Source organism: Varibaculum sp. GTC20041 (genome assembly GCF_055387755.1).
Window position 1 is genome coordinate 1,557,133 of the sequence record NZ_AP041144.1, and the last position, 57,671, is coordinate 1,614,803.

Below are 57,671 nucleotides of genomic sequence, written 5' to 3' on the forward strand. Positions count from 1 at the left end.
TGAAGTTACCTTCACCAACGTGGCTCTACCGAAGCCTCCGGCTACTACTTCCTTCTCTTGGAAGCTGACGGACACTGCCGGCAAGAACCTTAATGGAGCTACCTTCACCCTGAGCGGTGGGGAAGCCCCGTTGACGGTTACCTCCCAGGACGCAGCCGATCCCGGGGTATATAGCGCTTCGAATCTGGATCCCGCCAAGACCTACACTTTGACCGAAACTACTGCTCCCAGTGGTTATAAAGCCGATACCGCCAGCTATACGCTCACTTTCGTTGCCAAGGGTGACACCTACCAGCCGCAGATAAATGGTGAGCCTTTGGCAGATCAGGGTCTGGTTATTAAGAACGTTAAACTTCCCACCAAGGCAGAGATTCGTTGGGAAGTGGTTTCTTCCGCGGATGCTAAGCAGTATGTGCCCGGCACTTCCTTTAAGGTGACTGCCTTTAAAGCTGATGGGCAGAACTTGGATACCACGAAGTCTTTCATCGTATCTGATGTCACCGCAATCGCCGGGGATCGGGATCTGAATCCAAATCTGGGGCAATACCGGGTAGAAGTTCCAGATGGTTCTCTTAAATACCAGGTGGAACAGCTAACCGCTGGCGCTGATTTCGTTCCCAAGACCGGCGCCCAGGTGGTCACCTTCAAGCTGCAAACCGATGGACGCTACAGCCAAAAGGTTGATCTGGGCGGACTCAAGTTTGAAAACACCCCAGTGATTAAGACCGCGCAGTTTACTTGGAAACTGGTAGATAAGGATTCTAATCCCCTAGAGGGCGGCAGTTTCGCCCTGAAAGATGGTAGCGATACCGTTCCGGTCACGGAGAATAAGGCGGATGCCTCTTTCCAGGCCACTTTGAATCAAGCTAAGACCTATAAGTTGCAGCAGACCGCTGCCCCGGAAGGTTACGACAAAGACACCAAGATTTACACCATCAGTTTTGAGAACGGAAAAGCCCAGGTTTCGGTAGATGACACCGGGGTTGACCTTACTGAGGGGACGCTGGTGATCAGCAATAACAAGCAGACCACCGATCCCACCCCGGATCCCACAGACGAGCCGACTACCGATCCGACTACCCCCGGAACTGATCCCACGGACGAGCCGACCCCTGATCCCAAACCGGTCAGCGGGGAACTCACCTGGAAGGTGGTTGATGGTAAAGGTCAGCCAGTAGCCGGAACTTCTTTCCAGGTCACTCCCCTGGGCAAAGATGGTAAGCCCGCCGCAGCGGCCTTTGAGGTCACGGATTTTGTCAGTGGCACCACCACCTTTGCGGTTCGTACTGACCAAGATCCCGCTACCGGTGCCTACCGGGTACAGGTTAGCGACGTGTCCTTACAGTACCAGCTAAAGCAGCTAACCACTGCCAAGGGTCTGCAACTGACAGCGGATCAAACGCTTTCTTTCAGTAAGGGAACGGATGGTAAATGGTCGCAAACCGCTGCGAAACCGTTCGTTAACCTGGCGGAACCGGAAGATAAACCGACTCCCGATCCCACGGATGAGCCGACTACGGAGCCTACTGAAAATCCGACTACCGATCCGACTACGCCCAGTACTGACCCCACCTCTGAAACCAAACCGGGTAACCAGGGAGGAACTACTACGCAGCCGTCAGCTGGCCAAAACGGTGGAGCTACCGAAGCACCGGCCGGTGCTTATATGACCGGTGGTTCGAAGGCCTCTGGCACTAGCGCGGGACCGGCGCCCTCGTCACTGAGAATTACCGGTGCGAACGGAGCCACTTTGGCTTTGATCTCCGCGATCTTGGCACTGGCCGGTGCCGGAGTGCTCACGGCTCGCAAACTGCGCCAAGACCGCTAGGAATTGCGTCCTTGGAGGGCTACCCAGGCGGAGGCTTGGGCACCGGCTTCTGCCAGGTTAACGCCTAGTTTGCTTTGCAGTTTTTCTAGCCGCTTAGCCACGGTGTTGCGGTGTAGTCCCAGGGTCTTGGCCATCTGCTGCCGGTTACCTTTAGTAGCAACATACTGTTCCAGCAGCGCCAGCAGGTCTGCTTCTCCCCGTAAGGGCAGCAGGAACTGCCGAGAAAACGCCGCTACCGTTTCTCTCCCCATTACCTGCAATAGTCCGGAACGGGAAATCTCCTCCCACCGGGCTACCGGCTGGGTATTTCCGGTGTGCCGCAAGGCTTGCCGCGCCCCCGCTAGGCCGGCATTAAACCGCGAGATCGGGTAATCCTGCCCCACCCCCGCCCGCAGAGCCGAAAATTCTTTGCGAGAGAAGTTCGACAAAGTTAGCGGCAGTGCCGCTACCGGAATCGCCATTTCCAGATTTTCGGCGCCAAAACGCCACAGCGGCGGAGGCATAGTCTTAGTCACTGCCCGCTCCACTCTGGCAGCTAAAGCCCGCAGGTCTCCCTCCTCCCCGGCCACTACTACCGGCACATAGCGTCCGCTCAGCGTGCGAGAGAGCGGAAACGCCATCTCGGTTAGAATCTGCGCCGCCCCCAGCTCCCCAGAAAGTAACAGTTCAAATGCCCGTTGCAGCAAGCGTCCATGATAGGAGGCAACAAAGCGGAAATTAGCTAACGCCGAGGCGACTAACAACCCCGCCTGCGAAAGGGCCTGCTGCTGCCACGGCGGGGGAAACACGCTCCAACAGGCTTGCAGCCAAGCGGTTTCCTGCCCGAGGGCATTTATCGGAGTGAAAAGACAGTAGCCTTCCTCAGTTTCAAAGGAAAGCTGCGCCGTATTGGCGGAAAATCTCTCCCAAGACTGTTCTGAAAACTCCCCTAAATCGGCAGGCAACGTGGGTGCGGCCGCTTGGGCTACTACCCTGCCCACCTTATCTCTGATAATTACCCGCGCGCCAATCCCCCGCGCTAGCTCCCTGGTAATCGTGTCTACACTGCGCGGTTGCGCAGATGCTTGGATCAGGCGCTGCTGCAAAGCCGTCAGTTTATATTTGCCCGAGGTGGCTTCGACCTCTATCATCCGCGCCACCTCTTGCGAAAGTGCGACAAAAGATTGATCGGCGGCAACCTCAATCAGATTAAGACCAGTTTTTCGGGCTGCCTGTACCAGTAGCGGGGGAACGGTATCGTGGCTTACCCCCAGGCCAAATCCTAGGGTAGTAATCCCCCCAGCCACCAGACGCTGGGCATACTCCAACCAGCCCGATGCCCCTTTCGGATTCCCCGCGGAAGTGGTTAGCAACAGTTCGTTTCCCTCTAAGAAAGTAGCGGGATTTATTTGTTCCGAGGTCGCCACCCACCGCAGCTTCGCCAAAGGATTTGGGCACCACAGGGACTGAATATGTAAATGCGGCCGCCCGAGCAGCGCCTGCACAGTAATCATATGTACATTATGCACATTCTAGTTCTAGATTTTATGCATACCGCATATTTACCCCTGACTTTCGTCCTAGATAGACTGCAGTTACCGCCGCTCAAAACGGAGGTGATGGGGCGCCGACCACCTTAGCAATGACGACAATCGTCCTAAATGATTCCTGTCAGTCAGAAAAACTAAGGCCAGACCCCAGTTGAAAACCTTAAAGGAGATCAAAACATATGTCCGAGGATTACAAACCGAATCCCTATGAGGACGCGAAGAATCAGCTACGGGAAGCCCAGAAAATCCTGGGATTTTCCGAGGGCGACTACGAGATGCTCGCTTCGCCGCGCCGTGAAATGAGCGTTTCCATTCCGATTCGTCGCGACGACGGCACCCATGAAGTGCTGCACGGCTACCGGGTACAACACAACTTGACGCGCGGACCGGCCAAAGGCGGCATCCGCTACAACGAACACGTCGATATTGACGAAGTTCGCGCCCTATCCATGTGGATGACCTGGAAATGCGCCCTAGTGAATTTGCCCTATGGTGGAGCTAAAGGCGGGGTCACTATTGACCCCAGCAAGTATTCGCAAGCCGAACTCGAGCGGGTAACTCGCCGCTACATTTCCGAGATTCTGCCGATTATCGGCCCAGAAAAGGACGTGCCCGCCCCCGACGTGGGAACTAACGAACAGACCATGGCCTGGATTATGGACACCTATTCGCAGTTCCAAGGCTACACCGTCCCCGGGATTTGTACTGGTAAACCGGTTTCTCTCGGCGGATCTTTGGGGCGCGCAGAAGCGACCTCTCTGGGCGTAGTAATCATGGTAGAAGCCGCTCTGAAGAAAAAGGGCATTAAGTTCGCGGACGCCTCCCTGGCGATCCAAGGCTTCGGTAAAGTAGGGCGCGGCGCTGCCGAAATCGCGCAGCGTCGCGGCGGCAAAGTCGTCGCCATCTCCGATATCTTCGGCGCTATCTACAACGCCGACGGTATCGACACCAAGGCTCTGGGCGAATACGTTGACGAAAAGGGCAAAGTCGTAGGCTTCCCCGGTGCCGAACCCATGGATGCCTCCCAGCTGCTACTGCTGGACGTCGACGTAGTGGTACCGGCCGCCATTGAAGGCGTGCTCACCAAGGACAATGCTCCCGACGTGAAAGCCAAGATTATTGTCGAGGGCGCCAATGGCCCGACTGATTCCGCCGCCGACAAGATCCTAAACGAAAAAGGCGTCATGGTGGTTCCCGACATTCTGGCAAACTCCGGCGGCGTAATCGTGTCCTACTACGAATGGGTACAAGGACGCGACAACTTCTTCTGGCCGCTAGAGCGGGTACAAAAAGAAGAAGAACAGCGGATCACCGCCGCCTGGAAAGACGTAGAAGCCTACGCCGAAGAAAAGGGCGTGACCTTGCGGGTTGCAGCTACCGTATTGGCGGTGGAGCGCGTCTTGCAGGCGCACAAACGGCGCGGTCTTTACCCGTGATCGTTGCCTAATGGCAGAAAATCTGCCCGTTGAGGTGACTTGATATCTCCCCCGAGCGGGCCGGCCGCTCGGGGGAGATACTTTTCCTGCCACCTCTGATAATAGGAATATAGAATGTGCGCGAGGGCGCAGAACAAGCGGTATCTTAACGAAAAGAGAAGAAGAGTTTATGGATAGCAAGGAATTAACGCAGTACGTAGCAGACTTGGAACCGGAAAGAGCAATTTGGATAAACAACTCGACCCGGCCAGCAGCTAGCGGGGAAACTTTCCCGGTAATAGATCCCGCCACCACTCGCACGATTACCGAAGTAAGCTCGGGCACCGCCGCCGATGCCATTGCTGCTCTCGATGCTGCAGCCAGCGCTCAACCCGGGTGGGCAGCGCGCTCCCCTCGCGAACGCGCCGAGATTTTGCGCCGCGCCTGGGAACTGATGATCGCTTCCGCTAAAGAACTCGCTAGTTTAATGAGCTGGGAAAACGGTAAAGCCTACACCGATTCTCTGGGCGAAGCCTCCTATGCTGCTGAGTTCTTCCGCTGGTTCTCCGAAGAAGCTGTCCGCTCTGACGGAGATTATGCGATTCCGCCCGCAGGCGGCTCGCGCACCCTGGTCACTGCCCGCCCGGTTGGGGTATGTGCGCTGATCACTCCCTGGAATTTCCCGGCCGCCATGGCGACCCGGAAAATCGCGCCCGCCCTCGCCGCCGGCAACGCAGTAGTCCTAAAACCGGCCTCCGAAACCCCCTTAACCGCCCTGGCCATCATGCGCATCCTAAAAGAGGCCGGCGTGCCAGACGGGGTAGTCAACCTGGTGCCTTCGCGCCACTCTGCCGAAATCTCTGAAACCTGGCTAGCCGATCCTCGAGTACGCCTAGTATCCTTCACCGGCTCAACCCCGGTAGGACGCACCCTGCTGGGGCTCGCCGCTCCTCGAGTAGTGAACACCGCCATGGAACTAGGCGGAAACGCCGCCTTCGTAGTGGGCGCTACCGCCGATGTAGACGCCGCTATCGAAGGGCTGATGGTTGCCAAGTTCCGCAACGGCGGTCAAGCCTGCACCGCCGCTAACCGGATCTACCTGCACAAAGACATTAAAGAAGAGTTCACGAAAAAGCTATGCCAGCGGGTAGAAGCTCTGAAAGTAGGCGCGGGACTAGATCCAGAAACCGAAACCGGTCCGGTAGTTAACGAAAAAGCAAGGCAGGGAATGAACGAGCTACTTTCGTCCGCCCTAGACCAAGGAGCAAAAGTCCTGGCGCAAGCAGCGCTCCCCAAGGATTTAGCCGGTTACTTCGTGGCACCCACAGTTATCGAGGTGCCCCGCGCCGACTCTCCTCTACTACAAAACGAAATCTTCGGCCCGCTCGCCCCCGTTAAGGAATATGCAGACGAGGATGAACTCCTCAAAATGGTAAATGGCACCGAAATGGGACTGGCCTCTTACGTTTACGGCGACCTGAACTGGGCGCTGCATTTCGCGGAAAGAGTCGAAGCCGGAATGATTGGGGTAAACCGCGGCCTGGTTTCCGATCCCGCCGCCCCCTTTGGGGGAGTAAAGCAATCCGGGATTGGCCGTGAGGGCGCCCGCGAAGGGATTAGGGAGTTCCAAGAGGTGCAATACTTCAGCCTCGATTGGTAACCTTTCCGGCTAATATCCGGCTGCCTGTGGGGATAATCGTTACGCGTGAGACATCGGTGATCTGTTTCCCTATCCCGGGGCTGGCTTTGTAATAGCGCTCCGGGATAAGCGCGGGGGAGAAGTTTTTCCTCCCGCCCAAGAATTCGGAAAACGTAGCGGCCTTTTCCGAATTCTTATGCCCACCGCACCCACTCGGATAAAACTTCTCCCCCACGCAAGGGGCACAGCTGGTGCGAGACTCCCGCGAGATACGCACTGAGCGTGCAGGGGTGGATTTATGCCGCAGGGTAGGCTGCGGGCACTAAATCCGTGAAAATGCCAGAGCATTTTCCGGATTTCGGGGCGGGCGGCAAAATCCGGCCCTGTGCGCGGACATTATCCCCCCCGTTGCTTAAGGCTATGCATGCTGCTGGAACTCGGGGTGAAAAAATAATTGGAAATCGGGGCGTTATTCTAAAGAATTATTGGGCGATTCGTGACACGCTAGAGGCATGAACGCAAAACCTGTACCTGTAGATCCAGACGTCCTTGCTAACGTGGCTCACGGACGCTATTTTGACCCCCATTCGGTGCTCGGCACCCACGTGGGGGAAGATTCCGTAACTATCCGCACCGTTGCCCACCTGGCAGATGCGGTAGAGATCATCACTCCCAAGGGCACATTCCCCGCCACCCATGAGCAAGATGGCATTTGGGTGACAGTCCTTGACGGCACCGAAATCCCTGATTACCGGGTGCGCACCACCTATGGGGAAGAAACCACAGAGCTAGATGACGGTTACCGTTACCTGCCCACCGTTGGCGAATTCGACCTTTACCTGATTTCTGAGGGGCGTCACGAGCGACTTTGGGAAGTGCTGGGAGCTCACCTGCGCACCTACGAAACCGAGATGGGGCAAACCAAGGGGGCATCCTTCGCTGTCTGGGCACCGAATGCCCAAGCGGTGCGGGTAGTGGGTGACTTTAACTATTGGGACGGGGAGACCTCCTCGATGCGTTCCCTCGGTTCTTCGGGGGTGTGGGAATTGTTTATCCCGGACGTAGAAATTGGGGCTCGTTACAAGTTCGAGATTTTAAGACCGGATGGCACCTGGCAACAAAAAGCCGACCCGATGGCGCGCGCCTGCGAGATTCCTCCCTTGACGGCCTCGGTAGTTACCGATAAACACCACCAGTGGGAAGACCAAGAGTGGATGGACAAGCGGGCAAAAACCAATCCCCATAACTCCCCCATGTCGGTCTATGAGATGCATATCGGATCCTGGTCTTATGACACCCACTATCGGGATTTGGCTGACGATCTGGTTACCTATGTCAAAGATATGGGCTTTACTCACGTAGAAATGATGCCAGTTTCGGAGCACCCCTTCTATGGTTCCTGGGGTTACCAGCAGAGCGGCTACTATGCGCCCTCGTCCCGCTATGGTACTCCCGATGATTTCCGCTATCTGGTAGATAAACTGCACCAGGCGGGAATCGGGGTGATCATGGACTGGGTTCCCGGCCATTTCCCCAAAGACCAGTTTGCGCTCGCCGACTTTGATGGCACCAAACTCTATGAACATCCGGATCCCACCCGCGGCGAACAACCCGATTGGGGGACCTTGATTTTCAACTTTGGTCGCAACGAGGTACGAAACTTCCTGGTGGCCAACGCTCTTTACTGGTTGGATGAATTCCATATCGATGGTTTGCGGGTCGACGCGGTGGCCTCCATGCTTTACCTGGATTATTCCCGCGAAGAAGGCCAGTGGCATCCAAACCAGTATGGCGGACGGGAAAACCTGGAAGCGATTTCTTTCCTCCAGGAAACCAATGCCACCTGCTACCGCCTATATCCGGGCATCTGCATGATTGCAGAAGAGTCTACAGCTTGGCCAGGGGTAACTGCTCCTACCGATGCCGGGGGCTTGGGCTTCGGTTTGAAGTGGAATATGGGTTGGATGAACGATACTTTGCGTTACCTGCGTGAAGACCCAGTAAACCGGTCTTGGCACCACGGCGAACTCACCTTCTCCCTGGTGTATGCGTTCTCGGAGCACTATATTTTACCGCTATCCCACGATGAGGTCGTCTACGGCAAAGGCTCGATCCTAGCTAAGCAGCCAGGTGACTACTGGCGGCAACTGGCGGGGGTACGTTCCCTTTACGCCTATCAATGGTCACACCCAGGTAAGCAGCTGCTGTTCATGGGCGGCGAGTTCGCCCAAGGCGCCGAGTGGGATGCGAATCGTTCCCTAGATTGGTTCTTACTAGATGACGAGCGCAACCAGGGCGTGCAAGCACTGGTACGGGACTTGAACCAGATCTACACCACCGATCCGGCATTGTGGGATGACGAACACACCGGGTTTGAATGGATCGAATCCAACGATTCCGAACACAACGTGATCTCTTATGTACGCAAGTCCCGTGATGATCGCGGACGCGAACACAAGATGGTATGTATCTGCAACTTTGCGGGCAATCCCCACGAAGGCTACCGAGTAGGACTACCCGACGGCGGGGAGTGGGAAGAAATTATTAACACGGATGACGCCAAGTATGGCGGCTCCGGGGTCACCAACTTAGGTCAGGTATCTGCCGAAGATATGGAGTGGAATGGCCGCCCCTATTCGGTAGAGCTCAGGGTACCGCCCTTGGGTTGCCTCTGGTTACGTCCTAAAGAAGACTAATCTAATACCTCAGCCGTTTAAGGGCTTTAATAGGGTGAGTCCTCGAGAATGCTTAGTTCTCGAGGACTCACCCTTAATACTTTTGGATCTACTCTCCCGGATATCAAAACCAATCGCGAGGGCGCAGGCTGCTTTCCCGAGATAACCTACCTCTTTACGGACAGCGGTTTATACGTCAACTCCCATAAAAGTAAGCACCACCAGCAGCAGATTCAGAGCGATTATCAAGCCCGCGATGGCGCCCATCGTCCAACGCATTGCCTGGCTATCGGTGTAGCTGCCCATAAGTTCTTTCTTGCGGGTATAGGCTGCGAGCGGTACTACCGCTAGGGGGATCCCGAAAGACAATGCCACCTGGGAAACAACTAATGCCCAAGTGGGGTTGGGGTAGAGCCAAAGAATCAGCAAAGCTGGAAGCAAAGTAACCAGGCGTCGCGCAAATAGTGGCACCCGGATATGCAGCAACCCGCCCATGATTTCCGAACCCGCATAGGCTCCAACCGAAGTGGAGGCTAAACCGGAAGCTAACAGACCGATCGCAAAAACTACTCCGATTCCACTGCCCAGGGCATTTTCGATAGCAGCATGCGCACCCTCGATAGTATCGGTGCCACTCTTTCCGGCTAGCGCCGAGGCGGCCAGCAATAACAGCGCAATATTGACCGCTCCCGCGACAAATAGCGCATAGGCCACGTCATGTTTGGAAGCTCGTAACAGGTGGGGAATATCGCGAGAGCCTCGCTCCGGAAAACGGTGATTTACCAGCGAAGAATGCAGGTAAATAGCGTGCGGCATAACCGTTGCCCCCAGCATGGAGGCCGCGATCAGCACGGTGTCGGTGCCGGCAAAACGGGGCAGTAATCCCCCCAGCATTCCCGCGGGATCAGGCGGGCTAATCACCAGTCCCGACAAGAAGCCTACGGTAATGATTACTAGCAGGCCGATAACGATGCTTTCAAACTGTTTTTGCCGCCGTTCATTCTGAAAAACTAGCAGCGCTAAAGACACACAGCCTACGATAAAACCCCCTGCCAACAGCGGCAGCCCAAACAGTAGCTGCAGAGCGATTGCGCCCCCCACGATTTCGGCGAGGTCGGTGGCGGCTGCGATAATCTCTGCTTGGATCCAAAACGCGATGCGTTTACCTTTGGGAAGCCGATCCCCCAAAATCTCCGGTAGAGATTTTCCGGTAACTAACCCTAGTTTGGCGCTTTGATATTGAATGATCACCGCCATCAAGTTAGCCAGTACTAACACCCACACCAGCAGGTAGCCATAGCGAGCGCCAGCCGTGATATTCGCGGCGACGTTCCCGGGATCAACATAGGCCACTGCTGCTACGAATGCTGGCCCTAGGAGCGGGAGCAAACCTTTCTTGGCCGCCGCCTTCCCATCGACAGCATGCTGAGAATCTGGGGTCATTGCCTTTTCCATCTACACAGATTCACCTTTCCGAATCGGGGAAACTACCGCATCTGACCGGATTGGCACTTTCCCTTAGCCACTTTTACGGGTATCCCCTACATAAGTTTCGTATACCCGAAACTTTACTCCGTTTTTTCAGGAAGATAAAAACCAATCAAACATATCTCTGCTTGTAGGGCTTACGCGCTTTAGGGTCGGGAAATATCTCCCTGCCGCGCCGATATCAACCTTTGCAGATCTACAGCCGCAACTAGAATCTGGTAACCGCGTTTACCCGCAGATACGTAAATCTTTTCTTGCTCAAAAGCGGATTGATCGATCACCGTAGGGAAAACTTTCTTCATTCCCAAGGGCGAACACGCTCCTTTTAAGTAACCGGTGAGCGGAGTTAGCTTTTTTAACGGCAACATTGCTACCTGTTTCACCCCGAAACACCGAGCCGCAGCTTTCAAATCTAATTCGTGAGTAGCGGGCACTACCGCCACGAAGTGTTCCCCAGGTCCGCCCTCCAAAACTAGAGTTTTGTAGACCAGATTCGGATCGACCCCCAGAGCCTGCGCGACCGCGAGGGCATCCAAAAACTCCCCTTTGGAAGAAACCTGCGTCATTTGTGCAGCGATTCCCGCATTTTCGAGGATGCGCATGGCATTAGTTTTCACATGTTTCTTGCCCATAACCGCACCAGCTTTCCTAGGAGTTTTCTCAGCCAGTTTAACCGACTCGAATTTTCTTGAACGAAAATAGCTTCCTACCCTCAGCCGCGGCGGCGTTTAAAATCTGCAATAACTTTCGGTTAATTCTCGATTAACGTCGCCACGGTTGGGGGGGTACCGCTGACTAGCTTCGCTATAATTGCTTTAACAATAACCACCCCAAGAACGCGAGAACCGTCGTGACCAACATTATTGAAGTAGAGGGTCTAACCAAAGATTACCAGCAATTACGCGCCCTCAATAAGCTGACTTTCCAAGTTCGTCAGGGCGAAATCTTAGGACTACTAGGGCCTAACGGATCCGGAAAATCCACTGCTATCAACTGCATCCTCTCCCTGCTTCGTTTTAACAGCGGGAGCGTGAAAATCTTCGGAAAAGAAATGCGCCCCGATGCCTTCGACATTAAACGGCGTCTAGGGGTGGTATTCCAAGACGTAGCCGTATTCGACGAGCTAACCGTGGCGCAAAACCTGGAATATTTCTGTGGACTGTACCTGGAGGACAAGCGCAAACGCGCCGCGATGATTGCAGAGGCGGTTCAGTTGGTGGGACTGCAAGACTATTTAAAGTTTCGCCCTAAGCAGCTCTCCGGAGGCCTGTTGCGCCGCTTAAACCTAGCGTGCGGTATCGCCCATCAACCGGAGCTGATTTTCCTGGATGAGCCGACCGTGGCAGTCGATCCCCAAAGCCGCAACAATATCCTGGACGGTATAGTCACTTTGCGTGACCGCGGAGCCACGGTGGTTTACACCACTCACTATATGGAAGAAGTCGAGCAGATATGCGACCGCATCATCATTCTTGACAAGGGTGAAATCATCGCGCAAGGCACCATTAATGAGTTGAAACAGCTATCCGATATCGAAGAAAAAGTTACTTTGCAGGGGGTGGAGCTGCCTCCAGAACTTAAAGAAAAACTGGAATCCGATCCCCAAATTGAGTCAGTTACCACCAGAAATCGCACAGTCCAGCTAGTTTATCGGCACGGACAAAACCATGTTTCCGCCCTCATCGACCAATTGCGCCAGGCCGGGGTATCGTATGAGTCCATTTACTCCGAGCGCCCCACCCTAAATGACGTTTTCCTACAGCTGACCGGCAAGGAACTGCGAGACTAGCTATGGGACACCTGATCGGCTACAACCTCAAGCTATTGCTATCCAACCGAACATTGGTGTTTTGGACGCTCGCCTTTCCTATCCTGCTGGGACTGTTATTCAAAGGAGCACTCGGCGACATTGTTAATAAAGAAGCCTTCGATACCATACCCGTAGCGGTCGTAAACTCCCAGGCCTACCAAGACAGCACCTTCAAAATCGCTTTTACCGAATTAAGCAAGGAAGATTCCTCCCCCGTCAGCTCGGGAAACCAGCCCATTTTGAAACTGCGAATAGTCAAGACCTTAGAGGAAGGAAAACAGCTTTTAGAGGACGAGGAAGTTTCCGGAGTAGTCGAGATTACCGGAACTCCAGCTGCCGGCAAAGCCAAGGACGCCAAAGCAGATTTGACGCTGGATTCCAACGGGATGGAACAAACCATTTTAAAAGCTATTCTTGACGAGATCACCCAACGCACCGATATGATCAGCCAACTGACGCAGCGAGAGATTACTGCGAAAGTTCACGCTCACTCTCCACCTAGCTCTCAAAATATTCAGCCCGGCACCCCTGCCGCCTTTGATCCCGCCCTGATAGCGGCCTCAGTTCAAGACCAACTCGCTAAGAGTGGTTTTACTTTACGTGACCGCAGCCCCAAATCTATAGACATGCTAATGGCAGAATTCTTCTCGCTACTAGCCATGGCTGCGCTGTATGGGGGACTATTCTCCATGACGGTAATGAACAATGCCCAGCCCCCCTTGGGGGTAATCGGCAGACGGGTAGCAGTGGCACCGACCAGCAAAGCCAAACTGATCATTTCCGGGATTATCTCCAGTTACCTACTGCAATTGGTGGGGCTAATTTTACTGGTAGCGGTATGCTACTTCCTATTCGGTATTGATTTTGGCCCCAATTGGGCATTAACTTTCCTGCTGACTTCCCTAGGAGCCCTGGTCGGACTGTCCTTTGGGGTGGCGATTTCCGCGCTCGTGCCTGGCGGAGAGAATATGAAAGTGGGGGTCTTGATCTCGGTCACCATGTTAGGGGCAGTACTCGCGGGGATGATGGGGCCAACCATGCGCCACCTGGTAGACCAAAAAATACCCCTGGTAAATAAGCTAAATCCCACTGCCCTCATCACGGATGGCTTCTATAACCTGTACTACCACCCCGGGTTCGAAGGTTTTTGGCAAGACGTCACCTTACTGCTGACCATCTCCGCAGTGCTCCTAGGTGCCTCCCTGTTCGTACTAAGGAAACAGCGTTATGACAGTCTTTAAAAGTTTCCTGCAGGTACTGCTACGCAATATTGCTTTTGTTATTTTGTTTACCACCATCATGGTGGTCATGGGACTTACCGCTTTCCAGACCAGTCCCAGTTCCTCCGGTGATTTTACCGCATCCAAACCTACAGTTTTAGTAATCAACCGCGGCAACGATACTGCCCTCACCAAATCTTTTAACTCTTACTTGGCAGGGCAAACCACGAAAGCAGACACCGGCAGCAGTGAACGAGAAATTGATGACGCTCTCTATTACGAAACTTTGTCGTACGTCGTTTACCTGCCCAGCGACTTCACGGAAACCATCCTCAAAGGCGAAAAACCCGTTGTCGATATAAAAACTCGCGCCAGCTCCGAAAGTGCCTCTGCCGAGGTGTTAGTAAGCCGTTTCCTGCGGCTGGCTACCGGATATGGGCAATATTTATCGGATGAGGACGAGCTGGTCAAAGCGGTAAACTCTAGCCTGAAACTCGATAGCGAAGCCACTCTTACCTCGCGTTTAGATCAAAAAACGCTCCACAACGTGACCGCCCTGTATAACTTTGGCAGCTACACCCTAATGGCCGGCGCCACTTATGTAATCACCATGGTGCTAGCGGCCTTTTCGGTAATAAACGTACGTAAACGTACCCTGGTTTCCCCCGCCCATCCCTTCCGGATTGACCTGAGCCTAATAGCCGGCTGCGCCCTAATCGTAGCGTTCCTCGTGGCACTCAATGTGCTCTTAGTGCGACTGCTGTTGCCCGGCATCGCCGATACCGGACGACAAGGACTCTATGCGCTTAACATTGTGGCTTTTGGGCTGCCGGTACTAGCCTTAGGCTTCTTAATGGCAAAAATTACCAATAACAAGGAAGCCCTCAGCGCCATCGTAAACGTGGTGGCGCTGGCCAGTGCTTTCCTATGTGGAGCGTTTATTCCCCGGGAGCTAATGCCCGATGCGGTAGTAGCCATCGGGAGGGCGCTACCCACCTTTTACTACATCGACAACAACAATGCGTTAGCGGAAATGACCAGCTTTAGCGGCGCTGCCGCCTCCCAGTTCTGGGTAAATATCGGGGTGCAGGTAGTTTTCACGCTGGTGCTATGGGGCGTCGCCATGCTAATCACCCGCCTGCGTAGACGCGTCTAGAGCAAATCTGAGCCTGGTAGCACGGGAGTAGATTTTTCCTCCTGCCCAAGAATTTGGAAAACGTAGCGACGATTTCCAAATTCTTATGCCCACCGCGCCCGCTCGGATAAAATCTACTCCCGTGCTTTTCGTAATCGCTTATCTTGCACAGCTAGGCAACCAAGCTAGAGCAAATCGGCGAGGATTAGTACTCCTAGCAGGATAAGTACGCTGGGGAAAATAATCGCTTCAAAACGTTCCAAGACCTCTGCCAGCCCCATACGTCCAGTGATGAAACGGGCAAGAGCTAGCAGCACCCCAGCAAGCACTAAGAATACAGCGCAAAACAGGGCGATTTGCCACCAGGTGGAGAGGGCAAAAACTGGTAGATAGGCGGCTACTTCATCGCCCCCATTAGCCATAGTCACCAGGGCAACTGCGCCTACGCTGACCTTTTTTCCCTTTAGTTGTGCCTCGTCCTCGTCCTCGAAGTCCTTAGACCCAACCCGCTCCCGGATTTCTCCGATCGCCGCTTTTATCCCCAGTGCCAGGGGTATCAGCCCCAAGAAACGCAGGTACTCCTGCGGGATTACCAAACCAGAAATTGCGCTTAAGACTATGGCGGTCGCCAGGATAACCCCGAAACCGACATATTGTCCGGCACAGATGCGCGCAGTGGTTCCCGGACGGTTCTGGCCGTGTACAAACCACAAAGCCAGTAACGCCAAGTGGTCAATGTTGGTGGCTACAAATAGCACTAGCGCTTGCACGAGGGTCGAAAAAATCAAACTAGAAGTCACTCCGCCATTATTACCTAAGAGTGCAGAGGTGAAGAAACCGGGGCGAGAAATCGCAAAAAAGCCGTAGAAGAACGTAAGCTGAAGCACGTGAAAGCAATTATGACGGTTACCGGTATCGACCACACCGGGATTATCGCGGCGGTTTCTCAAGCGCTCGCCCAAAACCAGGTGAACATCATCAATGTGTCGCAGACCTTGATGGATGAGTATTTCACCATGATTATGCAGCTGGAATTCGATGAGGAACAGATAGGGTTAGCGCAGGTGCAGGCGGCGATGGCAACAGTAGAGAAAACCGAAGGGCTGGTTATTAAAGTTCAGGCCGAATCCCTGTTCAACGCCATGCACAAACTCTAAGCTGCTTACCGTAAACCTACGCGGGCAGCCTTAATCGCAAGGGAGAATAATGGGACTGGATACCACCGGGGAAATCCTGGAAACCATACAGATGATTGCCGAGGATAACCTCGATGTACGCACCGTAACTTTGGGACTGTCCCTGCTGGACTGTGCGGATACCGATACCAAGCGGGCGTGCGCGCGGATTGAAGAACGGATTTTAGGGGCCGCCTCCCGCCTGGTTGCCACCGCCGAGGAAGTCGCCGGTGAATTCGGGGTACCCATCATTAATAAACGCCTCTCAGTAACCCCAATTTCTCTGGTGGCAGCGGCTTGTCGCACCGATGATCCCCTCCCTTTTGCCCAGACGCTTGATCGAGTAGGCAAGGCCGTAGGGGTAGATTTTGTAGGCGGCTATTCCGCGTTGGTGCAAGCCGGTGCTACCCGCAGTGATTTAGCGTTGATAGAGTCCATACCCGAGGCGTTAGCCACTACCGATATCGTATGTTCCTCGGTAAATATCGGTTCCACCCGCAGCGGCATCAATATGAGCGCGACCGCAAAAATGGGTGAGCAAGTTCTAGCCGCCGCCCATAAAACTGCCGATAAAGACGGAATCGGAGCCGCAAAACTGGTGGTGTTCGCCAACGCGGTAGAAGATAACCCCTTTATGGCAGGTGCTTTCCATGGCGTGAGCCAACGCGATGCGGTAGTTTCCGTGGGAATTTCCGGTCCGGGAGTCATCGAGAGGGCGCTCGCGGGAGTACAGGGGCGGCCTTTTGAAGAATGCGCGGAAGCCATTAAAAAATCAGCTTTCAAGATTACTCGCATGGGGCAGCTGGTGGGGCAAACCGTAGCGAAGCGTTTGGGCGTCAGTTTCGGAATCGTGGATTTATCGCTCGCCCCTACCCCGGCAGTAGGAGATTCGGTGGCTGCGATTTTAGAAGAGCTGGGCGTAGAAGCGGTCGGAGCGCCCGGCACTACTGCGGCTTTAGCCCTGCTCAACGATGCGGTTAAAAAGGGCGGCCTGATGGCTTGTTCCCTGGTCGGGGGACTTTCCGGCTCCTTTATTCCGGTCTCCGAGGACGCGAATATGATTCAAGCAGTACAGCGCGGTTCTTTGAGTCTGACAAAACTAGAAGCCATGACCGCTATCTGTTCAGTAGGTCTGGATATGATCGCGATTCCCGGTGACACCCCCGCTGCTACTATTACCGGTTTGATTGCCGATGAAGCCGCTATCGGGGTTGCCAATGGGAAAACCACCGCGGTGCGGGTAATTCCAGTACCGGGTAAAGGCGTAGGCGACCAAGCGAATTTCGGAGGCCTGCTGGGCTGGGCGCCGATTATGGAAGTAACCTCGCTCTCCTCAGAAAAGTTTGCGGCTCGAGGAGGACGCATCCCCGCCCCCGTGCATTCCTTCAAGAACTAACACTGACAACCCGCATATACAGCTACGTCGCGACGGAATAGTTTCCGCCGCCAGAGTGGGCAGTCAATTGTCTGAGAGCAGCTACAAAAACCTTGGGCGCGTCTTTGGTTTTCCAAAGACGCGCCCAAAGTTAAGTTAAACGAGCTTATTGCGTTTATTGTTCCTCGTTAGTGAACAAATCGGTAGCTGCCGATTCTTCATCGGGGGTTACTGGCGATACCGGCGGTTCCACTGGAGCCGGCTGTTCGCCCTCGGCTTCCTCAGGTGCCTGAGCTAGCACTGCCGGCAGCTGCTGCATGGGGGTCAGCCCCTCGAGACCAGTAGCGGTCTCAGAGCCGAGCAAGCCCCGCATTTCTTCCAGGTAAGCAGCGATAGATTCGCGTTGACGCTCCAGGCGCTCCACGGTGCGTTGCGCGGCAGCCCGCTCTGCCTGAGCTTCGATGCGAGCAGCTTCACGCACCTGCTCGGCTTCGCCCTCGGCAGCCGCAATGGTGGCTTCTGCCGCGCGACGCGCATCTTCCTGACGGCGACGTACGACCGCATCAGTATCGGTCAGCAAGCGTTCTGCCCGCTGCAAGGTTTCACCCAAGTGTTTCTCTGCGTCAGCAACCTGAGCCTTAGCGGCAGCCACCATCGCGGAGGTTTCGGAACGAGACTGCTCATGAGCCTGAGCATCAGCCTCGCGAGCGGCAGCACGAGCAGCTGCGATCTCCGTCTCGGCCTCTTGACGCATCTGCTGGATCTCGGAACGGATGCTATCAGCGCTTTCCCGCGCTTCCTTCAAAATGCTTTCGGACTGGGTGCGAGCATCGGCCAAAGTCTTTTCTGCCTGTTCCTTGGCTTCTTCCCGAGTCTTAGTGGCTTCGCTCAAAGAGGATTCCCGCAGTGCCTGTGCCTCGGCGGTGGCGTCATTGCGGAGCTGGGAAGCTTCTTGCTCAGCTTTAACCCGCATTTCCACATAGTCTTTTTCAGCCTGAGCCCGCTGCAACTCGGTTTCCCGATCAACGGTTGCTTTCAAGTCAGAAACCTGGGTGTTGGTCTCTGCCCGCAGCGAGGAGGCTTCTCGCTCTGCCGCGGCAACCAGTTCATCCGCCCGATGCTGGGCGTTAGTCAGCACGGTCTCGGATTCGGTGGCCGCGGTAGTGGTACGTTCTTCAGCCTCTCGCCGCGCCTCAGAAATCAGGGAAGCAGCTTCCGCCTCTGCCCGCTCGGACATATCTTGAGCGTTCTTGCGGGTCTTTTCCATCAGCTGCTCGGCCTCAGCATTAGCCTTATTGATGACCGCGGTTGATTGTTCTTCCGCGCTGCGCAGCAGCTGTTCTATCCGGGCGCCGATCCCGGTGTAAGAACTACGATCGGAAGAACGCAGTTGCCTTTGTGCTTCAGCGAGTTGTTCCCCTAAATCCACATTGCGCTGGTCAACCGTGTCCAGCTTCTGCTGCAACTCGGTAATCTGGTTATTCAAAGTTTGAATCTGCAAATCGACCTGAACACGATCATAACCGCGCATTACGATCGGGAAATCAGTTTGTTCTTCCACCTGGTCCTCCCTGAAGATGAGCCGCTGAGATTAGGCATTACTCGGAACATTTTATTCCATTACTTGAGGAGTGCGAAACCCCGTATCACTGCCTAGTCTTTCACTTATTTACGCCTGAAACCAAACGTTACGGTAAAATTGACCCTAGTCACACCCCTAACCGGGTATAAGCATCACCGCAGTAAAGCAAGTAAAGTGTACTTATAGTTGTCCGGCTACGACTTGAGGGGAAACTGGTGAACATTTTCTTACGTAGATATTGGCTTCCACTGCTTTTAGTAATCGTGGGGGCTCTGGTTGCGCTAGGCGGAGTAGCAAGCGCGACCATTTGGAAGCCAACTCCGCACGTTTCGGCATCTTTGCCTACTAATAATCAAAAACAAACTCTGGCGATTACCCGACCGGGAATGTTTGAACTTTATGACTCCCCCACCAAAATCACCGTCGCCGGGCAAGGGAAAGTAGCCTTAGCGATCGGACGGTCTGCCGATGTGACTGCTTGGGCAGCTGACCAAAACTACGTGGAAGTTACCGGACAAAAAGATGACACCACCCTACTGACCGAACCACATCAGGGGAAAGCAGATCCGCGGCAACCCGGAGAAGCTGCCGGAAAAGATATGTGGGTCGAATATAAAGAAGTAGATACCGGCAGGATCAGCGAAACCTGGGATCGTTCCGAGGGCGCATGGTCTCTGATCGCTTGGTCAGAGGAAGGGAACGTCCAGCTGACTTTGCAGTGGACACAGCCAGTTTCTACCCCTTGGTTCTGGCCACTGCTGATCGCGGGTCTGCTATTGATGCTAATCGGAGCAGTCGTTTCTGTGGTAATCAATCGCCTGGCCATAGCCGCAGCTAAAGAAGAAGCAGAAATGCGTAAGCGCCGTGAACAGCGCGCTCAGGAAGCCGCGACTCAAGGAGAGCAAACCGTGCAGATACCTGCGCTCAATGCGGTTACTAAACCGCCCTCGCGTTCCGAATTACGCAAAGCCCGCGAACGCGGAGAAGCCACCATCGAAGTGGAAGGGGTAAAGTTCCCCACCGGTTTGGTGCCAGTAATCCACACTGATGCCGACGGACAAGCGATCAATCCCGAAGCCGCGGATTCGGTGCCCCCAGAAGTTCCGGCTACTGAGGAAGTTTCAGCTCCCACGATGCCAGCGGCAGAGCTGGCGTTGCCTGCGCAAAGCCCTCAGCCGGCGGCATATTCTCCGCTCCCTGAAGTTGCAGCCGAGGCATCTTTTAACCCGGCGGCCTCACCGCAGTCGGCACAGTCCTACCAACCGCAGGCCTCCTACAACCCAGCTGCTTCTCTACAACCGGCAGACTCCTACCAGCCACAGGCTCCCTACAGTCCCTCAGCCTCATTACAACCAGAAGATTCCTACCAACCTCAGGCTTCTTACAACCCAGCTGTCTCACCGCAGCCGGCACAGCCCTACCAGCCACAGGCTTCCTATAATCCGGCGGCCTCACTACAACCAGAGGCCTCTTACCAGCCACTGTCCTCCTACAGTCCAGCTGCCTCCCTACAACCAGCAGACTCGTATCAACCACACGCATCATATAACCCAGCGGCCTCACTACAACCGGAGGAATCCTACCGGCCAACGGACTCCTATCAGCCACAGGCCTCCTACAACCCCGCGGACTCTTATCAACCTCCCGCAACGCAAGCGGAGGTATCTCCTGAGCGCGCCGAAGAATGGTTCGAGGACGATGACTTCGACCTGGACGGACTGGGAGATGGTCCTGATATGGCAGATTTCGAAGGTGAATCTACCTTTGACCAGAGCCAAGGAGGTAACAACTGATGAGAAAAATGCGAGTATTATTGTCCGTTACCGCAGCTAGCTGCCTGGCAATAACCAGCCTGGCAGGATGCACTAGTGCCGCTGAGCGCAAAGAGGTACCAAGTTCTGCTCCCACCGAGACTTATCCAGCTTTGCGAGTCGAACAGGTAGCCCCCATCCTTAAGGCAGTTAACTCCGCTTTAGCAGCCGGAGATTCCAAATATGATGCCGGAGCACTAAAACCCAGAGTGGCCGGTCCCGCACTGGCCATGCGCACCGCGCAATACCAGATGCATCAAAAGAACAACCAAGCGGTTCCAACTGCGCTACCTGCGTCCTCGGAAATCACTACCGTAACCTCTGGAAACAAATGGCCACGCGCTTTGCTTAACGTGACGGGGGCAGATAGCAATGGTGCAAAATATGTGGAGATAATCCGTCAAAGCCAGGCAACCAGCCCCTATCAACTATGGCAGTGGATGCAGCTACTGCCCAAGGCATCCTTGCCAGAAACTGACGTGGTAGCACGGGGATCACAAACTTTAGATCTTGCTAGCGATGCCAACCTGATGTTTTCTCCGGAAGTAGCGGTCAACACTTGGGCGCAGACTGTCTTCGACGCCAAAGCAAAAAATGCCGACAAAGTGTTTGTGGATCCCCTCATGGAGGGCAAACGCGCAGAATTGAAGGCCTTGACCGAGGGAGTAGGTAATGCCGGTAAGGTAGCATCCACCGTAACTCCTACTGATTTTAAAAATAACACCCTGGCGATTAATCTGCCCGCGAAAAATGGGGCACTGGTGGCGACCACCTACACTCAAGAAGTTAAGCTGACGGACGTAGCTAAAGATAAACCGATCACCCTCAGCGGTGATGTGGTTAATCTGCTGGACAACGGCAAGGTCACCAAACAAGCTTCCTGGAGCCGAGTTATCTGCGTACTGCTGCAGATACCACCCAAGGGCACCAAAGATGGCAAGGTGCGGGTAATCGCGGCTTCTGAAGTGTTAACGGCGGCTGCTAAGTAAGGATGGTTTCGATTGGCACAAACACATGGAGCAGTAGATTTATCCCAATTTGCTGCTAAGACTGCAACGGATTCTCAACCAGGATTGGCGGATAATCCAGCCGTAAGCGGAGCTCCAGCTAATGCCGGGAGCAGGCTAAATCAAAATGGCGGTGCCGTGGTTGCAGGTCCTTTTATCCGTGACGCTGGCGATGACACTTTTGAGGAAGTCGCTGAAACCTCGCTTAAAGTGCCGGTAATCATTGACTTGTGGGCACCCTGGTGCGGACCTTGCAAACAGCTCGGCCCGATTCTAGAAGAACTGGCGCGCGAATATCAGGGACGATTCCAATTGGTGAAAATCAATGTGGATGATTCTCCGCAGTTAGCACAGGCATTCCAGGCGCAATCTATTCCCATGGTGGTGGCGCTGATCGGGGGGAGACCCGCACCTCTTTTCCAAGGGGCGCAGCCTAAAGCCCAGATTAAACCGCTGATTGATCAGGTCTTACAGATCGCCGGACAGGCAGGACTGACCGGCGTCATGGCAGGAGAAGCTGACTCGGGTCAGGAAGATCCGCGAAGCGAAGAAGAAAAAGCGGTGGAAGCGTTGGTCGAAGCAGGCGAATATGCTGAGGCTATGAAGCAGGCGCAAAAGCTACTGCGGAACCGCCCCGAAGAATCCTCCCGCTATCAGGCACTGGTGGATAAAGTATCTATTGCCCAGCGTTTGCAGACTGAAGAAGGACAAGACGATTCCGATCCCCTGGTTTTGGCGGATCGTTTTTTCCAAGCCGGCAATGAACCGCAAGCTTTCGATCTTGTGTTATCCCTTATCGCAAAGTCTGCTGACGAGGAGCGCGACGAGTATCGGCAACGCCTACTGGAACTATTCCGCCTGTCCCGCAACCCTGAGGCAGTGAAATTGGCGCGCCAGCGTCTGTCGCGGCTGCTATTTTAGAAACCCTCCCTGCGGGGGATAAATGCAAGGTAGACTGGTATACACCAGGCCAAATAGAAAGGTTCAAACGTAACCATGAAACCAGAATTTATCCCCGCGTATGATCCGCAAGAGGGCACACGCAGAGCTAGCGAGCTTTTTGAGGAAACCTTTGCAGCGAAACCGACAGGGGTCTGGCGGGCTCCTGGTCGGGTCAATGTAATCGGAGAACATACCGATTACAACGGTGGGAAGGCACTTCCCCTCGCCCTCCCCCACGCTATCTATGTGGCGCTGCGAGTACGTGAGGACGATCAACTAAAAATTGTTTCTGAAGATTTCCCACAGCTAAGCGTTCACAGTCTTTTAGAGTTAGCAAAAAACTATCCCGCTAGTGGCCCTGGCGCTTTTGTTGGGGGCGTTATCTTGGGGTTAAAACGGGTACTTGAAGATAACGGTCACCCAGAAAAAGCGCGAGAACTAGCGCAGAAAGTGCCGGGACTAGAGGTAGCGATAGCTTCCAGTGTTCCCTTAAGCGCCGGTCTGTCTTCTTCCGCCGCTTTAGAATGTGCGATCGCGGCGGGTATTGATGACCTGGCTTCTCTGGGGTTGGCAGACAGCTTTGAGGGAAGAAAACTGCTGGTAGAGGCAGGAAAGGTGGCTGAGAATCGCTATGTGGGGGCTCCTACCGGAGGTTTAGATCAATCTGCATCGATGCTTTGTGAACAAGATCGAGTCTTGGAACTGGATTGTGCCACCTGGCAAACTCGTTCCCATCCTTTTGATTTGCCAGCTTTGGGACTGTCCTTACTAGTGATTGATACCTGCACTTCCCATGATCTTGCTGACGGGCAGTACGGGGCACGCCGAGCTGCCTGTGAGGATGCGGCTCAGGTTTTGGGGGTGAAAGAACTTGGTGAACTGGTACCGAAGGATATTTCACCCTCCGATAACCTGACTGACTTAGAAGCTGCAGACTATCCTCCCTCTTGGGTGCAATCGCAGTTGGATAAATTAGATGACCCGGAGCAGGTTTCGCGAGTGCGACACGTACTTACCGAGATTGCGCGCTGCCAGCGACTATGCGAGCTTTTAGAGGCAGGCGCGGATCTTGATCAATGGCGCAAGCTACTAGACGCCTCCCACGAATCCTTGCGCTGCGACTACGAAGTTACCTGCAAAGAACTAGATGTTGCGGTGGAGGCAGCCCGGAAGGCCGGCGCCTATGGAGCCAGGATGACAGGAGGAGGCTTCGGAGGCTGCGCTATTGCCCTGGTTCGCAGCGACCAACTTGAGGCAACTGCCGGTACCGTACTAGACGCTTTCGCCAAAGCTGGTTTTAACCAACCCCGCTTCCTGAGCGCCTTGCCCTCCGCAGCAGCCGGCAGAGCGCAATAGTCGCTACCGATATTTTAAAAACAATAAGTTCCGCCGGGTAAAACTAAAAGAGTTTTACCCGGCGGAACTTTGCGGTTTAAAAATCAGCAGCTAACCCAACACTTTAGCTAGTGCCCGTTTGCAACTGGTCAGTCACCTTTCTCTGTTTCCTGGTTCTTGGAATCCGCGGTATCGCTATCTTCCACATTCGGTAAGCTCTCTGCATCTGGGAGTTTCTCCGCATCGAGCTCAGCTAGCTTAAGACCAAGAGATTCTTTAGCACCAGAGCCTCCCATAGCGTGACCTTGTACTACCTTTTCGGCAGTACTCTCATTGACGCTAACGCTAGGAACTGCGGCTTTAAGTGCCTGCGCATCCTGGTCATCAAGTTGCGCCCGCAACTGTTCGTTCTTCTTTTCCACGTCCAAGAAGAACAAGAGCACCAAGATCAATAGATTGGCAATCGTAGGAACCCACAGGTACATGAACTTGATCATCTGTAGAGCCGATTCCACTTGTTCCTTGGCTCCGCCTACATAGCCACCTACCTCAAGCAACCAACCGGCGACTGCGGTACCTACCCCGCTGCCGACCTTGACGCCTAAAGAAGAACAAGAGAACATCATGCCATCAATGCGTTTCTTAGTGCGCAAGAAGGTATTCTCACTGATCTCAGCAATCAGGGCGTTAAGGGTTCCCTGGAGAGGGCTCATTCCCAGCGAAGCTAATCCGGAGAAGAATAGCATCAGCGTGACTGAGCCCATCGACGCACCCAGAACTACCCCTAAGCGTCCGAGGACGGCCACTATGTACCCTACGATTGTAACCGGCTGCATCCGTCCGAGCTTGGACACCACCAACGGGGTTACTAGCAACCCCACAATCAGCGGAATGTTAATCGCCCAGGCAAATACGCCCAGTAATTTAGCGTTCCCCAGAATATAGGTCATAAAGTAAATTCCCATATTTAGGGTGGCGGTGAAGAACTGCATCAAAATAAAGCAAACTACGATAATCACGTAGTAACGGTTACCCATCAGCTTCAACGCTTCCAGGAAGGTAACATCGTCATCAGTCTTAGCTGCTTCCTCATCCCCCTCTGCCAATTCGGTGGGCGAAAGTTCTTTGACCGAGAACACCGCCAAAGTGTTCGACAAGATACCAATTATCGCGTAAATAATCGCGACGTTTCGCCAGGCAGCCGCACCACCTCCCATTGCTTGTACTACACTGACGGTGATGGTTTGAATCGTGAGGTTTGTACCAAAGGCGAACATGAAGCGAATCGACCCCATCTGCACCCGCTCGGAGCGATTCTTGGTAATTAGCGCGGTCAAGGCAGCGTACGCAATATTGTTTGCCGTGTAGAACACCGCATTCAACAGGGTATACGCGATGAAGAACCAGGTGTATTGGGCGGTTTTCCCCATAGAGGTGGGGATGGCATAAATCGCTATCAACATGGCGGCACACCCGAAGAATGCATAGAACATCCAAGGCCGCGCCTTACCCATTTTCGAATGGGTTTTGTCCATCAAGCGCCCAAAAATGATATCGGAGAAGCCATCGAAGAACTTCGACAGCATTATCAGGGTTCCTATGACTCCCGCGCTTAACCCTAGGGTATCCGTAAGGTAAATCATTACGAACGCCGAAAGGAAAGCATAAACCACGTTCCCGGCTATATCACCAGAGCCGTAACCTACTTTGTTGTACCATTTAAGGTATTTCTTTTCTTCCATGGGGTATCTTGTCCTTTGATTAGTTGGAGAAACGGATAGTGAAAGAGAACGTGGTGGTCTCGAAATCAACCCGATATTTTTCCAGCAGTTTCGGTCCGCAGCTTTGCGAACCGATCCCCGCCATCAGGTGATCCAGACACAAGATGGTGCTATCAGCTTCCGTTAACTGATAGTCATGAGGCTTAGCCGTGAGCTCCTCTTGACAGTAATAACTGGCGTTAAAGGAGAATACGTCCTCGCTGGCAACCTCGATCTTCAGGTCTTTTCCGGCAAGACACAGATAGTCGCAATCTGAGCGAGATCCGTTTTCTTGCGGACGTAAATAATTTTGGAACAAATCAGAAACCGAGGATTCAAAACATCCATGCCAGTTAGAACGACGCTTGTCGACATAGTTTTCATGCGGCCCTAGCCCTGACCAAGTAGCCTGCTGCAAGGACTGATCCAGGAAGAAACGCAACCCTAAACGCGGCAACTCGGGGAATTGAGTATCTCGGCGAACCTTCGCGTTTACCTGCAAAGCTCCGTCCGGCCTGACAATCCACTCGATATCGGCCTTCAGGAGCGGCTGCAAGGTTTTTGCCACCAGTGCCACTTTGGCGCTTATCACCGCACCTTGAGATTCGATATTTACGTGAACCTCGTAAGCGTGCGGGTAGGCACGGTCATAGCGCGCCCGCTCCCAGAGGGGACGAATATACATATCGTTATCGGTGGGAGCTCGCCAAATATTTAATTCAGCCGGCTGCTTTAATAGTTCTTTTCCACCTAGCTCAATCCCGGTTAACATTCCAGTATGACGCGAGAAGCGGTAAGTGTAATCCTCACTAACAACGCATATCTCTAGGGGATCTTCCGTTATCGTAGCTGCGCCCTCTCCCTCGACAGTAGTAACGGCCTTTACTAGCTCTAGGGCGCGGGGGGTGTGGGAGCTATGATTCTTGAGGAAGAACTCGTCAAAACCCAGCAGATCTCCGGATTCTAGGAAGGCTACGGGCTGGGTTAAGTTGGTTTCTACCCGAAGGTAGCAGCGTCCTTGTGCGGCTACTTCTACCACTAGGGGAATCTCCACGGTTTCGTGAGGGGGCAAATTGGGTACTTTCAAAGTGCCGCTTTCTTCTTGCCCATCTACCACTTTCACCCAGCGCAAGGCAGTGTAATCAACGGCGTTCAGATGGTCGGCGGTATTAGTTACCAGCAGTTTTCCGCCTTCTTGATCGTATTGGCAACGCAAAGGACGATAGACGTTCTTGGCTTCTAACAGACCGATATGAGGCACCCGCTCTGGGGATACCAACCCGTCTACACAGAAGTTCCCATCGTGAGGATCTTCGCCGCTATCGCCACCATAAAGCAGATGCCCATTGCTGTCCCGGACTGCATGGTCACACCACTCCCAGATGAAACCGCCGCACATGCGAGCATCGGAACGCACTTTGTCCCAGAACTCTTCGAGATCACCCGGGCCGTTACCCATAGCGTGACAGTACTCGACTAAAAGGAAAGGTTTGTCCCCTAGATTTTCTAGGTAATCGTCAATATCAGATAGCGGCGGGTACATCCGCGAATACAGGTCGATATTTTGGTAGTCATATTTGCGGTCGGAAGACCGATAGAACGCGCTTTCGTACTGAGTTACCCGGCTAGGATCGAATTGTTTTACCCAAGCCAACGATTCTTCGAATGTGCAGCCATAAGCGCATTCGTTACCTGCTGACCAGGAAAATACACTGGGACGATTCTTTTCCGAGTGAACGCACAGTTGCATGCGATCCATCGTGGGCTCGATCCAATCGGGATTATTGGAAATCGGATGGTTCCAATGTTCCTCAATGTTTTCTTCAGATTCGTCCTGTAACAGACGATTGCGAGTACCGTGGCTTTCATTATCGGCCTCGCTCATCACATAAAATCCCGCTTGGTCACAGAGGTGATAGAACTGGGGACAGTTGGGATAATGGGAAGTTCGCACCGCGTTGATATTGTGCCGGCGCATCATCCGCAAATCCCGCTTAATGTGCTCGATAGACACTACCGGACCGGAATCGGGGTCGCTATCGTGGCGATTAACCCCTTTGATTTTTATGGGGCTGCCGTTGAACTTTAGAACCGCGTCCTCGATAGTAACTTGCCGCAACCCCACTTTCTCGGCGATTACTTCGCCCTCGCTGACCATAACCAGGTCATATAAGTAGGGGTCGCCCGGATGCCACAGCCGAGGATTATCGACAGTAAAGCGGGCGCAGTGGGTGTAGATACCCTGCGGATCCGCAAAGGGTTCGAGGGCGCTGGTGGCTATCTCGCCCTCAGAGTCACAGAGCCTGGCGGTAATGTCCAGCGCCTCTCCCGTAAAGTTGGCACGCAGGGTTACTTCTGCCCGACCATCCTGCAAATCGGTAGTAACGAAATAGTCATTCAGATGTGAGAGCGGCCGTTTCAACAGGTAAACGTCACGAATAATCCCGGAAGTGCGGAATTTATCTTGGTCTTCCAGGTAGGATCCATCAGACCATTTGAAAACCAGCACCGCCAGAATGTTTTCCCCTTCCTTTAAATATTCGGTGATATCAAAAGTGGATTGGGAGTGCGTGACCTGGGAATAACCGACGTATTGTCCGTTTATCCACAGGTAGAAGCAGGAATCTACTCCCTCGAAAATCAAAGTGGCCTCGGGAGCTTGCGAGTCTTTTTCATAGTTAAAGGTATGGCGATAGGCTCCCGCAGGGTTATTATAAGGAACATGGGGTGGATCGAAGGGGAAAGGATAGTTGATATTGGTGTATTGATGCTGGTCGTACCCATGATGCTGCCAGGATCCAGGAACCGGGATACGCCCGGGTAACGCCACGGGCTCACAGGCGAAAAAGTCGGCAGGCACCGCGTCTAAGTTCGGATAGAAACCGAATTCCCAATCTGCATTCAGTAGCTGGAAACGATCAGAGGCCTCACGCTCTAGGTTAAAGTTACGTCCTCGGTTTTTTTCTTTGGCCGCCTGTAGCGGCGAGAACGGAATATAGTAGGCGCGCGCCGGGAGAGTATTTTCGTGTAAGACCTGCAGGTCTTGGTGGTGAATTTCCAGTTGCATCTGCTTCTCCTAATGAATGGGAGTTTTATTGCTTGTACCCTACACCTGCTTTGGTGTTATCGATGTCAACAATACTGATAACGATAACACATGTAGAAGCCGGGCAAGTCCTAAATGAATTAGGTTTTCACCTGGTACGCTTCACGCGTGACGGGAAATAAGACACACGGTACTAAATCTGCTTCTATCTACGATGTAGCTAGAGAAGCAGCGGTATCCGCACAGACTGTTTCCCGAGTGGTACGCGGGCACCAAAACGTGTCACCATTGACCCGGGAACGAGTGCTGCAAGCAATTTCCGACCTCGGATATAAACCTAACCGCACCGCGCGTGCTTTGCGCACCGGTTCCTATGGCGTTATCGGGTTACTCACACAAGAAATCCGACGTACCGGGGAAGCACATACCTCCAACGGGGTTTTCGACCGAGCTCGCCAACTAGGCTATTCAGTGAGCCTGGTGCAGGTGGAGTATCCTCATACTCCACAGATGCACCAGGCTATGTCGCTACTTTCCCAAGAAGATATTGACGGATTAGTGATTGTACAGGCCGGAGATGCCCATGCCGAGCAGCTCACTCTCCCCAAAAATTTGCCGGTTGCTTCTTCGGATTCCAATCTGGTTGACGTTTACCCATCTGCTTCTGCTGATCAAGTAGGAGGGGTGCGCGCGGCAATGCGGCATCTACTAGATTTGGGGCATCGCACCATTTATCACGTGAGCGGCCCAGAACATTCACGCTCTGCGAGGGTACGAGAAGAGATTTGGCGTGAAATGCTGGCTGCAGAAAACCGGGAAATCCCGACGGTAATTCCCGGAGATTGGTCAGCAAACGCTGGTTACGAAGCTGGAAAACAACTAGCGAAAAACCCGGAAGTTACCGCAGTTTTTTGCGCCAACGATGAGGTCGCCTTAGGACTGATCCGAGCGCTAAACGAAAGACAGATCCGCGTACCGCAGGATGTGTCCGTAGTGGGCTTTGACGGAATCGAATTATCTGAGTTTTCATTCCCACCGCTTACTACCATAAAGCAGGACTTTTATGCTGCCGGAGTGGAAATGGTGAACCTGATTAACCGGCAGCTGCAGGGGGAAACCAATAATCTTCATCTGACGATTCCAACGGAGCTAATAGTGCGTGCGACCTCTGCTCCACCCGCAGCCTAAGAATACTGGGAATATTGGTTATTAAAACCGCAGATAAACAACACTTTGCGGAGAGTAAGGGATTCGAACCCTTGATACCCTTGCGGGTATAACGGTTTTCAAGACCGTCTCCTTCGGCCACTCGGACAACTCTCCTGGCCTACGCTAAAGCGTAAGGACAAGCCCCATGTTACAGTTGCTAACCGCCAGACCTAAAATCCGCCAAATCTTTTCTTGCGACTTGGCTCCTCAGGCAGCGGTTTATCCAGCAACCCCTGCGCCAGAGCCATCGCGAATACCGGAGACAAAGGCAGACGGGGCAATAGCACTGCCTGCACGGCATGGTAAACACTGTCCCGTAACTTTTGGTTCTCTAAGTCTAGAGGCTGATTTTCAGGGGAGAGCCGATGTACGATTCTTCCGCCACGCACCAGAAAGTGCTCATAGGCGAAATCAAGCCAGGCACGATAGCAATGTTCATAATGGTCTACTACTTCTGCCGAGGCTCCGTCTTGTTGGGCAGCTCGCAACATCGTGACTGCCGCACCGATTGCCTCAAATTGCACCCAGGCCTGGCGATCGCGGATTATTGGTTTGCCTTCCCAATCCACGGTGAAGGCAAACCCGGGAGCCCCATCACGCCTCCAGGCATCTTCTCGCGCCCGCTCAAATATTTCGGTTGCAGCTTCACTGAGCCATTCAGGTACTTCTTTGTTGGTATTTTTCAACATGGCTCGTGCCTCTAACATTAGACGCGAGAACATGAAGGAGTGACCTACATCAGAGCCGTAAGCCCGGTGGGTTTCCTGCGGATTATCCCGGTTATATCCCAGTAGCGGCTGCCAGTCACTGTCATAATGCTCCGGGATTCGCCAGTTATATTCACGAGATACCCGGGCAACTCGCTCTAGAATCCGTATAGCCCGCTCCGTCCATCTACTGTCATTAGTAACCTGGGCTACCAGCATATATGCCTCTACCATATGCATATTAGAGTTCAGACCCCGGTAATCTTCGCAGACAGAATAGTCATGATTGAAGCTCTCGCAGACCATTCCTGCTTCCTGATCCCACCAGTGCAGATCGTTATCGCGAATAGCTTCTTGCATCAATTCATGGGCACCGATACGATCCGCAGCAGTTGCCGAGGCCGCTCCCAACAGTAAAAATGCGTGGGAGTAGGAACGTTTGTCGTCACGTCCTTGATAAGGGATCGCCTTTCCATCCTGGTCAAGTTCATGCTCAATGGCATCGAACCATCCGCCATTATCGGGGTCACGGAAATACTGGTTGAGGCAACGAATCCCGTGCTCTACCAGGCGGCGACATCCGGGCACCCCCAACAGCACCCCAAGAGAAAACACGTGCACCATCCGGGCGGTAAGATACAACTGAATCGGCTGTTCTAGGTCAACTTCGCCGTTCCGATCTAGGCAGGCAAATCCCGTTTTGACCTCTGATTTACGCCCGTAATCCAGCAAGTCCTGCAAACAGGCAGACAGCCAACGGTTATGTTCGATTGAGTCGAACCAAAACATTGTTCAGCTCCTTTGTCGATGTTTTCTTTGGGGCAGGTAAAAAGACTAGACAAATTTCATCTGGTGACGCAGGGGGGTAACCGCGTCAGTTAGAGCGGGCACCGCCAGATAATCCACCCCGGATTCGCCATAAGCACCGGCGTCTTCCAGGTCTATATCTCCCCTGACTTCCAGCAGGGTTCCGGGATTAATCGTCTGGCGGTGATCAGCTGCCAGGGTTGCTTGTTCAGGGGTAAATCCCTGCAGAGCTACCAGATCAACCTTCATTTTCAACAGCGGATCCAGGTCTTGCAGGCGATCTATTTCTACCTCGATCGGTTTACCCTGAGCCGCTGTACGTACGTGATTAATAACGTCTCCCAGCCCGGTTCCCAGTTTCAGATGTTCCACCGTTACCTGCGGGAAAGAGCCGACACCGAGGCGAGAAGTCATACCATCCCCCACTCTAACCGCATATTTTTCAAGCTCGCCTAAGCCGGGAGTAACCGAGAGAGTATCCCTGACTACCAGTTTCGTCTGCGAAAGTGCCTGTGCCCACTGTGCGGTCTTTGTTGCAATCCCTGACAGATGCGATAAGAACCACAGACATAGATCCCTGGCTTCCAAGAGGCCGCGAGTACTACCGCTCAGTTCCAAAACTGGAGTTCCCGCAGCTACCGTGGTGCCATCCGCAATTCGTAAGTGCAAGTCATAGTCTCCCAGCACTTGCTTTAGTACTTCGCGAGCAACGGGGATCCCACAGATTCGACCATCTTGGAGGGCAATAAATTGCACGCGGGCACGATCATTTTCTGGAACTACCGCGGCAGTAGCAATATCTTCTCCATAGCTTCGGCAGCTCTCCAGGGCACGCTCTACTACTTGAGGCACATAATCTCCCTGAGGATACTGCAGGTAATCAGCCATCGAATCTCTCCATCCTTTAAACCACTATCTCGGAATGCGCGAGGGCGCCCTGGTTTAATCCTTTCACGCTTTGCGCTCAGATTTAGGCGTTCGGAATTGGCTCCAGGATTTCTTTTCCACCCAGGTAGGGACGCAACGCCTGCGGTACATACACGGAGCCATCCGCTTGCTGATGGTTTTCCAGGATAGCTACCAGCCAACGTGTACAGGCTAAAGTGCCGTTCAAAGTCGCTACCGGTTGGGTTTTCCCGTTTTCGTCGCGGTAACGGATTCCCAAGCGGCGAGCTTGATAGGTGGTGCAGTTGGAGGTAGAGGTTAGCTCCAGGTAGCGTTCCTGGCTAGGCAGCCAGGCTTCACAGTCGAACTTGCGGGCTGCTGAAGTTCCCAAGTCCCCAGCGGCGGTATCGATTACCCGATATGGCAGTTCAACTTTTTGCAACATTTCCTCTTCCAATGCCAATAGGCGCTGGTGCTCGTCCTGCGATACTTCGGGCAGGCAGTAAGAAAACATCTCTACCTTGTTGAACTGGTGCACCCGAATAATTCCGCGCACATCTTTTCCATGGGAGCCTGCCTCCCGTCGATAACATGCTGACCAGCCGGAATAACGTAAGGGCTCTTCCCCTAGTTCCAAGATTTCCCCGCCATGGTAACCACCGAGGGCGACCTCGGAGGTACCTACCAGGTAGAGGTCATCGGCGGGTAGGTAGTAGATTTCTTCGGAATGCTCGGTCAAGAATCCGGTTCCGCGCATGGTGTCGGGAGTGACCATGGTGGGAGTGGTCATGGGGATAAATCCATGCTGCTCTGCCAAATCCCAGGCGCAGGTGAGCAGCGCCAGTTCCAGGCGCGCCCCGATGCCTCGTAGATAGTAGAAACGGGAGCCAGATACTTTAGCGCCTCGCTTAACGTCGATTGCCTGTAGCATCTCCCCGATTTCCAGATGGTCACGTACCTCGATGCCCTCGGCTGCAAAATCGCGAATCTTCGCGCCCCGGTGGGCAAGAACTGCATAGTCGTCCTCACCGCCCGAGGGAATCCCGGGAATGATGATATTGGGCAGTGCCGCCAGCAGATCCTGTGCTTTTGTGGAAGCTACTCCCGCCTCGGCCTCGGCTTCTTTAACTTTTCCCGCCAGTTCTTTAGCTTTGGCAAGTACTTGAGGCCGCTCACTGGGATCAGCTCGCCCAATGCTCTTAGATAGCGCCTTTTGCTCCGCGCGCATCGCTTCGAATTCTTGCTGTTTTTTTAGTCGGAGTTCATCTGCAGCCAGTACTTCATCGATCCGCGCGGGATCATCCCCGCGGGCAATTAGGGATTCTTTTGCTGGCTGCGGATCCTCACGCAACTGACGAATATCAATCATGTTTTTATCATATCGTTACTGGGCATCCCTTCTCATATCGCCTTTCCGATCGAGTGACTGGTGGCGGAATGCCTGGCAGTATTGGTCAGTTGCGCCCCGCCAATCCTCAGCTTGCTTCCTCGTTGCTTTAAGATCACTGCAAATGTTCTAAACTAGCAGCTATGACCACTGTGCTCTGGATTCTGGTAATCGCGGCGCTAGCCTTAGGGATTATTGCTTTGTCGTGGGCGATTAGTGCCCGCCGGATTGCAACCCGGGCAATGAAAATTGCGATTAAACAAGGATTTGCTGCGCCTACCACTACCTGCAGCAATGAGTCTTCAAAACGGGTGGTGGTGATTTATAACCCCATGAAGATTGCGGATCTTAATGAATTCCGCCACGTCGTTACCCAGCGCGCCCAGGCCACCGGTTACGAGGAACCGGTGTTCTTGGAAACCGACCAGGATTCGTTAGGGGCTAACCAAGCTAAAGAAGCGATCCGGCAAGAAGCTGGGCTGGTTATTTCTGCCGGCGGCGACGGCACTTTACGGATTATCGCAGCTACATTATCCGAAAGCCGGATTCCGCTCGGGATTTTGCCGCTGGGAACGGGGAATCTGTTAGCCCGCAATCTCAATATCCCAATTGATTCTTTACCCCGTGCCTGTGAAATTGCGTTTACCGGTAAGAACACCGGCGTTGATTTGGGGATTTTGAAAACTGAAACTGAAGAGGAGTTTCCATTTCTGGTCATGGCCGGGATCGGCTATGACGCAGAAGTGATGAACCGAGTCTCTAGCAAACTTAAAGAATCGATCGGCTGGGGTGCCTATGTCGTTTCCGGGATCGCCGCTTCAAATAAACCCCCGATCACTATGGATGTTGCTTTTGGAGACCAGTCGCACCCACGTACTCGGAAAGTCAATACCCTACTGTTTGCTTCCTGCGGGGAGCTAGTGGGAGGCATCCCCCTCTTGCCGGAGGCTAACCCGCATGATGGCTGGTTAGAAATATTAATGCTGAGTGTACGCGGCGGATTAATTGGGTTTTTAGAGGTAATCAGCGGAATATTCCGCGACACTTTAGGGGTTAAAAAACTCACCGCCGGATTGGTATCCAAAACCGATGTGATCCGCACCCGGACAGCCAGCGCCAAAGTGCATGGGGAGCCGCGGATGATTCAAGTCGATGGCGATACGGTGGGCAGTTACCGGGAGATTTCCGCATCTTTAGATCGCGGAGCAGTAGTAGTACGCATCCCCTAGGAAACTCCAAAGGGTCTGCATAGCCCATAATCGCGAACTCGTGACCTACCTACTTTTGTAAAATCGAATCCACCCAGCCCCGGGCACGCTGAAAATCACCGTCTCCCGTGCGGGGAGCATGATCATTTCGCACCTGGTCGGCGCGCGCATAGGAACCTAAAAATCGTAAGTCTTCACTGATCCGATACAGCCCCCGCAGTGCGGATTGCACTCGCTCTTCCCTAACGTGTCCATCCAGATCAATACTGAACACGTACCGTCCCGGATGCCCGGCAAGGGGCCGCGACTCGATACGGCTCAAGTTGATTCCTCGTGCCGAAAACTGTTGCAGCATTTCTAGCAGCGCCCCCGAACGATAATCATTAGGTAGACGTACTTGGATAGTAGTTTTATCGGCTCCGCAGGGCTGGGGTACCTGACCGGGATTCGCCACTTCCACGAAACGGGTAACTGCTCCGGGATTGTCGGCTACGTCCTCGTAAAGAGGCGTAAGCCCATAGGTGGTTACTGCCGCCGCCGAGGCTAGCACCGCTTGGAAACCCGCATTGCCCTCAGAAAGCATCCGCGCTGATTCCGCCGTGGAAGTGGTGGCCACATGAACCGCCCCCGGCAGATGGTCGGCTACCCAGTTGCGGCATTGCGCCCAGGCGTGAGAATGGGTGCCGATTCGGGTGATATCGGAAAGCTGCGTCCCTTCCCGCACCGCTAAAGTGAACCCTACCGGGACAATCATTTCCGCTACTATTTGCAGGCGTTTGTCCCATCCCAGGGAATCCAAGGTGGCGCTCACGCCTCCTTCAATGGAGTTTTCGATAGGCACCACTGCCCGCTCCGCTTTACCCTCCCGCACCTTATCCATAGCGAGGCGTTCCCCGGCACAGGGGATCACCTGGGCATCAACCGGTGCCACTTGTAGCAATGCCTGGTGACAAAAAGTGCCTACCGGCCCTAAGAACGCATAGTTAGTAACTGCAGTATTCATCTCCGCTTCCTTTATCAACTATTTTCACGATACTAGGAAAAATGCCCTTAACCCTTATCGAGACCGTAGAATATGGCTGTGGTGAAAACAGTAAGGCATCTTTCCCGTTTAGGTTGCGCCCTCCTGTTTAGTTTTTTCTTTACATTACTGGTATTACCGGTAGAGCCAGCGGCGGCAACTACTTGGGAACCAGAACCCGCCCCTAAAGCTCTAACGCAACAGCAACGTCTCTACTACCCTAGTCTGGATACCTATACCACCCCGCGGGTTAGGGATCCCCTACTGCTAGTGCTAACTCGGGATCTTTCCTGGCAAAAAATGACCCCCCAATTCGAGAAATACCCGCAGCTAAAAAAATATGCCTCGGCGGGCGCAGTCGGCACTCTAAATACCTCGGGATGCCTTAGCGAGTCCGTGCTAACCATACAAAATGGCTATCCTGCCCACTTGACGCGCCCCTGCCCTAGAGCTGCGGTAGCGGCCGGGAAAATAGCGGGAATTGACGCAAGTTACTGGCAAGAAACTCAGCAGGCAAGCCCGGGACAATTAGCAGGCGTTTTAGAAGCCTTCGGGATTAAAACGCGTGCAATCGGCTCCCAGGCCGGCTTATTATTGGCTCACGGTAACGGCTCCGTGAAAAATTATGCCGCACTACCAGAATCCGTCCCGGAACTGACGGCCAAAGTGAAAGCGAGTATTGCCGAGGGCGGGCTCACCGTAGTAGATCTAAGTACACTGTCCCAACCTGAACGGCAATTACCAATGTTGGAGGGGGCACTAGCGGGGTTGAGCCCCAAGTCGGGGCTGATTTCCCTGTCCCTAGTGGCCGATGCAAAAAACACTGCGCCCTATTTGCTGAGTTATTCCCCAGCTAGCGGTACCGGCCTAGCCACCTCCGCGAGCACCAACGCTGCCGGTCTAAGCACTTTAGCCGATACTAACGCTCAGATTCTTTCGCATTTCTCCCTGCCGGTGCCTGACGGAAACCGAGGAAGGGCGCTAAGTGCTCACAGTCTGCCCGGGCAGTCACAATCGTTAATAAACTTAGACAATACTGCCAGCAGTTCCGCAGAAAAAGACCTGCAACAGCGTTTAGATTATTTACAAAACCAGGTTCAACTTTCTACTGTCAACCTCGACGTTAAAATCTGGCTTTATCTGGCTATTACTTGCTGTCTCTTCTTGAGTTTTGGAGGATATCTGGGGAGCAGGAAGCGCGGACAGCTAAAGCGGCTCCGCATCCGAATTCCCCTGAGCGCCGCTGCAGTTTTCGCTGCCTTCCTTTCTCCTGCTTCTTTCTGCCTCTACTATCTATTAGGTGCTGACTGGACAGTATCGCCCGCCTGGGCTGGCGGCGCGATAGCTCTAGTTGCGTCACTTTTTACCGCCCTGTTAGCGCTTTTAGTTTCGGCGCTGCGACAGTCTTTCGCTTTTTCTCCTGCCCAACTGGCGCGCGGGGCAGGGATAGCTACGAGCGGCTTCACCTTGGGGATTATTCTCTGGACGCGCAAACAGGCTGAATATACACAAGTGGGAACCCCTTTGGGGTATAGCGTTTTAGACGGCCCCTTCTTGTGGCAACTATCTGCCGAAGCCGCCGCCTTGACGCTTAGCTGCATCCTACTAGCCGTGGTTTGCGCGCTTGCCTCCTTACCGCCTATAGATACTTTCTGGCGTCGAAACCGGGTTAAATGCCGAGCAATAACTGCGGTAACGGCGCTAGCCTTATTCACTGGCTTGTGGCTGTGGGCAGGAGTTTCGGCTCTGATCTGTGCCCTACTTTTCCTCGCTCCTTTAGCTGTGGCATTTTTGACTTATGCCTCTCCACTTGTTGCTTCGCCCTGCGCTTCGCGTTCGAGTTCGCATTTTCGAGCGGTTTCAGTAGTTGCAGTGCTGGGGGCACTATCCCTGGGGTGCGCCGGAATACTCGGGATCTTTGGAGTAAGTCCCGATGCCCCGGCCACCAAGATCGATGCCTTATCCCAATCCGCAGATACCAAAGTGGCGGTGGTTTTCACTTCGGGTCTTTCCTGGGAAGACCTAGTGGCAGCACAGCCGGAACTGGCACACCGTTCCTCGGCAGTTAGAAGCGGGGCTCTATTTACCTTAGCCCCCTACCCTTTTAAGGCTATGGCTTGTCCCCAGGATGCTTGGTTAACCTTTTCTGCTGGCCGCCCCTTGTCTCGATATTCGCTGGCGGGCCGGAACCTTTGCCTGGAGCCAGAGCCTTTGAGTGACGGTAAACGGGTACAGATGTGGGATTACTACCAGCGTTCAGCTATTGCTAGCTCCTTTGCAGCCAAGCCTGGAGTATTTGCTGAGCAGCTGCGGGAGGCGCAAATCTCTGCAGGAGCTATCGGAAATAGTGCCGCTTTGGCGCTAGCAGATCCCGAAGGAATTATCCGCGGAGAGGTAAGCGATATTGATCCCCTGGCTCCCGGCTATGCTCAGGCAGTACAGAGTATGGTTTCCTCTCACGCTCTGACCCTGATCGATGTGCAAGCTGGATCCCAAAACCTTAATCCGGATCGGCTAAGCCGCGAGGTAGGTGCACAGCAGCAAGATATCTTCTACTTCCTGGATCCTGCCACCGGAAAATCACAATTGGAAAAATCGGATATTTGGGATCCGATTTGGCTATTGCAAAATGGTGGTTCCCTCTCGGGAAACTCTTTGCAAGCGGGAACGCTAGTTACTGACTCAAAAAATGCCCGGCACCAGCTGCAAGATAGGAATAATCTGCGCCGCTCCGAAATGAACCCGCAGGTAAATCCAACTCCCGCATCCTCTGTGGGATTATTCGGCGATTCTGACAGTACTTTTGCTCCAGGCGCCTTACACTTGGTAGATCTTTCCACGGTGCTAAGTCAAGACCCCGGACTAGATCCGGACTACCTAACCCAGACCCGAAAACAAAATCACCGGCTGTTTCCTACGGTAGCTACCTATCCGGATCTGCGAGGAAAGCTACCGGATCGTATCAACCTAGCCCAACAGGAAAAACAGATTACCGCCCTCAAGCACACCTTAGCGGCGTTGCCAGAAAATACCCGCGCCCTGGTGGTATCAGCTAACCCCGATTCTGCCCAGCAAGGTTTACAAGCCGCTATAGTCTACGGGAAGGGAATCTCAGAGGGGATCATCTATTCTCCCTCTACCCACCAGATGGGGATTGCCCAAACTGCGGATTTACCGACCACGGTTCTGGACTGGTTAGGGGCTCGCGACCCCAAACTGAGTACCTCAGGTTCTCCCCTAATGATTAGTGCTAATGCGGCTACTAGTGCTGACCGCTTAGAACGTCTAGTGAGTACTTCCCAGCGCGCCGATGCTAGCTATGCGCGCCTGGGACTTCCGCCAAGCAAATTCGTTGCCTTCGCTGCGGGCGCTTTGCTAGTGCTAGCCTTATCCCTGGTTTCTTTGCTAGTCATAAGACCGAATCCGCGGCGTCCTCATTTGCAGATTCAACTCGGCATGCTCGGACAGTTCCTTTGCCTAGCGGTGGCTTCCTTACCCGCTGCTTGCCTGGGAGCTGCCATGTTACCGTGGTGGGAAGCTGAAGCGCCCACTAGCTTTTTCACTTCCGTAAGCATCTTGATTGCTACTTTACTAGCTCTAGTTGCCTGCACTGGCCCCTGGCGTGATCGCCCCATTGGACCGGCGTTGGTGATTGCCGCTTTTAGTACCTTTTTCATTTGTTTAGATGTCGCCACCGGTTCCCACATTTCCATGGATTCGCCCTTCGGGTCGTTTTCTCTGTTAGGAGCCCGCTTTTTTGGGTTTGGAAATGTTTATTACTCAGTATGTGCGATCTGGATATTGCTGCTATGCGGATGTGTTACCTCCCTGGGGCGCCCCGCAGCTTTCGGGGGTAAAAGAAATTCACGACTACCAGTCTGGTTAGCTAACCTATTTATCGCCTTCTTAGGGATAGCTTTTATGGTGGTAGATGGCCTCCCGCGTTTTGGCGCCGATTTCGGAGGGCCGATCTCCTTCTTGCCTGGCTTCTTAGTACTGGTGCTCTTGCTTAACGGAAAACGGATAGGAATAAAGCGGATGCTCGTGGTGCTCATGGTGGCGACCGGAGCTTCCGTTGGACTGGCATTTGCCGACTGGATGCGGCCAGCCTCCCAAAGGACGCATCTAGGAAACTTTGTGCAGTCTGTTATTAACGGCGACCTTCAGGTGATTATTACCCGGAAACTCCTAGCTAACCTGGCCAGTTGGGGATCAATAACCTACGTTTGGTCACTACTGTGCTGCCTATTAGTTTTCGTAATCCTAGTATTACCCGCGCTGTCACTAACCCCGATGCCGACGAATCTTTTCCTTCCCGATAATCTGGCTGCTACTCCCCTGTCTACCAGGTCAAACCAGGAGGAAGGCAGTCAGAAATACTGGCAGCGCGGTCGCAGCTATCTGCGAGATTTAGCAACCTTTGCCAACTGGTTATTTGCACGCGTGCGTCCTCAGCTGGGAGAAACCCCGCTGGCAAAGAAAGAAAGCACCCTGAGGATCACGCTGTTAGCAATCGGGATCAACCAGTTATTCGCGTATTTACTCAATGATTCCGGTACTCAGCTACCCGCCACGGGACTGTTACTTACTGCTTTGGCTTACTGTTCGGCACTCTTTGCGTCTTTACCCGGAACTTCGCGGGGCTTAGCTCGATAGACTCTGCCGGGTTGTTGTTTGACCGCTGCCTCTAAGAACTTATGGGGCTTAACATGTACCCGGCGGGCGCGCAGCCTGCCTAGGGCTTTCGCCACGTCAATAAACTGGTGCAGGCGATGCATCTGGGATTTGAAATCCCGCCGGCTAACCCGGTGGGTAAAGTTTACCGGCACCTCTTTAACCGAAAAACCTGCACTAAGCAGACTAATCGTCATATCTGTTTCGACTCCCCAGCCGGCAGCCAGGGGGAGGGCGGCTTGGAAAGCAGCGGTGGTTAGACAGCGTTGCCCCGACAGAGGAGCCTGTGGATTCCACCCGGTAGTACGTCTAATTGCCCATCTGGATAAGCCCAGTACAAACCCGTGACCGCCTGCCCCAGCCGGCTTAGGTAAAACCGCAATAGTGCAGTCGGCCTCTCCGGTAATAACGGGCTCGATTAGCGGAGCCGCTTCAGCAGCGCTATCAGCCAGATCAGCGTCTAAAAATAATAACAGTGGTGGTCTTTCTCCTTTGATAGCCCGCATCGCTACCACCTTGGCGCCAGTTTCCATGGAGGAAGCTTTGCCGCGATTTACGGTGTGACGGACGGTTACCGCCCCGGCTTGTCTGGCCACTTCGCGAGTATCATCTGAGGAACCATCATCTACCACTACGATTAAGTCCAGGTCGACAAATGGTAGCGCTTTTACTGCTCTAACAGTCATCCCAATACGCTCGGCCTCATCTTTTGCGGGAATAATTACCGCCACGCGCTGATCTGCCTGCCCACCGGGATCTACATGCATGTTTTGCCTCAGCTTTACCTATTCTTTTAGACCCAAACTTATAACTTTATTCTAACCATAAATAGGAAACTTGCGAACCTATTTGACTGCCACGGCAGCCTGTTTCCGGACAGCTATCAGTATTAATTACATTTTAACCTGGCCTTCCCTCTTAGATAATGTCCTGATTATTTGGGATTATCCCCCTCCGACTTGTTCGCTAACCGGCATATCCGCCACGCCATGACCGAGAAACAACCAGTGCGGGTTAGACTTAACTAAGTTGATTTGAAGTTAGCGGAAGGAAGGATGCAGTGGCTGGCTCCAGGCGCATCAAACGCCGGCTTTTCCGGCTGGTCATAGTAATTCTCACTCTCGCGTTATTGGCGATAATCGGTGGTGGAACCTTCTTATGGTGGCGTTACACCTCCAGGCAAGCACAATCAACTGGTTATTTTAAGGTTCAACCGGTACTGCAAGAGGATTTCCGGGCTCAAGACTATGAGATTGCGTCCTTTATTCCTCTATGGGGACAACAATCTTCCATTCGCCCAGTAACCTATGGAGATTACCGCATTGGTGCCGGTGTCACTGGCGATGGTAGTGGCGTGATCCTGCAATTAGCCGCCGATGGAACCTCTTCTTGGTCGGTAAACTTAGGAGCCCCCTTAGCTGCCTGCGCTCAGCAAACACTCGGAGGCGCCGATGGAGACCATCGCCAACTACCGTGTCTTTATCATTCGGGTAATGGTTCGGGGATAGCAATAGTGGATTTGAAAATGGGGACTGCCCGCTGGATATGGGAATCTACCGATTCCTATGCCAATATCGCTACCCAAGGAGCCCAGATCGTCCTCGTTGGGGAAGATCTTTCCCTCCTACGCCTATCGGATCAAGGCGAACAGCTAGCGGAAGGATTAGTTTCCCAGAAAGCATCCGACCCGCAGCTACAGCCAGATCCTGGTAATTGCAACCTTGACGGTAAACCTACGGAGCAAGCACCAGAAACTTTTGAGACTTTCTCCGATACCCTCTGGGTTATCGGGCATAAAGGAATCAACTATTTGGTGGATCCCGAAACTAACCAGATTCAGGCTGCCAGTCCCGGCAGATTGATCCGTAACGCTGACGATACTGCTTGGGCGCTCAGCCCTGCAGATGGCTGCACCCACTCCCTATTTATTCAGCCGCAACGCACCCATATCACTACCCTCCCGCAGGGAACTACAGTTCCCACCGACAACTCTGGGCAGCTATTAGACCTGGTGCAAAAGGGAGGAAAGCTTTTCCGCATGGATTGGGAAAAGTTACGGTCCCTTCGCACCCTATTTGACGAAACCGAAATGAAACTGGGAGAAGGAACCCAAGTGCTCCCAACAACCAATTCTCTGTATGTTTCCAGCAACAACCAGCTGAGCTGCTATTCACGAAAGAATGGGAAAGAGCTCTGGTCCTTTAGCGAGAAAGTAAAACAAATGCGTCTACACCAGGACGTTTTGCTTTACACCACTGAGGAGGGACTGCTTAAAGCCGTATCCACTGCTGATGGCATTGAGCTATGGAGCGTGAGCCCTGCAGACAACAGCTTTTTAGAATCCATAAAAGACAAGAAGCTACAAATCCTGGCTCCGGCGGGATTGCAAACTTGGGGGCGGCAAGTCGGGGAAAATCAAAGCGTAAGTCGTGGAGCCGCCAACCCCATGAACGCTGCGGAACCCGGTTTTACTGTCCCGATTGATTCTTGCATCCGCGTAAGGGATACCAATGGTTCTGGCAGTTCCTACCAGGTGCAATTCAATCGGGTATCCTGCCAACTAAAAGGAGCAGAAAAAGTTATCCGGGTAATCGATACCGGGCAAATCGATCGCGGAAAACCCGCGTCAGACTATCTTAAGAAGTGTCTAGAAGATCCCCAAGCCACGAGCGCAATCACCGTTACCAGCGCGATCGCCGACCCTAAAATATCTGCCCTGTGTACCGGCCAGGTGGCTTCAGGCCGCTAGGTACTATACAGGTTTCATCTCGCTGAACCTTTAACCCCACCTTCTGCTGAGACTGTTTCTTAGATAGGTGAATTCCCAATCCTGCCTCTGCCTGTCCGCTATATTCTTCGCTGCCCAGGCGCCAAGAGACTTCAGCCAAGTATTTTCCGCGTCGCACCCGCAAATCCCGGGCAGTAGCCGCAATCCCTTGCCCCGCGGGACACATTTTCAATCCTCCTGGCGCTATTGCCAGTTGCGATCCCTCCGGAATCTCTATCCCAAACTGCGCGGCGGCCTCAGCGCTAAGGAAAGGACGATACCCCAGGAAAACAGCTGCAGCTTTAGAACCGGGATGAGTCCAGATTTCCTCAGCACAATTTACCGCCAAGATTTTCCCTTCATCCATAATTACAATCTGGTCTGCCAGGGAAAATGCTTCATCTTGATCATGGGTTACATAAACAACCGTCAATTGCAGGCTCCGAATAAGGTTACGCAAAGTAATCACCAATTCTTCGCGCAGCGCCCGATCTAGGGCAGATAAGGGCTCATCCAGCAACAGCAGTTCAGGTTCAGGCGCCAAAGACCGCGCTAGCGCCACCCGCTGGGCTTGCCCGCCCGAAAGAGTATCAATAGTGCGATCTTGATACCCCCCTAAACCTACACTGTCAAGCAGTTCTGAAACTTTTTCTTGCCTTTGCGCTTTAGGAAGATGCGCAATCCCATAGGCAATATTGCCGCTTACATTGCGACTGGGAAACAGTTGTCCATCTTGGAATAACATTCCGAAGCGGCGCTGGTGTACCGGCACCTGTTCCATATTGCGTCCGCGCCAAGAAATAGTGCCTGCCGTTAAAGGTTCCAGTCCCGCAATCGCCCGCAATAACGAAGATTTACCGCATCCCGAAGGCCCCAGGAGCGCGGTTACCGTACCTGCGGGAACCTCGATACTAAGATCTGTTACCGCTTGCACCTGCCCATATTGCACCCGCACCTGGGAAACAGTTAAGCCGTCCATCAGTATTCACCAACTTTTCTTCTTCGCAGCGCTTCTACTGCGCTCATTACCAGGGAACAGGTTAAACAGAGGATAACCGCCGCGGCCATCGCCATCCCATTTTCAGCGGGTCCCGCGCTGCCCGAGAGTTTATAAATCGTCACCGGCAAAGTTAAGGACTCTGGCATCACCAGGAAGGAGGCCGCCCCAAACTCACCAAAACAAACTGCGAAGGCAAAACCAAAAGCCACGACTAGCGCTCCCCAAATATATGGGCCATCTATGGTTAAAAATATCCGGGAAGGAGTCGCCCCCAGAGTAGCAGCCGCCTGTCTTTGCTTAGGGTTAACAGTTTGTAGCATGGGGCGCATTAACCGGATAACCAGTGGGGAAGCTCCCAAGGCTTGCGCTATTGGCAGTAGAAAGGGACTGTCAGCCAGGTTCCAGGGGGGAGCGGCAAGGGTGATCAAGAATCCCAGGCCGATCACCACACTAGATACCCCCAGTGGCAGCATGTTTAGGGAATCAAAGATCTCGGCGGCACGAGAAAGGTGAGGATTGCGATAGTGGCGACTGGTTACGGCAGCCACCAAAGCTCCCAACAGGGTGGATACAATCGCCCCGATGAACGCCGCCCGCAGGGAAACCCCCAGAGAATTGATTACCGGTTGCTCGACCAATATCGAGGCATCCGGGCGGGTCAGGTCAAGATAGTTTTGCAGCGTCCACTGACCGCGCCGGCGAAATGAACGCGTCACTACCTGCGCCATTGGCGCCACTATCAACAGCGCAATCACCGCGGTAGCTCCCCAAATCGCCAGGCGCTGGCGGCCACGAGCGGGTTTTGAGTTCTCGACGGTAGCGAGTTTTACCCCGACACGCGCCTTACTTTGAAAATACTGCGATCCAACTAGCGCCACCGCCACTATCACTACCTGCAGCAATGCCAAGACTGCCGCAGCCGCCAAATCTAAATCCACCGAGGTGGTTTGGTAAATCTGGCTTTCTAAAGTAGCTACCCCGATGCCTCCTAAAACCATTACCAGTGAATAGGACGAAGAACAATACAAGAAAACTAGGGAGGCGGCAGAGGCAATAGCCCCCAGCAGCTGCTGCATGGTGACTGTAAAGAACGCACGAGTCCGGGTAGCTCCTAAGGTGCGCGCTGCCTGGTAGGCACGCTGATCGATACGCGCCCAGACCGGCCCTACAGTCCGGACTACCAGGGAAACATTATAGAAAACCATCGCTAAAATAACGGCTCCAAAGGTGCCGTCCAGACCTAACCCGGCTAGCCAGCCGTCCTCGGCCAGGAGCGCCTTGAATGCTGCCGCCACCCCGATGGTAGGTAGCACAAACGGGATGGTTACTAACGTGCGCAAGACAGTTCGAAAACGAAAATCTAAACAGTACAACACCCAGGCCAGTGGTAGACCCACCAGGGTAGAAAAGAAAGTTCCCCCCAATGCCAGGATTAAAGTGTCCCGGATTGCCCTCCAAGTGAGGCTATCGGATAGCACTCGCCCTAAAGTTGAAAAATATCCGGTTTCCCCGGCTTGGCCTACCCCCAGCCAGGCAAGAGCCAATACCGGATAGAAAAAACAGATCCCTAAAAAGACGAGCGGGATACCGGCCGCTAGGACGAGAAACACTCGTCCTAGCGGCCAAGTACGAGCAAAGGTAGGGCTCATGAAGGGTTATCCTATTACCGCCTGCACCTGGCGAATCCACTCACCGCGGTTTTGCTCAATCTGCGCCGGATCTAGTTGTTTGTCATTTTCAGGCCGGGGCGCGAACTTCTCCAGCTTCGGATCTAGTTTTACTTGTTCATCAATGGGGTAGGTAATGTTTTCATTCATAATGGCGCTCTGGCCTTCTTCACTGTATAGCCAGTCCAACACCTTTTCTGCGCCAGCGGCGTTCTTCGCGCCTTTCAGCACCACCCCATATTCGACCGCCGGATAGCAGGTGCCGGCGATATTGGCAGTCGGAGCCGAACTGCCGTCCTCGGAAACCGACCAATAGGGGGAAGAAGAATAAGACATTACGATCGGGAATTTCCCTTTCCCTTCCCCCTGGGTGAATTCTTGGTTATAGGCTTCGTCCCAAGTGTTTACCGCTTTGGTTTCATTAGCCATCAAGTCTTTCCAATAGTTAACGAAACCGTCTTTCCCCTTTTCCTGCACCGTTGCCAAAAGCATCCCCAAGCCAGTATCAGATTTGGCGGGATTTTCGATTACGGTCAAGCCTTTATATTCTGGTTTCAGCAGGTCATCAAAGTTTTCTGGTACTTTCAGATTGTGATTTTTGAAGTAGGCAATATCGTAGTTGGCGCACACATCGGAGCGGTCTAAGGGCAGCGCCCCCTCTGCTTCCTTAATCAAATACTTTTCCGCCGAGGACGGGACCTTTACTGTAGAGGGCGCAATCACCCCGGCCTTGGCAACCTTCACCACGTTATTGGCGGTCAATCCCACCGCCATATCTCCTAACGGAGAGTCTTTACGCAGGATCAACTTGGAATCGAGGGTGCCCGATTCTTCCCCATTGACCAGCTTAATTTCCTGTCCGGTAGCGGCCTTAGCTTTCGTCAAAGAATCTTTTCCTAGCGTCCAGCTACCATTGGTAACCATAGTTACCGTATTGCTATCACCCTTGGTGGGGGTAGAACTTTTATCGTTTCCACAGCCACTTAGCCCCAGAGCCAAGGCTCCAACGGCTAGGCATGCGGTAAAGCGCGCGAGTTTGCGCATTTTTCCCTCCATTTGTCAGGAGGGGACTTGCGGGCGCAAGTAAGAGACTCGACTTCCTGCGCCAGCATTACCTGGTTCAGGTGCGAGGGTCTGTCCACCGGGACACTCTCAGCCTATTCGGCTCCCCTGTCGTTACGGTCTCCTAGAGCCTATCACCGGTAAATCTGTTGCCTCTACACCACTAGCCTGAACCGGGAAAAGGTGTCCTAGGGAAGTTAGTTACCTAGGTCGAGGACGTCTTTATGACGCCCTCCATACCAGCTATTTGTGCGACGCATCGCGGCACGCTGGATAAGGGTGACGGCCACTCCCGAAATAGCGGCAAACAGCACTACCTCTAGCAACGAGGACTGGGCTGCTTCCTCCCCATCTTGCGGAGGTTTGTGCCCGGTAACTAGTTTCCAACCGGTGTTTATCGCCAGATTAGCGATCAAACCCGCACCCGCCAAGCTGGCGGCACTTGCTACTTTCCAGCCAATATCCATGGTTCGCCTTTCCACTTCGATAGTTACTACTAACCTACCCTAGGTGGACATTATCTGTTCCCAAATCCTAGTTGCTCTTTCGAAGATGATCCTGGTCTTCACTCTTATCAGGGGAATCATCTTCGGTCTTAGCTGAATCTTTTTGCTGCTTAAGTTGCGCAAGCTCCCGACTTACCTGATCCTTCTCAAGGGCGCGGCGTACCAGTTCTCGTTCCCGTTCCGTCGCTTGAGGCCTTTGGGCTTCATGCTCGGCATATTCCGAAATCAGCTCGCTACCTTTCATGAGGCAGACGCAGACTAAGCCGATCAGGGACAGTACCAGTAGTGGCACAAAAATATCTCCTAGTGCGCTCGCATAGGCATCTCGGACAACCTGTTGCTGCGCAGCTGGCAGTTTATCCAGTTCCAGGGTAGATAGATCCGCCATAGCGGCACCTTTCTTCCCTAGCTTTGCCATCCCAGAGCTGACCGCACGCGCAATTTCCCAAGTGAACACGAAACCGCAGATTTGTATCCCGATCGCGCCGCCCATAGAACGGCAGAAAGTAACTGTCGAGGTAGCGGCCCCCATATCGCGTAATTTCACTCCGTTTTGTACCGCGAGCACCAGGTTTTGCATACTGGCGCCTTGTCCAGCTCCCAGCAAGAACATACCCAGCGCACTAAACCAGTAGGGGCTGTTTTTATCAATCAGGGTGATGAAGAAAATCCCCACACACATCACCACGAAACCGCCGACCACGAAACGTTTCCAGCGCCCTATTCGCGAAACCAATAACCCGATCAAAGTAGAGGCGATAAAGGTACCTACCATACCCGGCAGCAGCGCCATCCCCGCGAGTGCCGGATTCATACCTTTAGCGATTTGGAAGAACTGAGTGAAAAACAGCGGCGGGGCATTAAGCGCAGTTCCTACCGAGATTGACCCGAGGATTGCCAGCAAGGTGGTGCGCTTGGTAAACATCCACATCGGTATCACCGGTTCTGGGAAGTGCAGCTCCCAAAGCACGAAGGCCACCAGGAATAGTACCGCTAAAGTCAGCATTACTGCGGTTTGCCAGGAGGCAAAAGCGAAGGTTTTTCCAGCTAGGGATAGCCAAATCAAGGATGCTGATACCGCCGCAGTTATCAGCGCGGTACCCAAAAAATCAATGCGGGGTTTCGAGATTTGCGCAGCCGGAACTTTCAAGAAACGCCAAAGCACCGCCATGGCGGCCAGGGAAAACGGAACCGAAACCCAAAGACACCAACGCCACCCCAGCCACGGGGTAGCCACAATAAATCCTCCCACCAACGGGCCAGAGATATTGGAGATGGCCATGACCGCGCCAATATAGCCGTTATAGCGACCGCGTTCACGAGGCGGAATAATCAGCGCCATAACCACTTGGGTGAGCGACATAATCGCCCCCATTCCTAACCCCTGGACAATGCGGGTGAAAATCAGTTGCCAAGCCTCGGTAACCGCCCCTGAAAGCAGGGATCCTAAAGTAAACAGCCCGATTGCCCCCATCAAGAGTTTCTTCGAATCGTACATATCGGCCAGTTTTCCCGAAACCGGGGTTGCCACCGTGGAGGCCAGCATCATGGCCGTAACTATCCAGGTGTATTGAGATTCGGTGCCATGCAGCGCCGACATCATAGTTGGCAGCGCAGTCCCGATGATGGTTACTGACATTACTGCCACGAATAGCACCATTAGCAGTCCGGATAATACTTGCAAGACGTCGGAGGATCTATTGGGCTGAACGGCTTGGATTTTACGATTCATATATTTCTTCACACCCCTCATTTACCGTTTAATTCTAGTCACCGGTAGAAAAAACTCGCTATTAAAAAGAGAACTGTTTTCTCCAGGTCAGCGTTTACAGCTGTTGGCTTGTAGTCCTTGATAGTAGCTAAGGGGCTAAAAGATGCTAGTTCCAGGTAACTAAGAACGAGTCTTCGTCTACTACGGTTCCCTCAGCGGCTTCCGCTAATAGGCGGGCTGCGTCCTCAAACGCGTGAGTCACTTTCATCCGTGCCACCCGTTCTACCCGGTTAAGACGCCGATTCCCCTGAGGCTGCCCTAACCATTGCAGCTGGTAGATAGCAAACGGTTTCCCTGAATGGGGATGAAACCGTAACACCGACGGCACCTGCAAACTTGCTTCCACCCCGAGGAAGAAATCTGCCCCCATCCCTAGCGAGCCGTATAGGGCGTAAGCATCACCATTAGTTAGTTGGTTGCCCATCTCTTGATCAAAGGCGGCGGCCTCTGCCACTATCCAGTCCAGTTTCTCTTTGCCCAATTGGGCGGTAACTAAAGATTCAGCTTCTCGCTCCAGGCGCCGCTGAGAGCGACTAGGGCGTTCGCGGGATCCCGGGTCTAGACTTAACTCTCCCAATACTGGCTTTAGCAGTTCTTGAATACTGGTTTTTTCTATCCAATAGGGCGAGTACACCGCCAGATTAACCGCTGAGTCCGGGTCGGGGGAAAGGATCTGAGCCGGAGCGTCTTTGGCGCTACTACCCGCACCCACCCGCAGGCTCCCCCCGAGGCGCCGGCAGATAGCCAACAAGCCGCTGAGTGCTTCAAATTCCAACCCGATGGGCTCACTAGCAGCAAAAGCATCACTAAGTAGGTCAACTCCGCGCAGTTCTTCCGCTAGCTGTCCAGAACGCATGGGCGGACAGTCCAAGCGGAAGGCAATCTCACTATACGCAGGAAGGTTCAAGGCTTCGCGGACTGACTGGTCAAGCTGGAAAGGGCCGGCAAGTTCTGCCTGTCCGCTAAGCCGTAATCTGCCGGGAGCGAGCCATCCCGCGTCCTCCCAAAGCGAAACCACTAGTGCTTCCACTTCATCCGGGGTAACTTCTGCAGGGAAAACTACCAGCTGTGGGCAACCGGCTTGGGTAAACTCGCTAGCTGGCAACAATCCCCGAGAGCGCATATAGGATGCTCCCGGGTTAATAGCGGCCACTTGTTTTTGGGTTTCTAATCCCTGCTCGGTTATCCTGACTGCGCGAATTTTTCCGGTGTCTATTCGCGCGAAGGTCGAGGTGTCCGTAAGCGGGCTCTCACTCACTGCATTTCGTCCATTTCCGGCACTTCACTACGGTTAAAGCCCAGGTAAGAGCGAGAGGCGGTGGGGCCGCGTTGACCCTGGTAGCGAGATCCTCGCTCCCTAGAACCGTAGGGTTTTTCGGCTGAGGACGATAATTGGAAGAAACATAATTGACCAATTTTCATACCGGGGTAGAGCAGGATCGGCATAGTAGCGGTATTCGATAGCTCCAAGGTGACGTGACCGTTAAAACCGGGATCAATAAAACCGGCAGTGGAGTGAGTGAGTAAGCCCAGGCGACCTAGAGAAGACTTGCCTTCCAGCCGGGCAGCCAGATTCTCTGCTAGTCGCACCCGCTCCAAGGTTGACCCCAACACGAACTCTCCGGGATGCAGTACGAAAGGCGCGCTCTGCCCCACATCTACCAGGTGAGTTAAGTCATCTTGAGGTAAAGCCGGATCGATCACCGAGTATTTATGGTTATCAAAGAGGCGGAAGTAACGATCTAGGCGCACATCAATAGAGGCCGGCTGTATCATCTGCGGGTCGTAAGGATCAATCTCAATTTCCCCACTGTCACACAGTTTGGCAATGTCACGGTCAGATAAAAGCATGCCCCCAGTCTAACGCAGCCAGCAGCTCGGTTCGGAAAACTTCATGTCTTAAAGCAGCAAGCTCGGCAAGATAAAAGCGCAGGAGTCATCGGCCATTAACTTTTCAGTCATAAAACGTTTATTACTTGGACGCCTACTCCTAAACTTTTAGTTCCTGACAGTTAATACTGGTGGCTTATCAATGAGACGTGTCAACTGAAAACGTTAAGCGGGCCGGCTCTGTTTCCCCACCGTCCTCTCCCCCGGTACCCCCCAAAGCAGGAAAAAATCCCGCGAAGCCGGCGAAACGCTCTGACCGTCCAGACCGGAACGAAGGCTGGCTAGCAGCAGCGTTACTTATCCCCAACCTGATATTGCTGATGGTTTTTACCTACCGGCCACTGGTAGACAATATCCGCCTGTCTTTTATGGACTGGAACATTTCCTCTCCCCAGGCCACCTTTATTGGACTGGCAAATTATATTGAATGGTTTCAGGCTGATTCCACCGTGCGTATCGTACTAAATACGGTGATTTTTACCTTCGCCACCGTAGTTGGATCGCTAGTCCTGGGTCTGGTTATGGCGATGATCCTGGATCAAAAGCTCTTCGGACGTAACCTAGTCCGCTCCGTGGTTTTCGCGCCCTATATTATTTCCGGAGCCGCCATTGGAGTGGCTTTTCAATTCGTTTTCGACCCCAGCGTCGGCCTCATCCAAGACCTCATGACTCGTCTCGGGTTCACCGCTATCCCCGACTTCTACCAACACCCCAAATGGGCGCTATTCATGGTGACCGTGACTTACATTTGGAAGAATCTGGGCTACACCTTCGTAATCTATCTGGCTGCCCTCCAAGCTAGGCGGATAGATCTGGACGAGGCGGCGGAGATAGATGGAGCCTCCCCGTGGCGACGTTTCACTAAAGTCCTGTTACCACAGCTACGTCCTACTACGTTCTTCTTGTCGATCACCGTACTTCTCAACTCAATGCAAGTATTCGACATTATCAATGTGATGACCCACGGCGGCCCGCAGGGTACCGGCACCACCACGATGGTTTACCAAATCTACCAGGAAACATTCGTCAACTCCCGAGCAGGATATGGAGCCACCGTGGCCACCATTATGTTTTTAATACTGCTGGTGATCACCCTGCTGCAGGTGCGAGTTATGGACAGGGATAACCAATGAGTAAAAAACTGGCTTTCCGCAAACAGAAAGCGGAAGAGTATGTCCGCGAAGACACGGTGACTACCTCAGTCGCATTCAAAATAATCGGTTATATCGCGATGCTAATCGCCTTTCTGGGAATCATGATCCCGATTTATTGGATCGTGCTGACCTCATTTAAAACTCAAGGCGATATTTACACTCATCCGGCAACCTATATCGCCAACCCCTTTACCACGGAGAACTACCGGGCAGTAAGCAGTGAGATTCCCTTGCTCACCTACCTACGGAACTCGTTGATTATTACCATCGCACTCTCAGCGGTGAAAATCCTACTGGGGGTGCTTTCAGCTTATGCCTTAGCGCTACTGCGCTTCCCCGGCCGCAACCTGGTTTTCATCTTGATTATCGCCTCCTTACTGGTACCTAACCAGATCACCGTAATTTCAAACTATTCGCTAATCGCGGGTATGAACATGCGCAATACCTTTGCCGGGATCATCTTGCCCCTGGCCGGTACCGCTTTCGGTACCTTCCTCATGCGTAACCACTTCCTGTCGCTGCCTACTGAAGTGATCGAAGCAGCTCGCATGGATGGCGCCGGCCCCCTAAAGCTGCTGAGGCGAGTAGTGTTACCGATGTCCTGGCCAACTTTATCCGCATTCGCCCTGATCACCATCGTTAACGATTGGAACGAATACCTGTGGCCATTCCTAATGTCAGAGGACGAACGTACCGCTCCTATTCAAATCGGATTGACTTTCCTTCAAAACAACGAGGGTCTCACCAATTGGGGCCCGGTCATGGCTGGCACGGTGCTAGCTGTGATTCCCCTCTTGATCGTGTTTTTCATATTGCAGAAGAACATGATCAAGGGACTTACTACCGGGGCAGTTAAGGGCTGACCCGAACAAGCAGAAAGGTAAAAATGAATCGCACACGGAAACTGCTCCTGACCGGAGCCGCAGTTGCATCCCTGGTGCTGTCGGGATGCGCCGGCACTTCCTCCTCGGGATCGGTCGAGCAAAATGACCCGAAAGGTAAGGTAACCCTGGATGTTTGGTCTAACCACCCGGCTAACTCCAAAGATACCGAGAAAGAGATTATTGCCGCTTTCGAAAAGGAAAACCCCAATATCAAGATTAAGCTCACCGACGCCGGAAAAGATTACGAGGAAGTCGCGCAAAAGTTCAACGCCGCCCTCACCGGTGGACAAACCCCGGACGTGGTGGTTGCTTCCGACGTAACCTGGTACAACTTCGCACTAAACGATAATTTTGCTCCCCTAGATGACTTGATGAAAAAGGTGGATGCAAACCCCGATGACTACGTAAAGTCGCTTTACGATGAATACACCATTGATGGCAAGCACTACGCGGTTCCCTATGCGCGTTCAACTCCCCTTTTCTACTACAACAAAGACCTCTTCAAGAAAGCGGGACTTCCCGACCGCGGCCCTAAGACCTGGGAGGAATGGAATAAGGATTTCGCGCCTAAGCTAAAGGCCTCCGGAGTGCTCCCCCTGTCCATTCCTGACGGATCCAACTACTTGGATTGGTACTTCCAGGGCATGATCTGGTCGATGGGCGGTTCCTATTCCAAAGATCTGACCGTCAATGTTGCCGATGAAAAAGGCGTGGCTGCTGGCAAGTTCCTGCAAGACGAGTTCAAGAACGATTACTTTAAAGCCACAAAAGATGCGACTGTTCCGTTCACTACCGGACAAGCAGCCGCAATGCTGGAATCTACCGGCTCACTGCAAGGTGTTGAGGAAGACGGAAAAGTTAACGTAGGTACCGCTTTTCTACCTACTCCCGAGGGCGTACCCGGGGTATCTACCGGTGGGTGCGGCCTAGCAATCCCCGCTAACTCTAAGAATCAAGAGGCGGCTGCCAAGTTCATTGCCTTCCTCACCAATACCGAGAACACTGTAAAGTTCTCGCAGGCTACCGGGTATATGCCGGTAAGAACCTCTGCGGTTGACTCGGATGAAACTAAGTCCTATATCAAAGAACACCCGAACTTCCAGACCGCTCTCGATCAGCTACCCAAGACCAAAGCTCAAGATGCTGCCCGCGCTTATGTCTCGGGAGGCGGTCAAAAGATTGGTGCCGCTTTAGACAAGATCGCGCAAGGCGAGGACGTACAGTCCACTTTCGATGCTTTGCAAAAGGATCTGCAAAAGATCATTGACAGCCAGATCAAACCAAAACTCGATAAGAAGAAGTAACTATTAGGGCGCCTGGCGCCACAAGGAAAGGAAATGCCTTGGCTAGCGTGACTTTCGAAAATGCATCCCGCCTGTTTTCAGGGGCAGCTAAACCGGCGGTTGACTCCCTGAACCTCCATATTGAGGACGGTGAATGCGTAGTTTTAGTAGGACCGTCTGGCTGTGGCAAATCCACATCGCTGCGGATGGTGGCCGGCCTGGAACCGGCCACCTCCGGGCGCATCCTGATCGGCGGCAAAGACATGACCGGGGCGCGCCCGCGCTCGCGGGACGTGGCGATGGTATTCCAAAGCTATGCCCTCTATCCCAATATGACAGTCGCTCAAAATATGGGTTTCGCCCTGGAAAATAAGGGGATGCCCAAAAATAAAATTAAGGAACGGGTGCAGTGGGCTGCCCGGCTTTTGCAGCTGGAAGATTTGCTGGATCGCAAACCTGGTGCCATGAGCGGGGGACAACGACAAAGGGTCGCTATGGGGCGCGCTATTGTCCGCAAACCCACTGTATTCTGCATGGATGAACCGCTATCAAACCTGGATGCAAAATTGCGGGTTTCGATGCGGGGAGAAATTGCATCTTTACAAAGAGAACTGGGAGTAACCACCGTTTATGTCACCCATGATCAAGTGGAAGCCATGACTATGGGTCATCGAGTAGCGGTAATGGAGTCAGGGGTACTTCAACAGGTAGCTACCCCCACTGACCTTTACCGCAAACCGGTAAACACGTTCGTTGCTTCCTTCATCGGTTCCCCGGCGATCACCTTGTTCACTCTGCCTATTAACTCTGAAGGTCAAGCCCTGTTGGGGGACTTGCCAGTACCGATTCCAAGGGCGGTGCGCGCCCAGGTAAAAGAGCAAGTCATCTTAGGGGTGCGTCCAGAATCCTGGTTACCCGCCAGTAGCGGGGAGGCAGCTCTTTCCCTGACTACCCACATCATCGAACGTTTAGGCAGTCAGGCCTTCCTTTACGGGCAACCCCCAGAAAAGGTAGCTGCCACCCCGGATAGAGTTGCAGTGTTATTGCCTCGAGGGGTATTCCCCGATCGAGGCGAGATCTATCGGACGAAACCCAATTTAGAAGAACTTTATTTCTTTGATCCGGCTACGGGCCAGGCCGTGTCCGAGGGGGCATCTTTGGCGGTTTCGGAAGTTAGCTAATCAGGGCAATAAAACCGGGCAGTTAACTTACGGTCGCGAAAAGCAGACCGGGAGACGGCTAAATTTAGCGATCTCCTCCTCTAGGTAACGATCAGTTCAGAAAATAATCCCTTCCCCCGATGGTTTTGCAAATCTGTGCAAAACCATCGGGGAAACTAATTGCACCTAAAAGCCTTTCGGCTTATGAGAGGACGTGTATTTATAAAAAATCCGGCGCGAATATGTGCAAACTCTTCACTATCCGCACGAGATTTAAGCGTGAGCGATAACCTAAAAAAGAGCCGCAGGAGCAGATTCTGGGGTAGTTATTGACGCGCGGCAGCGAGGCTGCGTTCGATTCTGGAGGCAAAGGGTGAGAAAACTAGAAGTCGATGTGGTGGTGATTGGTGGTGGAGCCACCGGCAGTGCCGTAGTACGCGACGTTGCCATGCGCGGATTCAAAGCCGCACTGGTAGATCGGGTGGATTTAGCCCAAGGTACCACTGCTAGGTTCCACGGATTACTGCATTCGGGAGGACGCTACGTAAAATCGGATCCCGAATCCGCAACTGAATGTGCGCAGGAGAACGAAATCTTACGTAAAGTCGTTCCCCATGCCATTGAAGATACTGGCGGACTGTTCGTTACTACCTCGAAAGATAGCGAAGAGCACGCGGATATATTCCTGGAGTGCGCTAATAAAACCAAAGTTCCGGCCTACGAAATTTCCGCGGCCGAAGCGCTAAAACGCGAGCCTCGTCTCGACCCGAAACTCAAGCGAGCTTTCGCGGTACAGGACGCCACTATTGATGGCTGGAAAATGGTTTGGGGATTTGCCCATTCTGCTAAAGAATATGGAGCCGAAATCCTCCCCTACCACTGGGTTACTGGCATCGAAGTCACCAATGGAGCGGTCAGCGCTGTCACTTGTGAGGATCACAAGAACGGTGGGGAAAAAGTCCGCATCGACTGTAAGTTCATCATTAACTGTGGCGGTCCTTGGGCCGGCGAAATCGCCGCTATGGCAGGTTGCCATGATGTGAATGTGGTTCCGGGTGCCGGGATTATGATCGCCATGAATCACCGCATCTGCCAACACGTAATCAATCGGTGCATTTACCCTTCAGATGGGGACTTGATTGTTCCTGCCCATCAGGTGGCAATTATCGGCACCACTGACCAGGTGGCGCCTAGCGCTGACTTCCTACAGATAAAAGACAAAGAAGTACAGCAAATGTTAGACGCAGGGGATGCTCTCCTGCCAGGGTTCCGTCATTCTCGTCCTCTGCACGTATGGGTAGGGGCTCGCCCGCTGGTTAAAGACAACCGGGTGGCAGCTACCGATTCGCGCCATATGTCCCGCGGTATGTCAGTTATGGATCACGAGGAACGCGACGGGGTCAAGGGCATGCTTACCGTGGCGGGTGGCAAACTAACTACCTGCCGCCTGATGGCTGAACGTGCCGTAAATATTATGTGCGACATAATGAAAGATGAGCGTCCTTGTCGCACCGCCCAGGAAGCGGTTCCCGGACAAGAAAACTCTAGGCAGCATCGACTCACCGACCGTCTGCAGGCACGGGAAAAAGAGTGGAATAAAGACCAGATTATTTGCGAATGCGAACTGGTGTCGCGGCGAATGGTGGAAGAAACCATTAAAGAATTCCCGAATGCTTCTCTCGATGATCTCCGCCGTCAGCTCCGCATTGGGATGGGGCCGTGTCAAGGCGGATTCTGCTCTATGCGTTGCGCCGGCATCGTTAATGACCAGGGAGCCGCCTCGGTTGAGCGGGCAACCAATATGATTTCCCTATTTATGAAGAATCGGTGGATTGGTATTAAACCGATTCTTTTCGG

At 53.3% G+C, this 57,671-nt stretch carries 41 protein-coding genes, 1 tRNA gene and 1 riboswitch (2 of these 43 only partly in view); of the genes, 22 read left to right on the forward strand and 20 right to left on the reverse strand.

Annotation, left to right across the window (positions count from 1 at the left end):
* Positions 1-1,828 carry the final stretch of a SpaA isopeptide-forming pilin-related protein gene (locus ACZ5BI_RS06535; protein ID WP_464895916.1) on the forward strand. It extends 3,341 nt beyond the left edge of the window, so 1,828 of the gene's 5,169 nt are visible here — the last part of the coding sequence; its start codon lies off the left edge, out of view; its stop codon occupies positions 1,826-1,828.
* Here ACZ5BI_RS06535 and ACZ5BI_RS06540 read toward each other — a convergent pair.
* The gene (locus ACZ5BI_RS06540; RefSeq protein ID WP_464895917.1) at positions 1,825-3,336 is read right to left on the reverse strand and encodes a PucR family transcriptional regulator; all 1,512 of its coding nucleotides are present in this window, start codon (positions 3,334-3,336) and stop codon (positions 1,825-1,827) included. The genes ACZ5BI_RS06535 and ACZ5BI_RS06540 overlap by 4 nt on opposite strands.
* A 200-nt stretch (positions 3,337-3,536) precedes the next feature.
* Between ACZ5BI_RS06540 and ACZ5BI_RS06545 the strand changes: the two genes are divergently transcribed.
* The 3 genes from ACZ5BI_RS06545 to glgB all read left to right on the forward strand — a co-directional run bounded on the left by ACZ5BI_RS06545 (position 3,537) and on the right by glgB (position 9,107).
* Positions 3,537-4,793, forward strand: a complete 1,257-nt coding sequence (locus ACZ5BI_RS06545) for a Glu/Leu/Phe/Val family dehydrogenase (RefSeq protein ID WP_024058410.1) — start codon at positions 3,537-3,539, stop codon at positions 4,791-4,793.
* 169 nt (positions 4,794-4,962) lie between these two features.
* A complete protein-coding gene (locus tag ACZ5BI_RS06550; protein WP_464895918.1) occupies positions 4,963-6,432 on the forward strand; it encodes an NAD-dependent succinate-semialdehyde dehydrogenase in 1,470 nt (489 codons plus the stop codon).
* A 491-nt stretch (positions 6,433-6,923) separates the two neighbouring features.
* Positions 6,924-9,107: a 1,4-alpha-glucan branching protein GlgB gene (glgB, locus tag ACZ5BI_RS06555; RefSeq protein WP_024058408.1), complete on the forward strand. Its 2,184-nt coding sequence runs from the start codon at positions 6,924-6,926 to the stop codon at positions 9,105-9,107.
* Positions 9,108-9,275: 168 nt separating this feature from the next.
* Here the strand turns inward: glgB and ACZ5BI_RS06560 are convergent, their stop codons facing one another.
* Both ACZ5BI_RS06560 and ybaK read right to left on the reverse strand, forming a co-directional pair.
* A complete protein-coding gene (locus ACZ5BI_RS06560; protein ID WP_464896789.1) occupies positions 9,276-10,529 on the reverse strand; it encodes an Nramp family divalent metal transporter in 1,254 nt (417 codons plus the stop codon).
* Between the two features lie 191 nt (positions 10,530-10,720).
* Positions 10,721-11,206 (reverse strand): Cys-tRNA(Pro) deacylase, encoded by a 486-nt coding sequence (ybaK, locus tag ACZ5BI_RS06565; RefSeq protein ID WP_316087283.1) that lies wholly within the window; start codon positions 11,204-11,206, stop codon positions 10,721-10,723.
* Between the two features lie 218 nt (positions 11,207-11,424).
* On the opposite strand from ybaK, the gene ACZ5BI_RS06570 reads away from it, so the two are divergent.
* From ACZ5BI_RS06570 to ACZ5BI_RS06580, 3 genes are read left to right on the forward strand one after another with little or no spacing between them, the layout of a single operon-like run.
* Positions 11,425-12,363: an ABC transporter ATP-binding protein gene (locus ACZ5BI_RS06570; RefSeq protein ID WP_464895919.1), complete on the forward strand. Its 939-nt coding sequence runs from the start codon at positions 11,425-11,427 to the stop codon at positions 12,361-12,363.
* A 2-nt stretch (positions 12,364-12,365) separates the two neighbouring features.
* Positions 12,366-13,625 (forward strand): ABC transporter permease, encoded by a 1,260-nt coding sequence (locus ACZ5BI_RS06575; protein WP_464895920.1) that lies wholly within the window; start codon positions 12,366-12,368, stop codon positions 13,623-13,625.
* Positions 13,612-14,760 carry an ABC transporter permease gene (locus ACZ5BI_RS06580; RefSeq protein ID WP_464895921.1) on the forward strand — a complete coding sequence of 383 codons (1,149 nt, stop codon included), beginning with the start codon at positions 13,612-13,614 and terminating at the stop codon, positions 14,758-14,760. Before ACZ5BI_RS06575 ends, ACZ5BI_RS06580 begins: the two co-directional genes overlap by 14 nt.
* 164 nt (positions 14,761-14,924) lie before the next feature.
* On the opposite strand, the gene ACZ5BI_RS06585 is transcribed toward ACZ5BI_RS06580, so the two are convergent.
* Complete coding sequence (locus tag ACZ5BI_RS06585) at positions 14,925-15,539, reverse strand: cadmium resistance transporter (protein WP_464895922.1); 615 nt, start codon at positions 15,537-15,539, stop codon at positions 14,925-14,927.
* 87 nt (positions 15,540-15,626) lie between these two features.
* Here ACZ5BI_RS06585 and ACZ5BI_RS06590 point away from each other — a divergent pair, with 87 nt between their 5' ends.
* Together ACZ5BI_RS06590 and ACZ5BI_RS06595 are read left to right on the forward strand one after the other, a co-directional pair.
* On the forward strand, positions 15,627-15,896 hold the full coding sequence (locus ACZ5BI_RS06590; protein WP_464895923.1) for an ACT domain-containing protein: 270 nt from the start codon (positions 15,627-15,629) through the stop codon (positions 15,894-15,896).
* Positions 15,897-15,945: 49 nt separating this feature from the next.
* Positions 15,946-17,310 (forward strand): DUF711 family protein, encoded by a 1,365-nt coding sequence (locus ACZ5BI_RS06595; RefSeq protein WP_464895924.1) that lies wholly within the window; start codon positions 15,946-15,948, stop codon positions 17,308-17,310.
* Positions 17,311-17,464: 154 nt separating this feature from the next.
* Here ACZ5BI_RS06595 and ACZ5BI_RS06600 read toward each other — a convergent pair whose 3' ends face one another.
* A complete protein-coding gene (locus ACZ5BI_RS06600; protein WP_464896790.1) occupies positions 17,465-18,820 on the reverse strand; it encodes a coiled-coil domain-containing protein in 1,356 nt (451 codons plus the stop codon).
* A 266-nt stretch (positions 18,821-19,086) separates the two neighbouring features.
* On the opposite strand from ACZ5BI_RS06600, the gene ACZ5BI_RS06605 reads away from it, so the two are divergent.
* From ACZ5BI_RS06605 to galK, 4 genes are all read left to right on the forward strand, one after another.
* Entirely contained in the window at positions 19,087-20,664 is a 1,578-nt protein-coding gene (locus tag ACZ5BI_RS06605) for a hypothetical protein (protein WP_464895925.1), read from the forward strand.
* Positions 20,664-21,671: a hypothetical protein gene (locus ACZ5BI_RS06610; protein ID WP_316086886.1), complete on the forward strand. Its 1,008-nt coding sequence runs from the start codon at positions 20,664-20,666 to the stop codon at positions 21,669-21,671. The genes ACZ5BI_RS06605 and ACZ5BI_RS06610 overlap by 1 nt, the downstream gene beginning before the upstream one ends.
* 12 nt (positions 21,672-21,683) lie before the next feature.
* The gene (locus ACZ5BI_RS06615; RefSeq protein ID WP_316086887.1) at positions 21,684-22,610 is read left to right on the forward strand and encodes a tetratricopeptide repeat protein; all 927 of its coding nucleotides are present in this window, start codon (positions 21,684-21,686) and stop codon (positions 22,608-22,610) included.
* Positions 22,611-22,685: 75 nt separating this feature from the next.
* A complete protein-coding gene (gene galK, locus ACZ5BI_RS06620) occupies positions 22,686-23,987 on the forward strand; it encodes a galactokinase (RefSeq protein ID WP_316086888.1) in 1,302 nt (433 codons plus the stop codon).
* 128 nt (positions 23,988-24,115) lie between these two features.
* Here the strand turns inward: galK and ACZ5BI_RS06625 are convergent, their stop codons facing one another.
* Both ACZ5BI_RS06625 and ACZ5BI_RS06630 read right to left on the reverse strand, forming a co-directional pair.
* The gene (locus ACZ5BI_RS06625; protein WP_412585040.1) at positions 24,116-25,708 is read right to left on the reverse strand and encodes an MFS transporter; all 1,593 of its coding nucleotides are present in this window, start codon (positions 25,706-25,708) and stop codon (positions 24,116-24,118) included.
* Positions 25,709-25,727: 19 nt separating this feature from the next.
* Entirely contained in the window at positions 25,728-28,793 is a 3,066-nt protein-coding gene (locus tag ACZ5BI_RS06630) for a glycoside hydrolase family 2 TIM barrel-domain containing protein (protein WP_316086480.1), read from the reverse strand.
* A 147-nt stretch (positions 28,794-28,940) separates the two neighbouring features.
* Between ACZ5BI_RS06630 and ACZ5BI_RS06635 the strand changes: the two genes are divergently transcribed.
* Positions 28,941-29,960 (forward strand): LacI family DNA-binding transcriptional regulator, encoded by a 1,020-nt coding sequence (locus ACZ5BI_RS06635; protein WP_316086482.1) that lies wholly within the window; start codon positions 28,941-28,943, stop codon positions 29,958-29,960.
* 48 nt (positions 29,961-30,008) lie between these two features.
* Here ACZ5BI_RS06635 and ACZ5BI_RS06640 read toward each other — a convergent pair.
* From ACZ5BI_RS06640 to serS, 4 genes are all read right to left on the reverse strand, one after another.
* A tRNA-Ser gene (locus tag ACZ5BI_RS06640) sits at positions 30,009-30,095 on the reverse strand.
* Positions 30,096-30,151: 56 nt separating this feature from the next.
* Positions 30,152-31,477, reverse strand: a complete 1,326-nt coding sequence (locus ACZ5BI_RS06645) for an AGE family epimerase/isomerase (protein WP_464895926.1) — start codon at positions 31,475-31,477, stop codon at positions 30,152-30,154.
* A 45-nt stretch (positions 31,478-31,522) separates the two neighbouring features.
* Positions 31,523-32,383, reverse strand: a complete 861-nt coding sequence (locus ACZ5BI_RS06650) for a nicotinate-nucleotide diphosphorylase (protein ID WP_464895927.1) — start codon at positions 32,381-32,383, stop codon at positions 31,523-31,525.
* Positions 32,384-32,465: 82 nt separating this feature from the next.
* Positions 32,466-33,749: a serine--tRNA ligase gene (serS, locus tag ACZ5BI_RS06655; RefSeq protein ID WP_464895928.1), complete on the reverse strand. Its 1,284-nt coding sequence runs from the start codon at positions 33,747-33,749 to the stop codon at positions 32,466-32,468.
* A 161-nt stretch (positions 33,750-33,910) separates the two neighbouring features.
* On the opposite strand from serS, the gene ACZ5BI_RS06660 reads away from it, so the two are divergent.
* Complete coding sequence (locus ACZ5BI_RS06660) at positions 33,911-34,996, forward strand: diacylglycerol/lipid kinase family protein (protein ID WP_464895929.1); 1,086 nt, start codon at positions 33,911-33,913, stop codon at positions 34,994-34,996.
* 49 nt (positions 34,997-35,045) lie between these two features.
* Here the strand turns inward: ACZ5BI_RS06660 and pheA are convergent, their stop codons facing one another.
* Positions 35,046-35,978 carry a prephenate dehydratase gene (gene pheA, locus ACZ5BI_RS06665; RefSeq protein ID WP_316098406.1) on the reverse strand — a complete coding sequence of 311 codons (933 nt, stop codon included), beginning with the start codon at positions 35,976-35,978 and terminating at the stop codon, positions 35,046-35,048.
* A 78-nt stretch (positions 35,979-36,056) separates the two neighbouring features.
* Here pheA and ACZ5BI_RS06670 point away from each other — a divergent pair, with 78 nt between their 5' ends.
* Positions 36,057-40,652, forward strand: coding sequence for a hypothetical protein (locus ACZ5BI_RS06670; RefSeq protein WP_464895930.1), 4,596 nt, complete (start codon positions 36,057-36,059; stop codon positions 40,650-40,652).
* Here the strand turns inward: ACZ5BI_RS06670 and ACZ5BI_RS06675 are convergent.
* Positions 40,595-41,437, reverse strand: coding sequence for a glycosyltransferase family 2 protein (locus ACZ5BI_RS06675; RefSeq protein ID WP_278606302.1), 843 nt, complete (start codon positions 41,435-41,437; stop codon positions 40,595-40,597). The two genes, ACZ5BI_RS06670 and ACZ5BI_RS06675, sit on opposite strands and share 58 nt — an antisense overlap.
* A 293-nt stretch (positions 41,438-41,730) precedes the next feature.
* Between ACZ5BI_RS06675 and ACZ5BI_RS06680 the strand changes: the two genes are divergently transcribed.
* A complete protein-coding gene (locus ACZ5BI_RS06680; protein ID WP_316098462.1) occupies positions 41,731-43,419 on the forward strand; it encodes an outer membrane protein assembly factor BamB family protein in 1,689 nt (562 codons plus the stop codon).
* On the opposite strand, the gene ACZ5BI_RS06685 is transcribed toward ACZ5BI_RS06680, so the two are convergent.
* The 7 genes from ACZ5BI_RS06685 to dcd all read right to left on the reverse strand — a co-directional run bounded on the left by ACZ5BI_RS06685 (position 43,373) and on the right by dcd (position 51,294).
* Positions 43,373-44,416, reverse strand: a complete 1,044-nt coding sequence (locus ACZ5BI_RS06685) for an ABC transporter ATP-binding protein (RefSeq protein ID WP_464895931.1) — start codon at positions 44,414-44,416, stop codon at positions 43,373-43,375. The two genes, ACZ5BI_RS06680 and ACZ5BI_RS06685, sit on opposite strands and share 47 nt — an antisense overlap.
* Positions 44,416-46,086, reverse strand: coding sequence for an ABC transporter permease (locus ACZ5BI_RS06690; RefSeq protein ID WP_464895932.1), 1,671 nt, complete (start codon positions 46,084-46,086; stop codon positions 44,416-44,418). The genes ACZ5BI_RS06685 and ACZ5BI_RS06690 overlap by 1 nt, the downstream gene beginning before the upstream one ends.
* 6 nt (positions 46,087-46,092) lie before the next feature.
* Positions 46,093-47,148 carry a thiamine ABC transporter substrate-binding protein gene (locus ACZ5BI_RS06695; RefSeq protein ID WP_316086119.1) on the reverse strand — a complete coding sequence of 352 codons (1,056 nt, stop codon included), beginning with the start codon at positions 47,146-47,148 and terminating at the stop codon, positions 46,093-46,095.
* A gap of 36 nt (positions 47,149-47,184) precedes the next feature.
* Positions 47,185-47,286, reverse strand: a riboswitch (TPP riboswitch).
* Positions 47,287-47,363: 77 nt separating this feature from the next.
* Positions 47,364-47,648: a DUF4235 domain-containing protein gene (locus tag ACZ5BI_RS06700; RefSeq protein WP_238127811.1), complete on the reverse strand. Its 285-nt coding sequence runs from the start codon at positions 47,646-47,648 to the stop codon at positions 47,364-47,366.
* Positions 47,649-47,700: 52 nt separating this feature from the next.
* Entirely contained in the window at positions 47,701-49,425 is a 1,725-nt protein-coding gene (locus ACZ5BI_RS06705) for an MDR family MFS transporter (protein ID WP_464895933.1), read from the reverse strand.
* Between the two features lie 124 nt (positions 49,426-49,549).
* Positions 49,550-50,701, reverse strand: coding sequence for a hypothetical protein (locus ACZ5BI_RS06710; RefSeq protein ID WP_464895934.1), 1,152 nt, complete (start codon positions 50,699-50,701; stop codon positions 49,550-49,552).
* Positions 50,698-51,294: a dCTP deaminase gene (gene dcd, locus ACZ5BI_RS06715; RefSeq protein WP_464895935.1), complete on the reverse strand. Its 597-nt coding sequence runs from the start codon at positions 51,292-51,294 to the stop codon at positions 50,698-50,700. The genes ACZ5BI_RS06710 and dcd overlap by 4 nt, the downstream gene beginning before the upstream one ends.
* 188 nt (positions 51,295-51,482) lie before the next feature.
* Here dcd and ACZ5BI_RS06720 point away from each other — a divergent pair, with 188 nt between their 5' ends.
* The 5 genes from ACZ5BI_RS06720 to glpA all read left to right on the forward strand — a co-directional run.
* On the forward strand, positions 51,483-52,466 hold the full coding sequence (locus ACZ5BI_RS06720) for a carbohydrate ABC transporter permease (protein ID WP_316086131.1): 984 nt from the start codon (positions 51,483-51,485) through the stop codon (positions 52,464-52,466).
* Positions 52,463-53,350 carry a carbohydrate ABC transporter permease gene (locus ACZ5BI_RS06725; RefSeq protein WP_464895936.1) on the forward strand — a complete coding sequence of 296 codons (888 nt, stop codon included), beginning with the start codon at positions 52,463-52,465 and terminating at the stop codon, positions 53,348-53,350. Before ACZ5BI_RS06720 ends, ACZ5BI_RS06725 begins: the two co-directional genes overlap by 4 nt.
* 23 nt (positions 53,351-53,373) lie before the next feature.
* Positions 53,374-54,675 carry an ABC transporter substrate-binding protein gene (locus ACZ5BI_RS06730; protein ID WP_464895937.1) on the forward strand — a complete coding sequence of 434 codons (1,302 nt, stop codon included), beginning with the start codon at positions 53,374-53,376 and terminating at the stop codon, positions 54,673-54,675.
* Positions 54,676-54,713: 38 nt separating this feature from the next.
* Positions 54,714-55,835 (forward strand): ABC transporter ATP-binding protein, encoded by a 1,122-nt coding sequence (locus ACZ5BI_RS06735; RefSeq protein WP_464895938.1) that lies wholly within the window; start codon positions 54,714-54,716, stop codon positions 55,833-55,835.
* Positions 55,836-56,187: 352 nt separating this feature from the next.
* A protein-coding gene (gene glpA, locus ACZ5BI_RS06740; RefSeq protein WP_464895939.1) for an anaerobic glycerol-3-phosphate dehydrogenase subunit GlpA crosses the window boundary here: on the forward strand, positions 56,188-57,671 show its 5' portion. It continues 163 nt past the right edge of the window; 1,484 of the gene's 1,647 nt are visible here — the first part of the coding sequence; its start codon is at positions 56,188-56,190; its stop codon lies off the right edge, out of view.

What these genes read in the sequence shown, in the direction of transcription:
- ACZ5BI_RS06545 (WP_024058410.1), top strand. Translation starts at nt 3,537, where the DNA reads ATGTCCGAGGATTACAAACCGAATCCCTATGAGGACGCGAAGAATCAG.
- ACZ5BI_RS06550 (WP_464895918.1), top strand. Translation starts at nt 4,963, where the DNA reads ATGGATAGCAAGGAATTAACGCAGTACGTAGCAGACTTGGAACCGGAA.
- glgB (WP_024058408.1), top strand. Translation starts at nt 6,924, where the DNA reads ATGAACGCAAAACCTGTACCTGTAGATCCAGACGTCCTTGCTAACGTG.
- ACZ5BI_RS06560 (WP_464896789.1), bottom strand. Translation starts at nt 10,529, where the DNA reads ATGACCCCAGATTCTCAGCATGCTGTCGATGGGAAGGCGGCGGCCAAG.
- ybaK (WP_316087283.1), bottom strand. Translation starts at nt 11,206, where the DNA reads ATGGGCAAGAAACATGTGAAAACTAATGCCATGCGCATCCTCGAAAAT.
- ACZ5BI_RS06575 (WP_464895920.1), top strand. Translation starts at nt 12,366, where the DNA reads ATGGGACACCTGATCGGCTACAACCTCAAGCTATTGCTATCCAACCGA.
- ACZ5BI_RS06580 (WP_464895921.1), top strand. Translation starts at nt 13,612, where the DNA reads ATGACAGTCTTTAAAAGTTTCCTGCAGGTACTGCTACGCAATATTGCT.
- ACZ5BI_RS06595 (WP_464895924.1), top strand. Translation starts at nt 15,946, where the DNA reads ATGGGACTGGATACCACCGGGGAAATCCTGGAAACCATACAGATGATT.
- ACZ5BI_RS06600 (WP_464896790.1), bottom strand. Translation starts at nt 18,820, where the DNA reads ATGCGCGGTTATGATCGTGTTCAGGTCGATTTGCAGATTCAAACTTTG.
- ACZ5BI_RS06610 (WP_316086886.1), top strand. Translation starts at nt 20,664, where the DNA reads ATGAGAAAAATGCGAGTATTATTGTCCGTTACCGCAGCTAGCTGCCTG.
- galK (WP_316086888.1), top strand. Translation starts at nt 22,686, where the DNA reads ATGAAACCAGAATTTATCCCCGCGTATGATCCGCAAGAGGGCACACGC.
- ACZ5BI_RS06625 (WP_412585040.1), bottom strand. Translation starts at nt 25,708, where the DNA reads ATGGAAGAAAAGAAATACCTTAAATGGTACAACAAAGTAGGTTACGGC.
- ACZ5BI_RS06630 (WP_316086480.1), bottom strand. Translation starts at nt 28,793, where the DNA reads ATGCAACTGGAAATTCACCACCAAGACCTGCAGGTCTTACACGAAAAT.
- ACZ5BI_RS06645 (WP_464895926.1), bottom strand. Translation starts at nt 31,477, where the DNA reads ATGTTTTGGTTCGACTCAATCGAACATAACCGTTGGCTGTCTGCCTGT.
- ACZ5BI_RS06650 (WP_464895927.1), bottom strand. Translation starts at nt 32,383, where the DNA reads ATGGCTGATTACCTGCAGTATCCTCAGGGAGATTATGTGCCTCAAGTA.
- serS (WP_464895928.1), bottom strand. Translation starts at nt 33,749, where the DNA reads ATGATTGATATTCGTCAGTTGCGTGAGGATCCGCAGCCAGCAAAAGAA.
- ACZ5BI_RS06660 (WP_464895929.1), top strand. Translation starts at nt 33,911, where the DNA reads ATGACCACTGTGCTCTGGATTCTGGTAATCGCGGCGCTAGCCTTAGGG.
- pheA (WP_316098406.1), bottom strand. Translation starts at nt 35,978, where the DNA reads ATGAATACTGCAGTTACTAACTATGCGTTCTTAGGGCCGGTAGGCACT.
- ACZ5BI_RS06675 (WP_278606302.1), bottom strand. Translation starts at nt 41,437, where the DNA reads ATGCATGTAGATCCCGGTGGGCAGGCAGATCAGCGCGTGGCGGTAATT.
- ACZ5BI_RS06685 (WP_464895931.1), bottom strand. Translation starts at nt 44,416, where the DNA reads ATGGACGGCTTAACTGTTTCCCAGGTGCGGGTGCAATATGGGCAGGTG.
- ACZ5BI_RS06690 (WP_464895932.1), bottom strand. Translation starts at nt 46,086, where the DNA reads ATGAGCCCTACCTTTGCTCGTACTTGGCCGCTAGGACGAGTGTTTCTC.
- ACZ5BI_RS06695 (WP_316086119.1), bottom strand. Translation starts at nt 47,148, where the DNA reads ATGCGCAAACTCGCGCGCTTTACCGCATGCCTAGCCGTTGGAGCCTTG.
- ACZ5BI_RS06705 (WP_464895933.1), bottom strand. Translation starts at nt 49,425, where the DNA reads ATGAGGGGTGTGAAGAAATATATGAATCGTAAAATCCAAGCCGTTCAG.
- dcd (WP_464895935.1), bottom strand. Translation starts at nt 51,294, where the DNA reads ATGCTTTTATCTGACCGTGACATTGCCAAACTGTGTGACAGTGGGGAA.
- ACZ5BI_RS06725 (WP_464895936.1), top strand. Translation starts at nt 52,463, where the DNA reads ATGAGTAAAAAACTGGCTTTCCGCAAACAGAAAGCGGAAGAGTATGTC.
- ACZ5BI_RS06730 (WP_464895937.1), top strand. Translation starts at nt 53,374, where the DNA reads ATGAATCGCACACGGAAACTGCTCCTGACCGGAGCCGCAGTTGCATCC.